Origin of the sequence: Nocardioides sp. NPDC101246 (assembly GCF_044767415.1) — a bacterium.
Taxonomy (GTDB): Bacteria; Actinomycetota; Actinomycetes; order Propionibacteriales; family Nocardioidaceae; genus Nocardioides.
Genome location: NZ_JBIWNX010000004.1, coordinates 407,249 through 462,046, shown reverse-complemented (window position 1 = coordinate 462,046; position 54,798 = coordinate 407,249). Strand labels below are relative to the sequence as shown.

Below are 54,798 nucleotides of genomic sequence, written 5' to 3'. Positions count from 1 at the left end.
CGCCCGGGGCCGCCCCGCCCCCCCCCCCCCCCACCCCACCCCCCCCCCCCCCCGCCCCCGGGGGGGGGGGGGCGCGGGGGGGGGCCCCCCCCCCCCCCCCCGCTGGCATCTCCGCTCGCGATAAGGACTTGACCTTCGATCACTACTCAGCGCTACTATGTACTGGTAGTCAGCAACACTGAGTAGTGAAGGAGGTGCCCGATGGGCAAGCAGATGACCGAGATGCTCAAGGGGACGCTGGAGGGGATCGTGCTGGCGTTCCTGACCGGCAACCCGGCGTACGGATACGAGATCACGACCTGGCTGCGGAGCCAGGGGTTCACCGAGATCGCCGAGGGCACGGTGTACGCGCTGCTGGTCCGGATCGAGAAGAACGGACTGGTGGACGTCGAGAAGCGGCCGTCCGAGAAGGGGCCGCCGCGGAAGGTCTACTCGCTCAACACGGACGGCGAGAAGCACCTCGAAGAGTTCTGGACCACCTGGGGGTTCCTGGCCGACCGGCTGGAGAACCTCCGTACGGAAGGAAAGTAAGCATGTCGATCCGATCAATGTTCGAGGCCGTCGTCGGCGAGCTCGCGCTGAAGAAGCGCTGGCGGCAGCTCAAGGCCCGCAAGCAGCAGCTCCCCGAGAGCCACCGCAAGGCGCACGACGCGGTCGAGCGCTACCTGATGTACTCCGCCGGCATCGCCGACGGCGCGATCGTGACCGCGATGGCCGAGGACCTCCTCGAGCTCTTCGAGCAGGGCGCCGCCGACGGCACCCCGGTCAGCGCGATCGTGGGCGACGACCCGGTCGAGTTCGCCGAGGAGTTCGCCAGGAACTACTCCGAGGGTGCCTGGATCAACAAGGAGCGCGCCCGACTCAACGACGCCATCGACACCATCAACAAGGAGGACGAGTCATGAGCGCGACAGCTGCCATCTCCGTACGGGGTCTGGAGAAGTCCTACAAGGACAACCAGGTCCTGCGGGGCGTGGACTTCGAGGTGGCGCGGGGCACGATCTTCGCGCTGCTCGGGTCCAACGGGGCCGGAAAGACCACGGCCGTACGCATCCTCTCGACGCTCCTGAAACCGGATGCAGGCGCGGCGCTGGTCGAGGATGCCTCGGTCGTCGAGGAGGCGCAGCGGGTGCGGGAGGCGATCTCGCTGACCGGCCAGTTCGCGGCGGTCGACGAGATCCTGAGCGGGCGGGAGAACCTGATCCTGGTCGCGAAGCTTCGCCACCTCCCCTCCCCCGGCGACGTGGCCGATGGGCTGCTGAAGCGCTTCGACCTGGTCGAGGCGGGCGGCCGGAAGGTCGCGACGTACTCCGGTGGTATGCGGCGGAGGCTGGACATCGCCATGTCGCTGATCGGCTCGCCGTCGGTCATCTTCCTGGACGAGCCGACCACAGGGCTGGACCCGGAGGCGCGGCTGGAGGTGTGGCGGGTCGTTCGCGAGCTGACCGCGCAGGGCACCACCGTCCTGCTCACCACGCAGTACCTGGAGGAGGCCGAGCAGCTCGCCGACCGGATCGCCATCCTGCACGGCGGGACGATCATCGCCAACGGCACCCTCGCCGAGCTCAAGGCGATGCTGCCGCCGGCGAAGGTCGAGTACGTCGAGAAGCAGCCGTCGCTGGAAGAAATCTTCCTTTCGCTCACCGGCTCCACCCAAGCAGGCACCCATCAAGGAGGACAGTCATGACCAAGCACGCATTCGCCGACGCCGGCACCCTGCTGGGGCGCTCGCTGCGACACATCACCCGCAGCCCTGACACGATCATCACCACCGCGCTCACCCCGATCGCGATGATGCTGCTCTTCGTCTACGTGCTGGGCGGGGCGATCCGGACCGGCACCGACAACTACGTCAACTACGTGCTCCCCGGGATCATGGTCATGGCGATCGCCTCGGGCATCGCGTACACCGCACTTCGGCTCTTCACCGACATGAAGAGCGGCATCTTCGAGCGGTTCCAGTCGATGCCGATCGCCCGCTCGGCGGTGCTGTGGGCGCATGTCGGGACCTCGATGGTGGCCAACATGCTGACCATGGTGATCATCCTCGGTGTTGCGTTCGTGATGGGGTTCCGCACCTCGGCGGACCTGGGCGCCTGGCTCGCGGTCGCCGGGATCCTGGCGCTGCTCACGCTGGCGCTGACCTGGCTCGCGGTCATCCCCGGGCTGGCGGCGCAGACCATGGAGGGGGCCACCGGGTTCTCCTACCCGCTGATCTTCCTGCCGTTCATCAGCTCGGCGTTCGCGCCGACGGAGACGATGCCCGGGCCGGTGCGCGCCTTCGCCGAGAACCAGCCGGTCACCTCGATCGTCAACACCATCCAGTCGCTCTTCGCGGGGCAGCCGGTCGGTGACGACATCTGGGTCGCGCTGGCCTGGTGCGTGGGCATCCTGGTCGCCTCCTACGTCGCCGCCATGGCTGTCTACCGGCGCAAGATCAGTTGACGGCTTCAGGTTTCAGGAGCGGTGAAGAGCCGATCTACCCCTTGCGGTGGTAGGTCGGCTGCTCGCCGTCCCTGAGGTTGCCCCGATAGAAGCCCGTCCGCAGCTCGTAGGTGTATTCCTCGAGCTCGGGCATGCCTTCCTCAGCGGCGTACGCGATCTCGGCCTCCGCGTCGTAGGGAACCCGGACCCACTGGATGCCGAACGGTGCCTCCTGGTCGCTGTCCATCACGCCCTCGAGGATGACGTAGACCGGGGTCGGGTCGCTCATGCAGTTGCCGACGCTGCCGGTGTTGAAGACGGTGCGCCGGTCCCGATCGGTCTCGTAGTAGGGGTCATGGGTGTCGGCGTAGCCGACGATGTCGGGCTCAGGCCGGTCGAAGCCGGTGGCCTCGGTGTTCTGGAACAGGCCGAGGAACTCCTGCTCGTCGTGGTCGAACCTGACCCGGCGGTGGACGGTCTCCTCGGAGGCGTGGAAGAGCCTGACCCTCCGTCCGCTGATGAGGAAGTCGTGGGAGAACGGGAGCGTACGCAGCCACTCGGCCTGTTCCCACGCCTGGAGCCGCCACCACATCAGCCCGACCGACTCGCGGCCGAAGTCGGGCTCGGGGGCGAGCAGGAAGTCCTCCCAGTTGCCGAGGATGTTGACCTCGCACCGCTCCCGGCAGATCTCGGCGACCTCGCGTCCGCGCGGGCCCTTGCCGACGTAGTCGCCGAGGTTGAAGATCCTGGTGATCCCACGTGCCTCGATGTCCGCGAGGACGGCTTCGAGGGCGGTGAGATTCCCGTGTACGTCCGAGATCAGCGCGATGCGCTCTGGGGTCATGGGCGCAGGCTATGCGATGACTGGGAGACTGGCCCGGTGAGGATTCTGGTGACGGGTGGGGTGCGGTCGGGGAAGTCGCGGCACGCCGAGTCGCTGCTCGCGGCTGCGCCGTCGGTGGCGTACGTCGCGCCGGGGCCGACGCTCGAGGAGGAGCCGGATCCCGACTGGGCCGCGCGGCTGGCCTCACACCGGGCCCGACGGCCTGAGCGCTGGCGGACGGTCGAGTCGCGGGACCTCGCGGGGGCGCTGGCCGAGGGGCTGGCTGCGGGCGACGCGGTGATGGTCGACTGCCTGGGCACCTGGCTCACCGCCGTCATGGACTCGCGCGGGCTGTGGGAGGCGACCTCGGAGGAGGCGACCGCTGCGGTCTCGGCGCTCGTCGACGACGCGGCCGCGGTCCTCGACCGGGACGACGGCGACGTGGTGCTGGTGACCAACGAGGTCGGCCTCGGGGTCGTACCAGCCCATCGCTCGGGCCGCCTCTTCCGCGACCTGCTCGGGCTGGTCAACCAGCGACTGGCCGCGGCCTGCGACGAGGTGCACCTCGTCATCGCCGGACGGGTGCTGAAGCTCTAGCCGGCGCTGAGGGTCACCAGGATGGTCGCCAACGCCGCCTCGACGGCCGCGCCGAAGACGTCGCCGGTCACTCCCCCGAACCGCCGGATCGCCCGCAGGACGAGCGCGCCGACGACGGCCGCGGCGAGAGCGACGGCGAGGGCTCCCCTCCACCACGGCAGACCGGCCCAGGTGCCGGCGCCGGCGAGCGCGGCTGCGACGACGGCCCAGACGAGAACGGTGACGAAGGGTGGGAGGGTCTGGGTGAACGTACGCCCGAGCCCGTCCTCACGCGCCGGTGCGATCCCGCGGGTGCAGCACAGCGACAGCGCCGCGCGCGAGGCGCAGACGGCGACAGCGACGAGCACCGAGGAACGTACGACCTCCCCTCCCAGCACCGAGGCCAGCCCGGCCACCTGGAGTCCGAGGACGAGGACGATCGCAGTGACGCCGGCCGGGCCGGAGGTGCCGGTCTTCATGACCGCCAGCGAGCGCTCGCGGTCGTAGGAGGCGGCCATCCCATCGACCGTGTCAGCGAGGCCGTCGAGGTGGAGCGCCCGGTTGCCGACGACCACGACGCCGATCGCGAGCAGGGCGGTGACCAGGTGCGGTAGCCCGGCGAGCTGTCCCAGGAGTGCGATAGCGCCCGCACCCAGCGCGAGCGGCAGCGCGGCCAGGGGTGCGACCGCCATCGCCACCGCGGCGCGACGGCGGTCGACGTGCTCGGGAGGAGGCACGGGCACCGCGGTCAGCGTGCCGACCGCGAGACGCCAGGCGTCCCGTAACAATTGCCTCGGGCTCCGCTTCGGCGGAACGAGCATCAGGCAGGGTCTCCCGGCGCGAGCTCGGAGAGCAGGGCGACGTCGCGCAGGAGGGCGACGGCGCTGCGTACGACAGGCACGGCGGCGACCGCGCCGGAGCCCTCGCCGAGCCGCAGGTCGAGGTCGAGGAGCGGCACCAGACCGAGCTTCTCCAGGGCCATCGACTGAGCGGGTTCGGTGGAGCGGTGGCCGGCGGCGAACCAGGCCGCGGCGCCGGGCTCGATCCGGTCGGCGGTGAGGGCGCAGGCGACGCTCATCAGGCCGTCGAGAAGCACCGGGGTGCCCTGACGGGCGGCCTCGAGGAGGTAGCCGGTGGTCGCGGCGAGGTCGGCGCTGCCGAGCGCGGCGAGGGTCTGGATCGGGTCAGCGGTGCGCTCGCCGGCACGAGCGAGGGCGGCGTCGATCACGTCGGACTTCAGACGCAGCGCGTCGTCGCCGATACCGGTGCCGCGGCCGGTGACCTCGCTGGCGGGCAGTCCGAGCCCGGCGGCCACCATCGCGGACGCGGGGGTGGTGTTGCCGATGCCCATGTCGCCGCTGATCAGCAGCGTCGCACCGGCCGCGATCTCCTCGCGGGCCACCGCGGCTCCGGCCTCCAGCGCGGCCGTGGTCTCCTCGGCGCTCAGCGCGTCCTCGAGGTGGATCGCGCCACTCCCTCGCCGGATCTTGTGCGCGGTCAGCGCCTCCCGGGTCGCCGCGTCGAGGTCAGCGAACTCCTCGTCGACACCGAGGTCGAGCACCCGGACCTGGACGCCGTGCGCCTTGGCGAGCGCGCTCACTCCGGCCCGGCCGCCCAGGAACGTACGCACCATCGCGCCCGTGATCGCCGGTGGGAACGCCGAGACCCCGTGCTGAGCGACACCGTGGTCCCCGGCGAAGATCACCAGGCGTACGTTCTCGACCGGCCGCGGCGGCACCTCGCCCTGGCACGCGGCCACCCAGACCGCCAGCTCTCCCAGCCGACCCAGGGCTCCGGGAGGTGTCGCGAGTGCTCCGAGGCGCTCGGCGGCTGCGCGGCGTACGTCGTCGTTCGGGGTCTGGATCGTCACCAGCGCAAGGTACCCCACCCCGCCGAGAAGGTAGTTATGGCGGCCGAGACTGCAGTTGTGGGGGGGGGGGGGGGGGGGTGGGGGCCGCCGGGGCCCCTCGCGGGCCCCCCCACAGCCGGGTTGGGGGGGGGGGGCGCGGGGGCGGCCCCTCCCCACCCCCCCCCCCCCCCCCCCCGCCTGGGGCCGCTTGAGGGGCCGACACGCCGGTGGAGCTGCCGAGCCCCGACCCCCCCCCCCCCCCCCCCCCCCCCCCCCCCCCCCCCCCCCCCGCCACAAGTGCAGATTCGGCGGGGCGGCTAGGGGAGGGCGCGGGAGACGCCTTGGGCTGAGACTTTGAGGGCGGAGACAAGGCGGAGGCGGTTGCGGCGGAGGTCGGAGACGACGATGCCGAGGGCGCCGACGACGCCGGAGCCGGTGGTGATCGGGACCGAGACCGAGCAGGCGCCGAGAGTCATCTCCTCGGCGGTGGTCGCGTAGCCCTCGGTGACCACCCGGTCGAGCTGGCGCCGCAGCAGGCCGGGGGTGGTGATGGTGTGGCGGGTGAACGGTCGGAGCGGGCCGGCCAGCACCCGGTTGCGTACGTCCTCGGGCGCGTGGGCCAGGAGCACCTTGCCGACGCCGGTGGAGTACATCGGCAGGCGCGAGCCGACCGAGGAGACGATGGGTACGTTGCGGGTGCCGCGCAGGGTCTCCAGGTAGAGCACGTGGTCGTCCTCGCGGACGGCCAGGTGGACGGTCTCCAGCGTCGCCCCGTAGAGGTCGTGGAGGAACGGGGCCGCGACCGAGCGCAGGTCGGTGGCGACCGGCGCGAGCAGGCCGGCGTCCCACAGCCGGCGGCCGACGACGTACGTCCCGTCCTCCTCGCGCACCAGAGCACCCCACTCGACCAGCTCGGTGACCAGGCGGTGGGCGGTCGGGAGGGAGAGGTCCGCGCGAGCCGCGAGCTCGCTGAGCGTGAGTCGGCGATGGCCGGCGTCGAAGGCGCCGACGAGACCGAGGACGCGCGAGGCGACCGTGCGACCTCCGCTACCACCTGCCATTCGCCCCACCCCTTTCCCATAGAGTCTTTCGCTCAGCGGAAGCCCGTGCTTTCATCGTACGCCTCCGCCACCTAGCGTTCGGAACGTGACAGCGACCACCGAGACTCAAGCCGACCTCTCGGCCGAGATCGAGAAGATCGAGGCAGATGCCGAGGGCCGCAACGTACGTCAGCCTCTGCTGGACTACCCGCCCTACCGTTCCAGCATCCTGCGCCACCCCACCAAGGACCCGCGCCACGCGGACCCCGAGACCATCGAGCTGTGGGCCCCGTGCTTCGGGAACTCCGACGTCGACCCGCTCGAGGCCGACCTGACCATCGCCGGCAGCAACGAGCCGATCGGCGAGCGGATCACGGTCAGCGGCCGCGTGACCGACGGCGAGGGACGCCCCGTGCGCAACCAGCTCGTCGAGATCTGGCAGGCGAACTCCGCCGGCCGCTACATCCACAAGCACGAGCAGCACCCGGCGCCGCTCGACCCCAACTTCACCGGCGTCGGCCGCTGCATCACCGACTCCGAGGGGCGCTACCGATTCCAGACGATCAAGCCCGGCCCGTACCCGTGGGGCAACCACATCAACGCCTGGCGGCCGGCGCACATCCACTTCTCCCTCTTCGGGCGTGCGTTCACGCAGCGGCTGATCACGCAGATGTACTTCCCCAGCGACCCGCTCTTCGCGCTCGACCCGATCTACCAGTCGATCACGTCGCAGAAGGATCGTGACGCTCTGGTGGCGAGCTACGACCACGACCTCTCCACCCCCGAGTACTCGATGGGCTACAACTGGGACATCGTCCTGACCGGCCCGAGCCGCACCTGGACCGAGCCCGAGGAGGGCGACCTGTGACCACCTCTCCCAAGAACTCGCAGAGCCCGACACCAGGCCAGACCATCGGCCCCTTCTTCGGCTACGCGCTCCCCTACGAGGGCGACGCCGACCTGGTCCCGGCCGGTCACGCCGACGCGATCAGGCTGCACGGCCATGTCTACGACGGCGCCGGCAACCCGATCCCCGACGCCCTGCTCGAGATCTGGCAGGCCGACGCCGAGGGCAACATCCCGCAGGCCGAGGGGTCGCTGCACCGCGACGGCTGGACCTTCACCGGCTGGGGCCGCGCCGACACCGACCTGAACGGGCACTACACGTTCTCGACGGTGCTGCCCGGCCCGTCCGAGGAGGGCGCGGCGCCGTTCTTCGCCGTCACCTTCTTCGCCCGTGGCCTGCTCGACAAGCTGCACACCCGGATCTACCTGCCCGAGCACCCCGCCAACAGCGGCGACCCCCTGCTGGTCTCGCTCTCCGAGGACGAGCGTGCGACGCTGGTGGCAACTGCGGACGCGACGGGGTTGCGGTTCGACATCCACCTCCAGGGCGACCGCGAGACCACCTTTCTCACCTACGGCTGAGGAGTCGAATGTCGCTGCTGTGGCCCGGCGAGGAACGCGCCGGGGACCTCTTCTCCGAGGCCGCCTACCTCGCCGCGATGGTGCGGGTCGAGGAGGCCTGGCTGTCCGCTGTCGCTTCCGCCGGGATCGCCCCGGAGGAAGCACGTACGCCGCTGGCCGCCCTGGTCTCCGCTGACGACCTCCCAGGGCTCGCCGAGGGCGCCGAGGCCGGGGGTAACCCCGTCATCGGCCTCGTCAAGCTGCTGCGTGGAAGGCTCGACGGTGAGGCCGCCCGGTGGCTCCACAAGGGCCTGACCAGCCAGGACGTGGTCGACACCGCGCTCGTGCTCTGTCTCGCCGACGTGCTCGACCGGGTCGAGGACGAGCTCGCCGCGCACGCCGTTTCGCTGGTCGGTCTTGCCCAGGAGCACCGCGCCACGGTGATGTCCGGACGCACCCTGACCCAGCACGCGGTGCCGATCACCTTCGGGCTCAAGGCCGCGACCTGGCTCTCCGGCCTGAGCGATGCCGCCGAGGCCCTTCGCCGGACCCGTACGTCGCTGCCCGCCCAGATCGGCGGCGCGGCCGGCACCCTGGCGGCGGTCGTCGGCCTGGCCCGGCTCCGCGGTCTCGGCGATCCCTTGGCCGCCGCGCAAGAAGCGACCACAACCGCGGCGACGACGCTCGGACTGACCTCGCGAGCCCCCTGGCACACCAACCGCGCCCCGCTGACCGCGGCCGCCGACGCACTGGTCACCGCGGCCGACGCCTGGGGCCGGATCGCCACCGACATCACCCTGCTGACCCGCCCGGAGATCGGCGAGCTCGCCGAGCCGGCCGGCGAGGGGCGCGGCGGATCCTCGACGATGCCGCACAAGTCCAACCCGGTGCTCTCGGTCCTCATCCGTCGCCACGCGCTCGCCGCTCCCCCGCTGGCCGCGACCCTCCACACCGCGGCGGCGAGCTATGTCGACGAGCGCCCCGACGGCGCCTGGCACGTCGAGTGGGAGACCTTGTCGACCCTCGCCCGCCGCAGCGCCGTCGCCGCCTCGCAGACCACCGAGCTCCTCGCCGGGCTCCGCGTCGACGCGGCCCGGATGCGCGCCACCGCCGAGGCCGCGGGTGCTGACCTGCTGGCCGAGCAGCGGTCGCTGACCGGGTTCGTGGGGGGCGAGATCCTGGCCGGCTCCGGTGCCGCGACCGGTCTCGACGACTATCTGGGGGCGACCGACGCCCTCATCGACTCCGCGGTCGCCCGCGCCCACCAGACCTGGAAGGACCTGTGATGACCCCGAGGATCACCCCCGTCGAGCTGGGCGGAGACCCGAGCAAGCCGATCTTGGTGGTCGGCCCGTCCCTCGGCACCTCGGTGACCACGCTCTGGGCCGCCACCGCCGAGCTGCTCGCGGACAGCTTCCACGTCATCGGCTGGGAGCTCCCGGGCCACGGCCACGGCGCACCGGCCGGCGAGGTGTTCTCCATGGCCGACCTCGCGGCGGGCGTGCTCGCCTGCGTCGACCGGGTCCTCACCGACCGGGGCCAGCGCCACGGCACCTTCGCCTACGCCGGCGACTCGGTCGGCGGAGCCGTCGGCCTCCAGCTCCTGCTCGACGCACCCACCCGGGTGAGTGCCGCGGTGCTCACCAACACCGGCGCCAAGATCGGCGAGCCCGAGGGCTGGAACGACCGGGCAGCGACGGTCCGCAAGGCCGGCACCGCCTCACAGATCGCCGGCTCGACCCAGCGCTGGTTCGCCCCCGGCTTCCTCGAACGCGAGCCCGCCCGGGGCGGTGCGCTGCTCCACTCGCTGCGCGACGCCGACGCGGAGAGCTACGCGCTGGTCTGCGAGGCACTGGCGGCGTACGACGTCCGCGGCCGGCTCGCCGAGATCGCCGCTCCGATCCTGGCGATCGCGGGCGTCGACGACGCCCCGACCCCGCCGGCCTCGCTCGAGGAGATCGCCGTCGGGGTGCGCAACGGGCGGCTCGTCAGCCTCGACGCCGTCGGCCACCTCGCCCCCGCCGAGGCGCCGCACGCCGTCTCCACCCTGATCAGCTCCCACGTGACGGCCTCGGACCCGGCCTACGCGGCCGGGATGAACGTACGCCGCCAGGTGCTCGGCGACGACCACGTCGACCGGGCCACCGCCGCGATCACCGACGTCAACCGCGACTACCAGGACGTGATCACGCGCTACGCCTGGGGCACGATCTGGACCCGCCCCGGCCTCGCCCGCCGGGACCGCTCGATCGGCGTGCTCACCGCCCTTGTGGCCGGGCGCCACTTCGAGGAGCTCGAGTTCCACCTCCGCGCCGCGCTCACCAACGGGCTGACCCGCGAGGAGATCATCGAGGTGCTCCTGCAGACCTCGATCTACGTCGGGGTGCCGGCGGCCAACACCGCTTTTGCCGTCGCCAACCGGGTCCTGAACGAATAGGTTGTCGCCATGTCCAGCGCCGCGACCGTCGTAGGCGCCGGGCCCAACGGCCTGGCGGCTGCGATCGTGCTCGCACAGCGGGGCGTGAGGGTGACGGTCCTCGAGGCCGCTGAGACCGTCGGCGGCGGGACGCGCACCGCCGAGCTGACCCTGCCCGGGCTGCGCCACGACATCTGCTCGGCGATCCATCCGCTCGGCCTGGCCTCGCCGTTCCTGCGCGGCCTCGAGCTGGAGAAGTACGGCCTGACCTGGCGTTTTCCCGAGATCGAGCTCGCCCACCCGCTCGACTCGGGCGCGGCCGCGCTCCTGCACCGCTCGCTCGAGACGACAGCCGCGGGCCTCGGCGTCGACGGCCAGCGCTGGCAGCAGCTCTTCGGCCCGGTCGTCCGCGGGTGGGACGCGATCTCGGACCACGTCCTCGGCCCGATGGTGCGACTCCCCCGGCATCCGTTCCGCCTGGCCGGCTTCGGGATGCGCGCCGCTCCACCGGCCGCTGTGCTCGCGCGGGCCTTCCGCGAGGAGGCGGCGAAGGGCCTTTTCGCCGGGTGCGCGGCGCATGCGTTCCAGCCGCTGGAGCGCCCGGGCACGGCCGCCGTGGGCACCATGCTGGTTCTCAGCGGGCATCGCCTCGGGTGGCCGGTCGCCGAGGGCGGCTCCCACGCGATCACCCTCGCCATGGCGGAGCGTCTCGAGGAGCTGGGCGGCACCGTCGTCACCGGCACCACCGTCAGCAACCTCGCTGATCTTCCCGACGCCGATGTCACCTTGTTCGACACCAGCCCCGGCGGCTTCGCCGACATCGCCGGCGCCGCCCTCCCCCAGCGCCCGCGCCGGGCGATGCGGAGGTGGCAGCACGGCCCCGCGGCGTACAAGCTCGACCTGGCGGTCCGCGGGCCTATCCCGTGGCGTGACCCCGAGGTCGGCCGCGCGGGAACCGTCCATCTCGGCGGGACGATCGCCGAGGTGGCGGCCAGCGAGCGGGAGATCGCCGCGGGCCGGATGCCGGAGCGCCCGTTCGTGCTGCTCGGTCAGCAGTACGTCGCCGACCCATCCCGCTCAGCTGGAGATCTCAACCCGGTCTGGGCCTACGCGCAGGTCCCGCACGCCTACGAGGACGACGCCACCGACGCGGTACTCGCCCAGATCGAGCGCTTCGCCCCCGGCTTCCGCGACCGGATCGTGGCAACACATGTCACCGCACCGGCCGACTACGCGGCGTACAACCTCAACTACGTCGGGGGTGACATCTCTACCGGCGCCAATACCCTGCGCCAGCTCATCGTCCGGCCCACCCTCGCCGGCTACGACACCGGCATCCCCGGGATGTTCCTCTGCTCCGCCGCCACCCCGCCCGGTGCCGGCGTCCACGGCATGTGCGGCTACCACGCCGCCCACCGCGCCCTGCGCCACCTGGCGGCGACGGGGAAACCAGGTGCCACCGACGTACGTCCTGGCTAACGTCGCACCCATGCCGCAAGCCCGACTGCGCACCGAGCGCCTCGATCTGGTCCCACTGAGCGAAGAGCACCTGCCGTTCCTGGTCGAGCTCAACTCCGACCCGGTGGTGCTGCGCCATCTGTTCACCCGCGCGCTCACGCCTGCGGAGACCGAGGAGCGGATGCACAAGTGGATCCGAGTGGCGAAGGAGACGGAGGGGCAGGGCAAGTGGATCGGCTACGTCACCGGTGAGGCCGTCGGGCTCTACATGTTCGAGCCGCCCGACAGCCCGCCGCGCACCGATGCCGCCGAGCTCGGCTACCGGCTTCCGCAGCGCCACTGGCGCAGGGGCTACGCGAAGGAGGGCTCGCTCGAGCTGCTCCGTCACGGGTTCGAGGACCTCGGGATCGATCGGGTGATCGCGCAGACGATGGCCGTCAACGAAGCCTCACGCGCGACCATGGTGTCGGTCGGGATGAGCTTCGTACGCGCGTTCCACGAGACCTTCGAGGAACCGCTCGCCGGGCACGCCGACGGCGAGGTCGAGTACGAGATCACCCGCGAGGCCTGGTCGGTGTCCGAGCAGAGCAGATAGGACCTCACCTGTCGGCGGCGGACAGGCCGACCTTCGCTCCCGGTTCCTCGAAGTCCTCGAGGTTGCGCAGCGTGCGGATCGGGCTCCCCCAGAGAACGACCGGCCCGAGCAGGAGCACCGCTGCGGATACGAGGAGCGTGAGACGGGGACCGATCAGCTCCGCGCTCAGGCCGGCCACGAGGCTGCCGATCGGAATGACTCCCCACGACACGAACCGCACGGTCGCCATCACGCGTGAGAGCAGCTCCGGCGGGCTGGCGACCTGCCGGTAGGTCCGGGTGACCACGCTGCCCGGCACGACGCTGCCGGCGAAGAGCAGGTTCCCGGCAGCGAAGCAGACCCAGCCGACCCAGCCGCTGCCGAGCGGGATCACCGCCGCCCCGACCGCACCGAGCAGGCCCTCGAACATCAGCACCCTGGCGGAGCCGAATCGACGAACCAGCCAGGGTGTGATCGCGGCGAAGACCAGCGAGCCGATGCCTTCGGAGGCGAGCAGGATGCCAACGAGACCGGGCGGGGTGTCGAGCTCGTGGACCAGGTAGTAGGCGAACAGCGCGAGCTGAACGCCGCACACGAAGTTGACCACACAGGCCCACCATGTGGCCGGCGCCATCACCGGGTGCCGGGTCACGAACCGCCAACCCTCGGCCACCATCGATGCGATCGACTCCGAGGTGTCGCCCTGGGGCTGACGACGCTCGGGAAGCCGTTGCAGCAGGATCGCCGAGCCGAGGTACGAGAGAGCATCGACGAACAGCGCGGGGACGGCGCCAATCACCTGGACAAGCACACCGCCGAGCGACGGCCCACCCAGCTGGGTCGCGGCGTGAGTGCCGGAGATGAGGCTGTTCCGGCTGGTCAGCTGCTCTTTCGGGACCACGCTCGGCAGGAACGTCGTATTCGCGGCGAAGAAGAGAACCTCGGCGAAGTTGACCGCGAGCGCGACCACCAGCAGCTGAACCAGCGTGAGGCCGCCTGCCCACCACACCAACGGAACGCTGAGGATCGCGGCGGCGCGCGCGAGATCCGCGAGGACCTGTACGCGGCGCAACGGGAGTCGCTGCACGATCGCACCCGCGGGCAGGCCGATGAGGATCCAGGAGAGATAACCGGCCGCCGCGAGCAGCCCCATCTCGAACGCGCTCGCCCCCAGCACCGTCACCGCGGTCAGCGGCAGTGCGACGGCAGTGACCGCGGTCCCTACGCCACTCAAGGTGCCGGCGGACCAGTAAAGCCAGAATGACCGCGCCACGCGGCATACCTCTTCCATCCGAGCCCTTCCAAGTGAGTTCCAAATTGGAACTATATGCAACCATGTATGCACCGAGGCCGCCACCCGAATTGCCCGACCGATCAAGGAGACGCCGATGCGCCGCGATGACCTCACCGACGCCGACTGCGGGATCGCGCAGGCGCTCGGAATCATCGGCGACTGGCAGAGCATGCTGATCGTGCGCGAGTGCGCCGCCGGGGTGACCCGGTTCGACGGCCTGGTCCGTGAGCTCGGGCTCAGCCGTCGCGCGCTCACAGAGCGGCTCAACTCGCTCGTCGCCGACGGCGTCCTGGCCAAGCACGCCTACACCGACCGCCCGCTGCGCTACGACTACCAGCTGACCGGGCGCGGCCGCGGGCTACTGCCCGTCCTGGTCGCTCTCCAGGAGTGGGGAACGCGGTACGTCATGGGCGACGGCACCCTGACCGCGACCGCCGGACCGGACGAGGAGCGCCGTCTCGAGGACTTGCTCGGCACGACGCCGCCGGACGTCGAGATCACGTCGCACCGCGACACCCGCCTCCGCCTGACCGGCGAGGACACCTGGACCGTCGCCTTCTTCTTCCCCGGTGCCTATGCGCCGAAGAGCCACGGCTACCCCCCGGGCTGGGGCGATATCCCCGGGACCCGGGGCTGCACGCTGGAGTGCCAGACGTACGCCGAGCACTACTCCGACTTCACGACGCTCGGCGCCCGTGTGGTCGGGGTGAGCACCCAGCGCCCCGACCAGCTGGCCGCGTTCGCGGAACATGCCGACCTGCCGTACGACCTCGCCTCCGACGCCGACGGGGTTGCCGCGGGCGCCTATCGGCTGCCGGTCTTCCGTGCCGGCGGCGCTGACCGGCTCAAGAGGGTCTCGCTCCTCCTGGACCCGGCCGGCGTCGTGCGGCACGTCCAGGCCCCGATCACCGACCCGGGCGGATCAGTCGAAGACATGCTCACTGTTCTCAACGAACGAACTTCCGCCACCGACGCTACCGGCCCGAGGACGCAGCAGCCCAGGAGGTAGGCTGCGAGCACGCTCGTGGTGCAGGAACCCGGTGAGAGTCCGGGGCGGTTCCGCCACTGTGTTGTCCGTGCCGAGCACGGACACAGCCAGACACTGGCCGCGGGCTATCCGACCGATCGACGGGGCGAGAACCCCTAGGAGGAACTCGGCATGGCCGACTCTGCACGCGTACGTATCGCCCTTCTGTCCACCTCGGACACCGACCTCCTCTCGGCCCGCGCCAGCGACGCCGACTACACCTGGGCGAACCCGTCGCGGGCGAGCGACCTCGAGGCCGTCGTCGCCGAGGCCGATCTGGTCGTCTTCCGGCTCCTCGGCTCGCCGAGCGACCTGTGGGACGGGCTGAGCTCCGTCAAGGAGCGCGGCACCCCCGTGGTGGTCCTCGGCGGCGAGCAGCAGCCGAGCGCCGAGCTGATGGAGCACTCCACCGTCCCGATGGGCGTCGCCGCGGAGGCACACCGCTATCTCGCCGAGGGTGGTCCGGCGAACCTCGCCCAGCTGCACGCTTTCCTCTCCGACACGGTCCTGCTGACCGGGTTCGGGTTCGAGCCGCCGGCCATCGTCCCGGCCTGGGGGTTCGCGGAGCGCCCTGGAGCTGCCGATGGCGCGAAGCCCCGGATCGGGGTGCTCTACTACCGCGCCCACGAGACCAGCGGGAACACCGCGTTCGCGCACGCGCTGGCCGACGCCATCGACGCGACCGGCACGGCCACCGGCGTACCCGTCTTCGCGGGCTCCCTCCGCTCCGCCCCCGACGACCTCTACGAGGCGCTCGGCACCCTGGACGCGCTGATCGTGACCGTGCTCGCGGCCGGCGGCTCGGTGCCCGCCTCGGCGAGCGCCGGCGGCGAGGACGAGGCCTGGGACGTGGAGCGGATGGCGGCGCTCGACATCCCGGTGCTCCAGGGCCTGTGCCTGACCAGCTCGCGCGCGGAGTGGGAGGCCTCCGACGACGGCGTCACGCCGCTCGACTCGGCCAACCAGATCGCGATCCCCGAGTTCGACGGGCGGATCATCACCGCGCCGTTCTCGTTCAAGGAGCTCGACGAGCAGGGTCTCCCCCACTACGTCGCCGACCCCGAGCGCACGGCACGAGTGGCCAGGATCGCGGTCAACCACGCCCGCCTGCGGCACACGCCCAACCAGGACAAGCGCCTCGCCCTGGTCCTGTCGGCCTACCCGACCAAGCACGCCCGCATCGGCAACGCGGTCGGCCTCGACACCCCGGTCTCCGCAATCCGGATGCTGCGCCGGCTCCGCGAGGAGGGCTACGACCTGGGCACCGACAACGAGGTCGTACGCATCCTCGACGCTGGCTCGACTGAAGAGGGCTCCGACACCGCTGCCGGCGACGCGCTGATCCACGCGCTGATCGCCGCCGGCGGCCAGGACGAGGAGTGGCTGACCAACGCGCAGCTGACCGACGCCCACGTCCGCATCTCGAAGGCCGACTACGACGCCTGGACCGAGGATCTCCCTGCTGAGCTGCGGGAACAGATGGTCGAGACCTGGGGGCCGACGCCGGGCAACCTGTTCGTCAACGACGAGGGCGAGCTCGTCCTGGCCACGCTCCAGGCGGGCAACATCGTCATCCTGATCCAGCCGCCGCGCGGGTTCGGCGAGAACCCGGTGGCGATCTACCACGACCCGGACCTTCCCCCCAGCCACCACTATCTGGGTGCCTACCGCTGGCTGGAGAACGGCTTCCGGGCCGACGCCGTGGTCCACCTCGGCAAGCACGGCTCGATGGAATGGCTGCCCGGCAAGAACGCCGCGCTCTCGGCGTCCTGCGGCCCGGACGCGGCCATCGGCAACATGCCGCTGATCTACCCGTTCCTGGTCAACGACCCCGGCGAGGGCGCCCAGGCCAAGCGCCGTGCGCACGCCACGATCATCGACCACCTGGTGCCGCCGATGGCGCGCGCCGAGTCCTACGGCGACATCGCGCGGCTGGAAGGGCTGATGGAGGAGTACGACCGGATCTCCTCCATGGACCCGGCCAAGCTGCCCGCCATCCGTGGCGAGATCTGGCAGCTGATGAAGGCCGCCGAGCTCCACCGCGACCTCGGCATGGAGGAGCGGCCCGAGGACGACGACTTCGACGACTTCATGCTCCACATCGACGGCTGGCTCTGCGAGATCAAGGACGCCCAGATCCGCGACGGGCTGCACGTGCTCGGGGCCGCACCGGAGGGTGAGGCGCGGGTCAACCTGGTGCTCTCGATCCTGCGCGCCGCGCAGGTGTGGGGCGGCGTCGGAGGCGCCGTGCCCGGGCTGCGGGCGGCGCTCGGGCTCAAGGAGGGCGCCGACACCCGGGCCGTCGACGAGATCGAGACCCAGGCTCGCGGCCTGGTGGAGCGGATGGACGCGGCCGGCTGGGACCCGGCGGTCGCCGAGACGCTCCACGACGACCCGGCCGTGCAGCAGGTGCTCGTCTTCGCCGCCGAGCAGGTGGTGCCGCGGCTGAACGGGACGACCGACGAGCTGTCCGCCGTCCTGCACGCGCTCGACGGTGGCTTCGTCCCCGCGGGACCGTCGGGCTCGCCGCTGCGGGGGCTCGTCAACGTACTTCCCACCGGACGCAACTTCTACACCGTCGACCCGCGCGCGGTGCCCTCGCGGCTGGCGTGGCAGACCGGGCAGGCGATGGCCGACTCGCTGTTGCAGCGCTACCTGGACGAGACCGGCGACTACCCGACCTCGGTCGGCCTCTCCGTCTGGGGCACCTCCGCGATGCGTACCTCCGGCGACGACGTCGCCGAGGTGCTCGCGCTGCTCGGGGTGCGACCGGAGTGGGACGAGGCGTCTCGCCGCATCACCCACCTCGACGTCATCGCGCTCGAGGAGCTCGGGCGGCCCCGGATCGACGTGACCGTACGCATCTCCGGGTTCTTCCGCGACGCGTTCCCGCACATCGTCTCGATGCTCGACGACGCGGTCCGGATGGTGGCCGACCTCGACGAGCCGGCCGCGGACAACTTCGTCCGCGCGCACACCCTCGAGGACCTCGCCGAGCACGGCGACCAGCGCCGCGCGACGTCCCGGATCTTCGGCTCCAAGCCGGGTTCGTACGGTGCCGGGATCCTGCAGGTCATCGAGGCCGGCAACTGGCGCTCCGACCAGGACCTCGCCGAGGTCTATACGGCGTGGGGCGGCTTCGCCTACGGCCGCGACCTCGACGGCGCCCCGGCGGCCGACGACATGCGCGCCAACTACCGCCGGATCAAGGTCGCCGCCAAGAACGTCGACTCCGCCGAGCACGACATCGCCGACTCCGACGACTACTTCCAGTACCACGGCGGCATGGTCGCCACCGTCCGCGCGCTGACCGGCAGCGAGCCGAAGGCGTACGTCGGCGACTCCACCTCCCCCGACGCCATCAAGACCCGCACGCTGCAGGAGGAGACCAACCGCGTCTTCCGGGCCCGCGTGGTCAACCCGCGCTGGATCTCGGCGATGCAGCGCCACGGCTACAAGGGCGCCTTCGAGCTGGCCGCGACGGTCGACTACCTCTTCGGTTTCGACGCGACCGCCGGCGTCGTGCAGGACTGGATGTACGAGAAGCTCGCCCGCGAGTACGTCCTGGACGAGACCAACCAGGAGTTCATGCGATCCTCGAACCCGTGGGCGCTGCGCGGGATCGTGGAGCGGCTGCACGAGGCGGCCGAGCGGGGTCTGTGGGAGGAGCCCGACCCCGAGGTCGTCGCGGCCATGCAGGAGATCTATCTCGACATCGAAGGTGACCTGGAGGAGGAATGAGTTCTTCTGGCAAGCGTCGGATCAAGATCATCGGGGTCGGCCCCGGTGACCCCGACCAGGTCACCCTCGAGGCCGTGGCCGCGATGCGGTCGGTCGACTACTTCCTGGTCACCGACAAGTCGGGGACGGTCAAGCAGGGCATGCCCGACCCGCTGGTGCGGGCCCGCGAGGAGCTGCTCGACCGCCATCTGGCCGCTCCCGCGCGGGTGGTGAAGGTCGCCGACGCGCCCCGCGAGCGGCGTGAGGAGTTCACCGGGACCGACGCGGAGTATCGGGCCGCGGTGGCTGCCTGGCACCGGGCCCGGGTCGAGAAGTATCTCGCCGTGCTCGCCGAGAACCCCGGCGACGTCGGCTTCCTGGTCTGGGGTGACCCGGCCTTCTACGACTCCACGATCCGGGTCGTCGACCAGATCACCGCGCAGCTCGACGTCGAGGTCGACGTCATCCCCGGGATCTCCTCGGTGCAGCTGCTCGCCGCGCGCCACCGCCTCGTGCTCCACGACGTCGGGCGCCCGCTCTACGTCACCACCGGCCGCGCGGTGCTCGATGCCGTCGAGGCCGGGCACGACAACCTCGTGGTGATGCTCAACCGGGTCGTCGACCTCCCCGGGCTCGAGGACTGGCGGATCTGGTGGGGCGGAAACCTCGGCACCCGTGAGGAAGAGCTGGTCGCGGGGGTGGTCGGCGAGGTCCTCCCGGCGATCGAGTCGGCTCGGGCACGGTTGCGCGAGTCGTCGGGCTGGGTGATGGACATCTACCTCCTGCGGGCACCGAAAGCATGAGTGGGCTGCTGGTCGCCGGCACCACCTCGGATGCTGGCAAGTCGGTCGTGACGACCGGGCTGTGCCGGGCGTTCGCCCGCCGCGGCGTCAAGGTGGCGCCCTACAAGGCGCAGAACATGTCCAACAACTCGATGGTCTGCGCCGGACCGGAGGGCGCGATGGCCGAGATCGGCCGAGCCCAGTGGGTGCAGGCCCGCGCCGCGAAGGTCACCCCGGAGCCGGCGATGAACCCGGTGCTGCTCAAGCCCGGCTCCGACCGCCGCAGCCACGTCGTGCTGATGGGGCATCCCGCGGGCGAGGTGTCCTCGCACGACTGGGAGGCGGGGCGCCGGCATCTGGCGACCGCGGCCCATGCCGCGTACGACGATCTCGCCTCTCGCTTCGACGTGATCGTCGCGGAGGGAGCGGGCAGCCCGGCCGAGATCAACCTGCGGGCCGGGGACTACGTCAACATGGGGCTCGCGCGGCACGCCGGGCTGCCGACGGTGGTCGTGGGCGACATCGACCGGGGCGGGGTGTTCGCGGCGATGTACGGCACCCTGGCCCTCCTCGAGCCCGAGGACCAGGCTCTGATCAGCGGTTTTGTGATCAACAAGTTCCGCGGTGATCTCGGGTTGTTGAAGCCCGGGCTCGAGTCGCTGGAGTCGCTCACCGAGCGTCCCGTCTTCGGCGTACTGCCCTGGGAGCCGTCGCTGTGGCTCGACTCCGAGGACGCGCTCGACCTCGACGGGCGGCGTGCGGAAGCCGGTGCCACCCGCAAGGTAGCGGTCGTACGCCTCCCCCGGATCTCCAACTTCACCGACGTCGACGCGCTCGGCCTGGAACCGGACCTCGATGTCGTCTTCGCCTCCTCGCCGGCCGACGTCGCCGATGCCGACCTGGTCGTCCTGCCCGGGACCCGGTCCACGATCAGCGACCTGGCCTGGCTCCGCTCGCGTGGCCTCGACGTCGCGATCGTCGAGCACGTACGCCGCGGACGCCCGCTCCTCGGGATCTGCGGTGGCTTCCAGATGCTCGGCGGGGTGATCGCCGATCCTTCCGGCGTCGAGGGCGCGGTAGCGGAGGTCGAGGGGCTGGGCCTGCTCGACGTACGCACCGACTTCACCCCCGCCAAGAACCTCCGCCTGCCCACCGGGTCCGCGCTCGGGGTCGAGGCGAGCGGCTACGAGATCCACCACGGCCGGATCACCCGGGGCGACGGCGTTGAGGCGTTCCTGGGCGGAGCCCGGGCCGGCAACGTCTTCGGCACGATGTGGCACGGCAGCCTGGAGGGCGACGCCCTGCGCGGCGCCTTCCTCGAGGCGACGCTCGACCGGGCCCCGTCCGAGGTCTCCTTCCCGGCTGCCCGCGAGCGCCGTCTCGACCTGATCGGTGACCTCGTGGAGGAGCACCTCGACGTCGACGCCCTGCTCGACCTCGCTCGGGGGACCGCTGGTCGAGCCGCGAGCGCCAGCGAGCGTGTCGAGACCAACACAGTGCCATCGAGCGCGACAGCGGACCGTGTTGGTCTCGACACGCCTCCGCCTAGCGGCTCCGGCGGCTCGACCAGCGGGGTGGACGACGGGTCGACCAGCGGGGGGATCCGGTGAGGCTTCTGATCCTGGGCGGGACTGGGGAGGCGCGGGATCTGGCGGCGCGGCTGGTCGAGGCGGGGGTGGATGTCACGTCCTCGCTGGCCGGGCGGGTGGCGCGGCCGCGGCTGCCTGTGGGGAAGGTCCGGATCGGGGGGTTCGGCGGGGTCGAGGGCCTGAGGGGGGCTCTCGACCAGTTCGATGCCGTGGTCGACGCGACGCATCCGTTCGCGCGCGGGATCTCGGCCAACGCGGCGGCGGCCTGCGCACAGACCGGACACCCCCTGCTCAGGCTGGAGCGGCCGGGCTGGCCGGCGGACCCGTCCTGGGTCTATGTCGACACCCACGACCAGGCCGCCGAGCTCGCCGCTGAACTGGGGGAACGTCCGTTCATCACGGTCGGTCGCCAGGAGCTCGCCCGGTTCGTCCCGGCCCTGGCCGGGCACGCGGCGCTCGCCCGCGTCGTCGACCGGCCGGAGCTCGAGCTGCCCGAGGCATGGACGCTGCTGACCAGCCGCGGACCGTACGACCTCGACGGCGAGCTGGCGCTGATGCAAGAGCACGGGACCGACGTGCTCATCACCAAGGACTCCGGCGGCACCTACACGTGGCCGAAGATGGAGGCCGCTGCCGAGCTGGGGCTCGCGGTGGTCGTGGTGCGGCGCCCCGGTGGGCCCGGGGAGGTCACGACGGTCAACGACGTCGACGACGCGGTGTCCTGGGTGCTGCGGTCGGCGGGCGCTATGACTGAGGATCCGACCTCGTGAACGACTTCACAAGGTCGGATCCTGACTCACAGGCAAGAATCCTCGTCGGTATGTCCGTGACCGACGTCGACCGACGCGATGACCTGCGCACTTGGGCCGACGAGCACGCCGCCGACCTCGCCTTCCTGCAGATGGGCGACCCGTCGCTCTCCCGCGAGCTGACCCGACTCGCCGATGAGGGCGCCACCACGATCACCCTGGCCGGCGTCAGCCTCGGCCCGCTCGCCCCCGGCCACTCCTGGCTGCGCCGGATCGCCGCGCACTGGTGGCGTGAACGCTCCGGAGACCGCCCCGAGATCCAGGTCGTGACCCGCCTGGCCACCACCCGCGACGACCTCACGTTCCATGACCCCCGGCCGATCACCGGCACCGAGCCCGGACTCACCTCTCCCGCGTGGGAGCGGGTCCCCGACCACGTACGCCAGGTCCTGATCTGCCGCGGCCCGCGGTGCACCGCGAAGGGCTCGGAGGAGACCGCCAGGGCCGTGATCCTGGGCGCGATGGAGGCCGGTCTCGGCGACGACGACCTGCTGATCACCCACACCGGCTGCCAGTTCCCGTGCAACCAGGCGCCGGTGCTCAGCGTCCAGCCCGACGATGTCTGGTACGGCAACGTGGAAGCGGCCGCCGCCCGGGTGATCGTGCGTGATCACCTGGCCGACGGCCGCCCGGTGGAGGCCTACCGCCTCCCCCGCTAGCCCGATCAGGTCACAGGCTCGCGGCCAGTGCCTTCCGCTCCGCGACAGCGCGCTCTGCCGCGTACAGACGAATGACCAGTCCGGTCAGCGCCACTCCGAGCACGCCCCACATCGTGGCGAGCGTGATCAGTGAGGCCCGACGGAAGAACCACAACGTGTCGGCCGGGAAGTCCCCGACCTCGTTGACCGTCGTGAAGAGCTCCCCGGCGACGACCATGACGACCAGATAGGCCGCGATCGCGCCGACCACGGCGGCATAGGTGCCGAGCCGCCCGCGCAGCCGCACGGCGGCGTACGTCACGACCACCGCCGCCACGACCGAGAGCGCCTGGAAGGCGAAGTAGACCGCGGTGCGGACCCCGATGGTGTCTCCGCTGCCGACCGCCGGTGGGGTCGCCGGGTACTTGAGGAAGGGCACCAGGGCGACGGCGACGAACCCGATCAGGGTGACGAGCGCCGTCGACTGTCCCGGCGTGAGCCGTCCGAGACGACCCATCGTGCCTGCGGCGACCAGCCCGAGGATGCCCCCGAGCGCGACGCCGACGGCCAGGGTGCCGGTCAGCAGCCCCCAGGTGCTCTGGTTGGTGCGGGAGACCTCAGCGGCCTCCTCACCGCCCTCGGCCTCCTCGGTCGCATGCGAGTGCGAGTGACCGTCGGCGCCGGCTTCTTCCAACGCGATGGCAGCGCCGACCTGCGGCTCACCGACGGAGTACGCCACCAGGAAGGTGGCGACTCCGGCGAGGAGTCCAGCTAGCAGGCCGCGTACGAGAAATGCACGCGCGCTCATCAGTGGCAGGGGTAACCGAGCAGGTGACGACCGTCATGGACCCACTCGTGGATGAGCGTGCCGGACGGGATCGAGACCGCGCCCTGGTCGGCGCTGATGAAGAAGATCACCAGGAGACCGAGCAGACCGAAGAAGAGCGCCCAGGGGGCGAGCTCACGGAGTGGGATGGTGGGCAGGGCGGCGCCGGCGACGGGCGCCACAGCGTGCTGCGACATATGTCCTCCTCAGGGATGATGCGTCCCTGTTCGTTGGGGTTGGACGGACATTCGGGTCTGACTCCACCGCCGCGAGGCGGTGTCACAGTAGCGCGACTGTGCCGGAGTTCCACCGGCTTCCTCATGTCCGTTTGGGGGATCATAGCCGAGATCCGACCTCGGCAGACAGGTGCTCCGACCACTGTCCGGGACAGACTCAGCGGAGCCATTCGTTGCCGGTCAGACTGCTGAGAGCGGTGATGTCCAGGCGGGGCTCGATCCCGGACTCGGGCGCGAGCCCGAAGTGCTCGAGCGAGCGGCGGACCCACTCGGCGGCGTCGATGTTGATCGGACCGGAGACCCACATCGCGTACGGCAGGTTCACGAACCGCTGCTCCTTGACCGCGGTCAGGTCGCGCGAGGCCGGGTGGGCCTGGAGGACCTTGACCTTCTCCTCGTAGGACTGGCCGGGGTAGTCCACGAAGTAGATGACGTCGGGGTCGGCGGCGGCGAGACGCTCCCAGCCGACCTCGGTCCAGGTGTCCTCCACGTCAGCGGTCGCGTTGGTCACCCCGGCGGTGTCGAAGATGGCCTGCGGAGCGCCGAAGGAGCCGGAGGTGAAGATCGCGTCGGTGCCGGAGTCGAAGAGGAACGCGGTCGGCGCCTTCTCCGGCTTGGGCGCGCTCTCCAGGGCCTCGCGGCGCTCGTCGATGTCGGCCGCGACCTTTGTCGCCTCCGCGCCGTGGCCGGTCAGCTCACCGATGTTGAGCAGGTCGGTACGCAGCGCCGTCCAGGCCTCCATCGTGCCGCGGTCGCCGTCCTCCTGCCGGCAGGACTCACTGAGCAGGTAGGTCTCGATGCCGTGCTCCTCGACGGTCTCCGGGATCAGGTTGCGCGACTCGCTGAACCCGTAGTTCCAGCCGGCGAACATCATCTGCGGCTTGAGAGCGAGGACGGTCTCGAGGGTCGGGTAGTCGTCGCCGACGACCTCGAGCTCCTCGACCCGGTCCTTCGGGTAGGCGAGCTCGAGCAGCTCCTGGTCCCGGGCGATGCCGGTGACCGCGACGAGCTCGTCGCGAGCGCCGACGGCCAGCGCGATGGAGATGATCCCGCCGTCGTAGGCGTAGAGCTCGGTGACCGGCGCGTCGACGGTCACCTTCTCGCCACAGTTCTCGACGGTGATCGCGCCCTGCCCGGCGGCGCCGGCGGCGGTCTCCTCCGTCCCGCAGGCGGTGAGGATCGTCGAGCCGAGCGCGAGCACGGCGAGGCAGGCGAGGCCGCCGCGACGTACGGGGATGGTCGGGAGAGAGATCATGCCGAGTGGTCCTTCCGGGGGTGGATGAGGAGATGTGCCTGATCGAGGTGCGGGTGGGGCACCTGGACGGAGCCGACGCCGAAGTGGAGATCGACGCTGATCGCGTCGAGCACCTCGGCAGGCGGGCCGTGGGCGACGACGGTCGCCGGCCCCGCGTCCGGGTCGCTGCCCGGGGGCCGACCCAGAACCGCCAGCTGATCGAAGGAACGGAGCGCCAGGTCGAGGTCGTGGATCGTCGCGACCAGGGTCTCGGCCCGGCCGGCGACGGTCTGCAGCAGCCGCAGCTGCCAGGCGACGTCGAGATGGTTCGTGGGCTCGTCCAGGAGCATCACCGGGCTCTCCTGGGCGAGGCCGCGAGCGAGCACCGCCCGGCGCCGCTCGCCGCCGGAGAGGCGGTCACAGGGGTCGTCGATACGGTCGGCCAGGCCGACGGCATCGAGCGCCGCCCGGACGATCTCGCGCTCCTGACGACCACCTCGCGACCACGGCCGGGTGCGCGGCACCCGGCCCAGCGCGACCATCTCACCGACGAGCAGCTCGGCGGAGGCGACCTCCTCCTGGGGGACGTACGCCAGCCGGCGGGCGCGCTCGCGCGAGCCGATCCGGGAGGTCTCCTGGAGCCGACCGGAGTCGTCGGCGAGCTGGGCCTGCCCCGTGCTCGGGCGCAGTACGCCGGCGAGGATGCGCAGCAGCGTCGACTTCCCCACCCCGTTCACGCCCACGATCCCGAGGCTGGTCCCTGCAGGTACGTCGAGGTCGATGTCACGCAGCACCTCACGCTCGCCCAGACGGGCCCCGACCCCGCGCAGCCGCAGCACCGGACCGGCGCCGTGCCCGCTCATCGCTCACCGCCGAACCGGTAGCGGCTCCGGCCCATCAGCAGCAGGAAGAGCGGCGCACCGACGACGCCGGTGACCACCCCCAGCGGGATCTCCTGCGGTCGGGCCACCATCCGCGCGAGCACGTCGACCCACAGCAGGAAGAGCCCGCCACCCAGCGCCGCGACCGGGAGCACCACCCGGTGCCGAGCCCCGACGAGCAGCCTGGCGGCGTGCGGCACGATCAGGCCGACGAACCCGATCCCGCCGCTCACCGCGACCAGCACGCCGACCAGCACGGAGAGGCCGACGAACAGGGCACCGCGCAGCGCCGCGACGTTCACACCGAGCGCGGCCGCGGTCTCCGGCCCGGCGGCGAGCGCGTCCAGCCACCGGTGCAACGCCAGCATCCCGGCGGCGAGCACGAGGCCGACGACCGCGGGCACCCACAGCTTCTCCCAGCTGGCGCCGCCGACGCTGCCGAGCATCCAGAACATCACCGAGTTCGCGGCCCGCGGGTCGTCGCTGGCGAAGACCAGGAAGGAGGCGATCGCGGAGAGCCCCGAGGAGAGCACCACCCCGGAGAGCACCAGCCGGATCGGGGTCAGTCCGCCCTGCGCGGTCGCCACCAGCCAGACCAGCAGCGCTGCCCCGATCGCCCCGAGCAGGGCACCGGTCGAGACCGCGTAGATCCCGAAGCCGACCAGGGCGCCGGTGGTGATCGCAGCCGTCGCCCCGACTGCTGCGCCGGAGCTGATGCCGAGCAGGAACGGGTCGGCCAGCGGGTTGCGCACCAGGGTCTGCATGCCGGCGCCGGCGACGGCCAGCCCGGCGCCCACGACGAGCGCCATCAGCGCGCGGGGCAGCCGCAGCTCCCACACGATCACGTCCCATCTCCCGGGAGCCTCCCCCTCGAGCCGGTCGGTCACCGTCGCAACCACATCGGCGAGCGGGATGTGCTCGGACCCGAACGCCAGGGACGCCACCACGCTCAGCGCCGAGGCGAGCAGCAACCCGGCCACCAGCGGTAGGAACGGGACGCGTCGTCTCCCGGCGCGATCGCGGGCGCGAGCACGGACACGGTCTTCCACGGCGGTCGGCCTCTCAAGTCCTCTGGACCCTGGTCGCGAGGGCCGTGACGTACATCTGAGCCGACAGGTTTTCGGACTCGGGTTCACCCGGCGAGGCCGCCTTCCCAGGGACTTCTCCCCAGTGGCTTGCTGGTCTCGCCGTCGCCCTCACCGCTGCGCGCCAGTCCCGGATTCTCACCGGAGTTCCCTGGCATCCATCCGGATGCGTTCGACTCGGCGCAGAGGCTAGCACGGGTCGTCGAACCGGTGCCGGGGATGTTTCCGACGACACGGCGAAGCACAAGATCTAGGAAGTTGCATTGGTGTAATTCCCGCATATAGTGGTCCTCGCAGCTGGTTCTCCTTCCTCGGCGACGGGGAGGGAGAGGCAAGAGGGAACCCGGTGTGAGTCCGGGACTGCCCCGCAGCGGTGAGTGGGAACGACCGCCTTCACGAAGCACTGGGAGCAAGCCATGCCCCTGGGAAGCGACGGCCACTAGGACCGAGCACGAAGCCCACGAGTCCGAAGACCTGCCAGTGCCCACCTCATGGTGGGGTCCGCGACCTCGAGGGAAGGTCAGGGGATCAAGCGCGTACGACGCTGTCCTCTCCTGCCCCCGGAACGGATGCACGAGACATCCGGAGCGGGCCGTGGGTCCCGCGGACCAAGGGGGCATGAGAGAAGATGATCGACACCGAGGGTCTACCGATCCGCACGGAGAAGTCGGCGTACGTCTTCGACTATCCGATGGCCGAGGACCTGGCCAAGAAGCAGCGGAGCATCTTCTGGACGGCCGAGGAGATCCCGGTCGAGAACGACAAGCAGGACTTCCTGGTCAACATGACCGACGCCGAGCAGGCCGCGGTCAAGACGACGCTGAAGCTGTTCACCATCTACGAGCTGATCCTGGGCGGCGAGGTGTGGGGCGACCGGCTCTTCCACTCCTTCCCGCGGCCCGAGGTCCAGATGATGACGAACGCCTTCTCGTTCGCCGAGCTGAACATGCACGCGCCGTTCTACGCGAAGCTCAACAAGACCCTGATGATCGACACCGAGGAGTTCTACGACTCCTACAAGAACGACCCGGTGCTGGCCGAGCGGATCGCCTTCGTGTGGGAGGCCATCGCCGACGAGGACCTGCTCTACGCGCTGAGCGTCTTCACGCTGATGGAGAATTGCGTCCTCTACTCCAACTTCGCCTTCCTCAAGCACTTCCAGTCCGGCGGGAAGAACCTGCTGCAGAACGTGATCAGCGGCATCAACTTCTCCGCCCGCGACGAGAACCTGCACGCCACCGGCGGCGCCTGGCTGTTCAACACGGTGTTGGAGGAGTACGCCGCCACCGTGCCGGCCGACAAGTTCGAGGCCGAGCGCTCCGACCTGTTCGAGCGCGTCCGCGGCGTCGCCGAGCACCTCTACGCCCACGAGGCCCGGATCGTGGAGATGCTCTTCGCCCACGGGCCCATCACCGGCATCGACCAGGCCGACCTGGAGGCCTTCGTGAAGTCCCGGGTCGACATGACGCTGGAGAACATGCGGATGGAGCCGCTGTTCGGGGTCGAGGACAACCCGATCGCCGAGTGGTTCTACAGCGGCATCAACGGCACCCAGTTCCACGACTTCTTCCAGGTCACCGGCAACGAATACAACCGCAACATCGGCGAGACGGAGTTCAGCTTCTAATGACGAACAGTCTGATGGGCAGCAACAGCAGCTGGGAGACCCTCTCCGCCGAGCGCAAGGCGCTGCAGGCCGAGGGCGTCGTGCCCGCCTTCATGACCACCGCGGGCTACGCGATGTTCAAGGCGAAGTACACCGTGGAGGGCCAGAGCGTCCGCGAACGCTACGAGACCATCGCCGCCACCGCCGGCGAGCTGGCCGACGAGATGTACGCCCGCGAGGACGGCACCTCGTGGACCGAGAAGTTCTTCGAGGCGATCTGGAACGGCTGGCTCTCGCCGTCGACGCCGGTGCTCTCCAACCTCGGCACCGACCGGGGTCTGCCGGTCTCGTGCGAGGGCTCCTACGTGGAGGACTCGGTGTGGGGCTTCTACGAGACCCTCAAGGAGGCCGCGATCCTCTCCCAGAACGGGTTCGGCACCTCGGCGTACCTCGGCGACGTCCGGCCCCGCGGCGCGAAGTTCTCCGACAACGGCAAGGCCAACGGCGTGGTCCCGGTCTTCTGCAACTTCGTGGAGATGACCAACCAGATCAGCCAGGGCGCCACCCGCCGCGGCTCCTGGGCGGGCTACCTGCCGGTGGACCACCCGGACTTCTTCGAGCTCGCCGATCTGATCTTCCGCGAGCCGGCCAACAAGAACGTCGGCTGGATCTTCAGCCAGGCGTTCATCGACCGGATGCTGGCCGGCGACAAGGACGCGCTCGAGCGCTACCAGCGGGTGCTGAAGATCCGGGTGGTGCTCGGCAAGGGCTACATCTGGAAGGTCGACACCGTCAACGCGGCCCAGACCGAGTCGTACCAGGCCAACGGGCTGGAGAACAAGGCCTCCAACCTGTGCTCGGAGATCACCCTGTTCAGCGACGAGGACCACTCCTACACCTGCGTGCTCTCCTCGCTGAACCTGTCGACCTACGACGAGTGGAAGGACCAGGACACCGCGTACGTCGCGACCGTCTTCCTCGATTCGGTCGCCGAGGCGTTCCTGCGCAAGGCCCGCACCATCCGCGGCCTGGAGCGCGCGGTGCGCTACACCGAGAAGGCCCGCAGCCTGGGCCTGGGCGTGATGGGCTACCACGACTACCTGCAGAAGCAGCGGGTGCCGTTCGAGTCCGACAAGGCCGCGGCGCTCAACACCGACATCTTCGAGCACATCTCCGCAGCCGCCGACGCTGCGTCGCGGTGGATGGGCTCGATCGCGGGCATCCCCGAGTGGTGCGTCGGACGGCGCAACTCCCACCTGATGGCGATCGCGCCGACGATGAGCACCGCGGTGATCGTCGGCGGCACCAGCCAGGGCATCGAGCCGTACGTCGCCAACGTCTGGAACCAGACCACCTCGGCCGGTGAGATGCCGCGGGCCAACCAGAACCTCGTGGAGGTGATGAAGGAGCGTGGCGTCTACGACCAGGCGCACATCTCCGACATCATCGACAACGGTGGGTCCGTGGCTCATGTGGACTGGCTCGACGACCACGAGAAGGACGTCTTCAAGACCGGCTACGAGATCGACCAGGAGGTCCTGCTCGCCCGGGCCTCGGACCGACAGGTCTACATCGACCAGGCGCAGTCGCTCAACCTGTTCTTCCAGGCCGACGCGACGCCTCAGTACATCAGCAAGATCCACAAGCTCGCGCTGCTCGACCCGAACATCAAGAGCCTCTACTACCTGCGCTCGCGGGCCGGCATCCAGGCCAGCAAGCAGTCCCGCTGAACCCGATTTCTCGACGAGAGGTACGACCATGAACGAGAACCCGACCACCGACGCCATCGACGACCTGACCTGGGACGACTGGACCGACGCCCAGGTCTGTGCCATCGAGAACGGCCCCGACTGCGAAGCCTGCGAGGGCTGAGGAGGCTTGCGGATGACCGGTCCGGCTACCGGACGGCCGACGCTGACGGTCTGCCGCGGATGCTGCTGCGGGAGCGAGCGGAAGTCGCCCGGGGTCGACCACGCAGCCGTGCTCACGACGCTGCACACGGCGGCCGGGGAGTCGGCGACCGTACGTGTCGCCGACTGCCTCGGCCCCTGCGAGCGAGCCGACGTCGTGGTGGTCGGTCCCTCACCTGAAGGACGCCGGCGCGGGGCCCGGCCGGTGTGGGTCGCCCGGACCGGCAGCGCGAGGGTCGCCGACGCCCTGGCCCAGTGGACCCGCGCCGGCGGACCGGGCATCGCCGATGCCCCGCCGGCGGTCCTGGCCCGGGCCTTCCGTCAGGAGCGCTGAACGACGGCGTACGCGGCAGCGACCAGGGCCGCGCCGATCCCGATCCGCCGCGCCAGCCGGGTGGCCCGGGAGATGTCGGCCGGCTCGGTCGCGCGGCCGTCGCCCATGACCGCGCGGTGCTCGACGCGGTTGCCGTAGTAGGTGTTGGTGCCGCCCAGCCGGACCCCGAGCGAGCCGGCGAAGGTGGCCTCGACGACGCCGGCGTTGGGGCTGGGGTGGTTGGCGGCGTCACGGCGCCAGGCGCGTACGGCCTCGCCGGCGTTTCCTGGGGAGGCGGCGACCGTGAGCAGGCCGGACAGGCGCGAGCCCGGGAGGTTGAGCAGGTCGTCGAGGCGGGCGCTGGCCCAGCCGAAGCGCTCGTAGCGCTCGTTGTGGTGGCCGACCATGGCGTCCAGGGTGTTGGCGGCGCGGTAGCCGAGCAGTCCGGGGACACCTGCGACGGCGCCCCACACCAGCGGCGCGACCACCGCGTCGGAGGTGTTCTCGGCGACGCTCTCCACGACGGCACGGGAGACCTCGTCGGCGCCGAGCTGGCTGGTGTCGCGCCCGACCAGGTGGGTCAGCCGCTGCCGTGCCGCTGGAAGGTCGCCGCGGTCGAGATGGTCATGGACGGCCATCGCCTCGCGCTCCAGCGAGCGGCCGCCGAGGACCGCCCAGGTCGCGGCCGCGGTCACCAGCGTCGTCCCGATCCGTCCGGGGGCGAGCCGCTCCGCGGCGGCTCCGAGGACGACCGCTCCGCCGACCAGGGTCGCGGAGTGGAGGACGCCGCGGGCTCGGTCGTCGGCGTACCAGACTCGCTCCGCCTTCATCGCGACCGTGCCGAAGCCGGCGACCGGGTGGTAGCGCCGCGGGTCGCCGAGCAGGCGGTCCAGCGCGAAGCCGGTGAGGAGCCCGATCGTCCGGGGGCTCACGAGGGTTCCCGGGTCTGGCGCAGCGCGGCCAGGAGCTGGTCGGTCGGGTCCTCGGGGCGTACCGCGATCCGCACCCAGTCCGGGCCGAGGCCGGGGAAGGTGTCGGCGCGGCGTACGGCGACGCCCTGCTCGCGCAGGGCCTCGCGGACTCCGGCGCCGGGGCGGGCCAGGACGAAGGAGGCGGCCGAGGGGACGTACTCGATCTGCTGGTCGCGCAGGCCGGCCTCGAGATGGCCGCGCCAGGCGGCGATCCGCTCGGCGCGCTCACCGGCCTCCGCGCTCGCCCGCTCGGTCGCGCAGGCGAGCATCGCGGCAGCCGCGGTGGCCGAGACCGACCACGGGGTACGCACCGCCTCCAGGTCGCTGATCGCGGCCGCGTCGCCGACGACGTAGCCCGCGCGTACGCCGGGGATCGACCAGTGCTTCGTCAGGCTCCGGATGACCAGCAGGCCCTCGGCGCGCTCGCCGGTCAAGGTCTCCGGCTCGCCGGGGACGGCATCCATGAAGGCCTCGTCGACCACGACCAATCGGCCGGGGCGGAGGAGGGCGCGGAGGATGGCCGTCGGGTGGAGTACGCCGGTGGGGTTGGTCGGGTTGCCGACGACGACCAGGTCCGCGTCCTCGGGCACCGTGACCGGGTCGAGGGTGAAGCCGTCCTCGTGACGGAGACGGACCTCGGTCACTCGGTGGCCGGCCTGCTCGAGCGCCGCGTGGGGCTCGGTGAACTGCGGATGGACGACGACCGGCTTGCGCCACGGACGGGCGCGTGCCACGAGCGTGAACGCCTCCGCCGCCCCCGCCGTCGGGAGCACCTCGTCGCGGGCGCGCCCATGGTGCTTCGCCAGCGCCGCCCGCGCCGGCTCCTCGTCCGGGTAGGCGGTCGGTGCCAATGAGTCGTGAAGCGCCTGTTCCAGCCACCCCGGCCGCTCGCCCGGGTAGACATTCACCGCGAAGTCGAGCAGCCCCTCCCCCACCTCGACGTCCCCGTGGTGGCGCAGCGGATCGGCCGGCGGGAGGTCCGTCGCGGCGGGCATTTCCCCGCCATGGCGGGATTCTGAAGGCGGGTTGTCGCTCGTCTCTCCGCACTTTCCCGCCATGGCGGGAAAGTGCGGCGCCGCCCGATGAGCCGCCACCGCGAACCGGGCCGCCAGGTGCGGATGGCCAGCCCAATGCACATGCAGGTACGAGGCATGCAAGGTCTCCGACGCGTACCCCGTCAGCGCCGAGGCGTCAGCCACGTCGGCCGAGTTGGCACTTATGCCGGCCGAGTTGGCACCTATGCCGGCCGAGTTGGCACTTGCGTCGGCCGAGTTGGCACCTATGCCGGCCGAGTTGGCACTTGCGTCGGCCGAGTTGGCACTTGCGTCGGTCGAGTTGGCACTTGTGGGTCGCGAAACTCGACTTTCGTCGTCCACAACTGCGGTCTCGCCCGCCACAACTGCCGTTTCGATCGGCGTTAGCGACGTCTCGATCGACGCGGGCGACGTCTCGATCGACGCGGGCGACGTCTCGGCTGTTGCAGATGACGCTTCGACTGACGCGGGTGACGCTTCGACTGACGCGGGTGACGCTTCGGCCGACGGAGGTGACTTCTCGGGCGACGCGGGTGACGCCTCGACGGTCCAGGCGGCTCGGGGGCCGGCGGGGGGCGAGGTGGTGGTGCGGTGGAACTCGTGGCCGGTGATCTGCTCACCCGCGCGGGTGAGCAGGGAGTCGGAGGCGGCGATCGCGACCGGGTAGCGGAGGGTGAGGCGCTCGCTCATCGCGGCCTGGGCGGGGATGGCGCCGGCCATCGGGACCCCGTCGAGCGAATCGGCCAGGTAGAGGAGCCCGGCGCACTCGGCGACCGTCGGCACTCCAGCCTCGACCGCGGCGCGGAGATCGCGGAGCAGGCTCGTGTTGGCGGCGAGGTCGACGGCGTACATCTCCGGGAACCCGCCGCCGAGGTAGATCCCGCTGGTGCCCTCGGGCAACGCCTGGTCGGAGAGTGGGTCGAAGGAGCGTACGTCGCAGCCTGCCGCCTCCAGGAGCTCCTCGGTCTCGGGGTAGCGGAACGTGAACGCCCGCCCGCCCGCGACGGCGATCACGGGACGAACCGTGTTGGTCTCGACACGCTCGCTGACGCTCGCGGCTCGACCAGCAGTGGGAATGTCGCGACCAGCACGGTCGTCTTCGCGCAACGCCTCGGCCGGATCCCATGCCTCACCCTCGAGCTCAGGTGCCGAGCGGGCCACGTCCAGCAGCGCGCCCAGGTCCAGGTGCTCGGCGACCTGCTCCCCCAGCCGCTCGATCAGCGCGACCGACTCGTCACGCTCGGCGACCGGGACGAGACCGAGGTGACGCGACGGCGTCGCCAGCGACTCGTCGCGCGGCAGAAGACCGAGCACCGGCAGCCCGGCCTGCTCCAGCGCCGACCGGATCTCGTCGGCGTTGCGCCCCGGGGAGCAGCGGTTGAGGACGACTCCCCCGACGCGTACGGACGGGTCGAAGGTCGCCATCCCGGCGGCGATCGCGGCAGCTGAGCGGGACATCCGGGCGACGTCGAGGACCAGGACGACCGGCGAGGACGTCAACGAGGACACGTGGGCGGTGGAGGCGAAGCCGTCGGTGCCGAGGCGGCCGTCGTAGAGGCCCATGACACCCTCGATGACCGCCACATCCGCCCCAGCGGCACCATGGAGCAGCAGCGGCACGACCCGCTCGACGCCCACGAGGTGCGGGTCGAGGTTGCGCCCCGGACGCCCGGTGGCGAGCGCGTGGTAGCCCGGGTCGATGTAGTCCGGCCCGACCTTGTGACCGCTCACCGTCATCCCGGAAGCGCGCAGCGCGGCCATCAACCCGGTGGCGATCGTCGTCTTCCCCGAACCCGTCGAGGGAGCAGCGACCACCAGCCGGGGCAGGGTCACCATTCGATGCCCCGCTGGCCCTTCTGGCCGGCGTCCATCGGGTGCTTGATCTTGGTCATCTCGGTGACCAGGTCCGCCACCTCGAGCACGGCCGGGTCGGCGTCGCGGCCGGTGATCACGACGTGCTGGCGCCCCGGCCGCTCGGAGAGCACGGAGGCGACCTCGGCGGCGTCGACCCAGCCCCACTTGATCGGGTAGGTGAACTCGTCGAGGACCAGCAGGTCGTACGTCTCCGTGGCTAGGCACCGCTTGATCTCGGCCCAGCCCTCGGCGGCGGCCGCGGCGTGGTCCTCGGCGTCACCCTGCTTGCGGCTCCAGGACCAGCCGGAGCCCATCTTGTGCCAGTCGACCGGCCCGCCCTCGCCGGTCTCCTCGTGCAGCTTCCCGAGGCGCTCAAGCACGGTCTGCTCGCCGATGCGCCACTTGGCGGACTTCACGAACTGGAAGACCCCGATCCGCCAGCCCTGGTTCCAGCCGCGCAGCGCGAGCCCGAAGGCGGCGGTCGACTTCCCCTTGCCAGGTCCGGTGTGGACCATCACCAGCGGCCGGTTGCGGCGCTGGCGGGTGGTGAGCCCGTCGTCGGGTACGTTCAGCGGCTGTCCCTTGGGCATCAGGCAGCGCCCCTTCCCATGGTGGTTCCGGTGAACCCGTGGACGGCCGAGGTCAGCGCCTCGGCGTTGACCTCGGCGACCGGCACGTGCTCGGCTCCGAGGTGGACGGCCAGCTGACGGGCCAGGCCGAGCCGCATCGGCCCGCTCTCGGAGTCGATGACGACCGTCGTGACGCCCAGACCGGCGACGTACGCGGCGGCCTGCTGCGAGCGTCGCACCGCATCCTTGCCGTGGGCCTCTGCACTTTTTCTGGGGTAGTTGGCGCGACCGTCGGTGACGACCACCAGCAGCGGCCGCAGATCGGGGTCACGCAGGTGCTCGCGCTGGAGCACGCGGGCGGCCTCGAGGAGTCCTTCGGCCAGCGGCGTACGTCCTCCGGCGGGCACCTCGTCGAGCCGTGCCGCGGCGAGGTCGACCGACCCCGTCGGGGGCAGCACGAGCTCGGCACCCTCGCCCCGGAACGTGATCATGCCGACCTTGTCGCGACGCCGGTAGGCGTCCAGCAGCAGCGAGAGAACCGCGGCCTTGACCTGCGCCATCCGTTTGCGCGCGGCCATCGACCCGGAGGCGTCCACGCAGAAGAGCACCAGGTTGGCCTCGCGGCCCTCACGGACCGCGGTGCGGAGGTCCTCGATCCGCAGCTCGACCTGCGCCGAGGTACGCGGGCGGGCGCTCTGCTTGCCCGCGGCCGCCTTGAGCGTCTCGACGAGGTGGAGCGAGCCGCGGGTGCTGAGGCTGGCGCCGATCCGACGGCCGCTGCTGCCGATCGCCTTGCTCCGGCCGCCGGTGCGGCCCGTGCCCAGGCCGGTCACGGTCAGGAGGCGGGGGCGGTAGGCGGCGCCTGCGGCGGTGACCGTGTTGGTTTCGACACCGCTCGCTGCGCTCGCGGGCTCAACCAGCGAAGAATCGTCGCTCGTGGGCTCGACCGACGGGGGTTCGACCGACGGGGGTTCGACCGACGGGTCTTCCGCGTCGGCCGCACCGTCGCCGTCGGGCGGCGCCTGATCGGGCCCGTTCTCGGGCCCTTCCTCAGGCCCATTTTCAGGGCCACCTTCCGGCGGCTCGGGCGGCAGCTCGTCGTCGCCGAGGATGCGGTCGAGCAGGTCCTCGTCGAGCCCGGGGGCGTCGAAGGGGTTGCGACGGCGGCGGTGCGGGAGGGCCAGCAGGGCGGCGCGGCGGATGTCGGCGCGGGTGACCTCGGAGCGCCCGGCCCAGGCCGCGTGCGCGACCGCGGTGCGGGCGGTGACGATGTCGGCGCGCAGCCCGTCGACCTCGAACGCCGCGCAGACCTCGGCGATCTTGAGCAGCCCGGGCGCGGTGAGCCGGACCTTGCCGACCAGGGCGCGCGCGGTGGAGACCCGCGAGGTCAGGTCGCGCTCGGCGGCCAGATAGCGCTCGACGAACCCGGGAGCGTCCAGGTCGAAGGCCATCCGGCGGCGTACGACCTCGGCGCGCAGCGCCGGATCCCGGGGCGCGGCGACCTCGACGGTGAGCCCGAAGCGGTCCAGCAGCTGCGGGCGCAGCTCGCCCTCCTCGGGGTTCATGGTGCCGATCAGCACGAACCGGGCGGCGTGCTCGACCGAGACGCCGTCGCGCTCGACGCTGACCCGGCCCATCGCCGCCGCGTCCAGCAGCAGGTCGACGAGGTGGTCGTGGAGCAGGTTGACCTCGTCGACGTAGAGCAGGCCGCGGTGGGCCCGCGCAAGCAGCCCCGGCTCGAACTCGACCGCGCCGCGCGACAGCGCGCTCTCCAGATGGAGCGAGCCGACGACGCGGTCCTCGGTGGCCCCCACCGGGAGCTCGACCAGCCGCACCGGCCGGCTCTCCACGACGGCGGCGGACCCGAAGGGACCGTCCGGCGACTCCGCGGAGGGGTCGGCGGGGTCGATCGAGAACCGGTCCCCGGCGTAGACCGAGATCGAGGGCAGCACGGCCGCCAGACCGCGTACGGCCGTCGACTTCGCGGTCCCCTTCTCGCCACGGACCAGGACCCCGCCGATCTCCGGGGAGATGGTGGTGAGCACGAGCGCGAGGCCCATGTCGTCGAGGTCGTCCGCCTGGCAGCCGAGGACGGCAGAAAATGGGTAGTGCACCGGCATGAGAGGCTCCCGCTCCCTATCGCGTTGATTGGATGGACGCGAGGCCGGTCTTCGGACTTGTCGAGTCCCCGTGATGGGGCTCGATTCACCGCAGCGGGCCTGTGCCGGATTCCCACCGGCTTCCCAGATTCTCCCCAGTCGGGGCACCTCGCGCCTGTGCGGTCACTGTAGCGTCTGGCCTCATGATCGTCGTGGTGGGCATCGGTGCCGGAGGTTGGGACGAGATTCCCGTACGTCACCAGCAGCTGATCCGGGAGTCGGCCGTCCTCCTCGGCGGCAAGCGTCATCTCGACCTCGTCCCGGATGTCCCCGGCCAGCGGCGCGAGCCCTGGCCGTCGCCGCTGCGCGAGGGGCTCCCGGCACTGCTCGACGGCATCGGGGATGCGGTCGCCTTGGCTTCGGGGGACCCGCTGGTCTCCGGCATCGGCACGACGCTGATCGACCTGCTCGGCGCAGCGAACGTACGCATCGAGCCGGCCGTCTCCTCCGTCGCCCTCGCCCGCGCCCGGATGGGTTGGGCGGCCGAGACGTGCGTGGTCGTCAGCCTCGTCGGCCGCGAGGTGTCACTGATCGCGCGCGAGCTCGCACCCGGCCGCCGGATCCTGGCACTCTCCTCGGACGGGTCGACTCCTGCCTCGATCGCGAACCTCCTGGTCGGGGCCGGTTTCGGGGCCTCGACGATGACCGTCCTGGGCGAGCTCGGCGCGGAGACCGAGAGCGCACGGACCGCGACCGCCTCCGCGTGGGACGCGGAGTCGCCGCGGCTCAACATCGTGGCGATCGAGTGCGTCGGCGCACCCCTCCTCGGCTGGGCCGCCGGCCTTCCCGACGACGCGTTCGAGAACGACGGCCAGCTGACCAAGCGCGACCTGCGGGCCTCGGCCCTGGCCCGCCTGACCCCCACCGCCGGCGCGCACCTGTGGGACGTCGGCGCCGGTGCCGGCTCGGTCGGTATCGAGTGGATGCGGGCGCACCCGTCCTGCACCACGACCGCGGTCGAGGCCTCCCCCGAGCGCGCCGCCCGGATCGCCCGCAACGCGACCCGCCTCGGCGTACCCGGCCTGGCCGTCGTCCAGGGCCGCGCCCCCGATGCGTTGCGCGATCTCCCGGAGCCCGACGCGATCTTCATCGGCGGCGGCGCCACCCGACCAGGAGTGCTCGACACATGTCTCGCTGCCCTCCGCCTCGGTGGCCGGCTCGTCGTCCACGGCGTCACCCTGGAGACCGAGCAACTCCTGGCCGCTGCCTATCAGCAGCATGGCGGTGAGCTCACCCGGATCTCGGTCGAGACCTCAGCCCCGATCGGCACGTTCACCGGCTGGGTCCCCGCACGGGCTGTGACGCAGTGGTCCTTCGTCGTCCCCACCGACAGCGCCAACGGGTGAAAGAAAATTTTCTTCTATCCGGTCGACCCGCCCCGGCAGAAGACGAATCCAGGCGAACGAAAGTTCGTTCGCCCGCCGCGCCCCAGCCTCACACCCAGGGAAAGAAAATTCCTTCCCCTGGCAAGTAGATCCCAACTGGAATCCTCGGCGCCGAACGAATTTTCATTCGCCTCTCGGTCCACCACCGCGTAGCGGGCGCCCCGTGGAAGAAAAATTCCTTCCACCAACCAGACGATCCGACTGCCGGAGCGGGTGACCCGCAGTCCCAAGCCCGTGCTCAACTCGAAACTCCGCGCCAAACCCCTGCCGCCGACCCGATATACAGCCAAAATTCTCGTCGACGGCCGGTGTCAAGGCGATGTATCGAGCTTGTCGAGATGATCGCCGCAGGCGACCGGCGAAGCCGGCGGCCGAAGGCCGTCCTTTACTCCGGACGCCGGCGAGAACACCCTCCAAGCAAGGGTCGGCGGCAACACCAACCACGAAAACCTCAGCGCCCCGAGAGATACCTCTCCTCATGAACCACCGAAGACAGCTCCGACCGATGCCTCCACCCGAACCGCTCCAGATCCGGCACCTCAGGCACGCCGTCGACAGCACCGACACAGAGCCAGGCCACCGGCCGTACGTGTTCCGGAAGGCCGATGAGCGATCGCAGGAACTCCTCCCGGTAGAAGCTGACCCAGCCGACGCCGAGACCCTCGGCGGTGGCGGCGAGCCAGAGGTTCTGGATCGCGAGGACGGTCGAGTAGAGCCCGGCGTCGGCGATGGCGTGCCGTCCGAGGACCTGCGACCCGCCACGGGTCGGGTCGTAGCCGACGACCACCCCGAGTCCGGACTCGCAGATGCCCTCGATCTTGATCCGGGAGAACGTCGCGGCCCGCTCGCCGGAGAGCGAGGACGCGAACACGTCCCGCTCGGTGGCGACGTGGTCGCGGAAGGCCGACAGCGTCTCCGGCGAGCGCACCAGCACGAAGTCCCAGGGCTGCGACATCCCGACGCTCGGGGCGGCGTGGGCGGCCGAGAGGACCCGCTCGAGCACGGCAGGATCGACCGGGTCACCGGTGAACTCCGCGCGGGTGTCGCGGCGGCGGTTGATCGCGTCATAGAGGTCCATCAGGCACGCACCCGAGCCGCATCGTAGAGGAACGACTCGCCCCCGTCGCGGGCCAGCGCAGGTCCGGCGAGGATGACGGCGGCCTGCCTCAGACCCGCGTCCTCGACAGCGTCGGCGATCGTCGCCACCGTCCCGCGCAGCACCCGCTCCTCGGGCTGGCTGGCGCGGTAGACGACCACGACCGGGCACTCCGGGCCGTAGTAGGGCAACAGCTCGGCCATCAGCTCGCGGGTTCGCCGGATCGCCAGATGGAGCACGAGCGTGGCGCCGGTCGCGGCGTACGCGGCCAGGGACTCCCCCTCCGGCATGGCCGTCGACCGGGCCTGGGTCCGGGTGAGGACGACCGACTGCGCCACCAGCGGGACGGTCAGCTCGCGTCCCACGAGCGCGGCTGCCGCCGCGTAGGCGGGCACGCCCGGCGTGACGTCCCAGGGCACCTCGGCGGCATCGAGCCGCCGGGTCTGCTCCGCGACCGCCGAGTAGACCGACGGGTCGCCGGAGACGAGGCGTACGACCTGCTTGCCGCCCCGGTGGGCGGCGACGATCTCGCCGACGATCTGGTCCAGGTCGAGCTTCTGGGTGTCGACCAGCTCGGCCGCGGGGCTGCAGTGCCCCAGCACCTCGGGGTCCAGGTAGGTGCCGGGAAAGAGCACCACGTCGGCGGCCTCGAGCAGCCTCGTCGCGCGGACGGTCAGCAGGTCGGCCGCGCCGGGGCCGGCACCGACGAAGTGAACGCTCTGTCGGCCGGTCACCGCACGTACCTCGGCGTCCAGACCTGCCCGGCCGCGGTCGCCCGGGTCGAGCTCGCCCCCACGATGACCAGGCACTTCATGTCGATGGTCCCGGGGTCGAGGTCACCGAGAGTGGTCACGGTCAGCGACTCCTCGGCCCGCCCGACATCGCGCCCGACCACGACCACGGTGTCCGGCTTGCGCTGCTCCAGGAGTACGTCGCGAGCCCGGCCGATCTGCTCGGTGCGCGAGCGCGAGGCCGGGTTGTAGATGGCCAGCACGAGGTCGGCGGCCGCGACCGCGCGCAGCCGGTCCTCGACGACGGACCACGGCTTGAGCCGGTCGGAGAGGGACATCACCGCGAAGTCGGCCCCGACCGGGGCGCCTGCCCGCGCGGCCACCGCCTGGACGGCGCTGACCCCGGGCAGCACCCGGACGCGTACGCCGGCGTAGGCCGGATCCTCGGCAGCCTCGAACACGGCGGACGCCATCCCGAAGACACCGGCGTCACCGCCGGAGACCACGGCGACCCGCTCCCCCGCCACCGCCAGGTCCAGGGCGTGCCGGGCCCGGTCGACCTCGACCGTGTTGCCCGATGCGTGCCGTCGCAGGCCTTCACGTTGCGGCACCCGGTTGACGTACGGCGCGTAGCCGACGACGTGTCCGACCTCGGCCAGCGCCGAGCTGACCTCGGGTGTCAGCCACCCGTCGGGACCCGGCCCGAGCCCGACGACCAGGACCTCCCCGCCGGTCGAGTCTGTCGAGACGCCCCCGCGCGCCACCTCGACAGGCTCGACCGCGGGTAGCTCTTGCCGCAGCCGGGCCGCGGCAGGTGCAGGAGCCGTGTCTCCCGGCACCACGATGAGGGAGAAGTACGGCACGGAGGACGGGTCGACGTCGGCCACCGGCAGCCAGCGCTCCTCGGGCTGCGAGGCACGCTCGACGTACCAGGCACCCTCGAGCCGCCCGGCGGCCGCGAGCGCGGAGCGGACCGCGGGGAAGGTCCGGCCGAGCTTCATGATGATCGCCGCCTCGGTGTCGGCCAGCCGACGGGCGAGCTCGGGCTCGGGCAGGGTTCCCGGCAGCACCGTGAGCACGTCGGTCTGGCGCACCAGCGGGGTGGAGACCGCGGCGGTGGCGGCTGCGAAGGCGGGTACGCCCGGCACGACGGAGGTCTCGTAGACCTCCTTGAACCGGTCGTGGAGATACATCGAGGAGCCGTAGAAGAGCGGGTCGCCCTCGGCGAGCAGGACCACGTCGCGCCCGGCGTCGAGGTGAGCGGAGAGCCGGACCGCGCAGGACTCGTAGAACTCGGCCATCGCCCCGACATAGCCGCCGGGGTGCGAGGTGGTCCCGGTGGTGACCGGGTAGCGCAGCTCCTCCTCCACCGCGTCCGCGGGGATCAGGGACGACGCGATCCGGCGAGCGTGCGACTGCTTGCGCACCCCGGCGTGGTAGGCGATCACGGGAGCCGCGCCGATCAGCCGGGCTGCCTTGAGAGTGATCAGCTCGGGGTCGCCCGGGCCGATGCCGACGACGGTGAACCGTCCAGGGCTCGAGGTGCTCATTCCTGCTCCTGGGCGAGTGCGTTGAGGGCGGAGGAGGTCATCGCGGAGCCGCCACGACGGCCCCGGACGGTGACATAGGGGATGTCGATCCCGTGATCGGCGGCGAAGGAGGCGAGCGCCTCCTTGGACTCGGCCGCGCCGATGAAGCCGACCGGGCAGCCGACGATCGCGGCCGGCCGCGGACCGCCGTCGAGGATCATCTCGAGCAGATGGAAGAGCGCCGTCGGGGCGTTGCCGATGGCGACCACCGCACCCTCGACGTAGGGCTCCCACAGGGACAGCGCGGCAGCGGTGCGGGTGGTCCCCCACATCCGGGCCAGCGCCGGGACCCGGTCGTCACCGAGCATGCAGAGCACCTCGTTCTCGCGCGGGAGCCTGCTCCGCGTGACCCCGGTGGCGACCATCGTCGCGTCGCACAGGATCGGCGCCCCGGCCTCCAGCGCGCCCCGCGCGGCCTTCACCAGGCCGGGGTGGATGACCAGGTCGGCGGCGAGGTCGACCTGCCCGCTGCCGTGGATCATCCGCACCGCGAGCCGCTCGGCGTCGGCGGGCACCGCGGAGAGGTCGGACTCGCGCCGGATGGTCGCGAATGAGTCGACGTAGATCGCCGGCCCCTGGTCGATGTAGTCGTAGCGCCGGGTCGGGCGCACCTGCGGCGAGGGCACGAGTACGCCGCGCCACGGCGTCACCACGACCGCCGGCGCCCGCTCGGCCAGCGCCGTGACCGCCGCCCGGTCCAGGGCCCCCTCGGCAAATCCGACGTGCTCGCCGCCGGGCACCTCACCGAACTCCAGCTCGGTGGCCGCGACCGGCACCCGGGCGTCGGCCACGACCGGCTCGACCAGAGGAGCGTCGAGCTCGGCGACGTGCCAGGCCGCCGACGGTCCCTCGCCGCGTACGTCCAAGAACTGAGCAGCGAGCGAGACCAACCGGGAAGCGGCCTCGGCGAGCGGCACGACCGGCCCCCACGAGTCACCGACCCGGAGCTGGCCCTCGGCCGCGGAGAGCGCCACCAGCCCGAGGTCGCACTCGCGCGAGACCAGGTCGCCGCGACCGTCGTCGAGCACGAAGAGGAACCGCCCCGGCAGCGCGGCCAGCCGCGGCGAGGCGCACAGCAGCCGGTCCAGCGACGCCGCGACGCCGCGCAGGTCGGCCCGTCCCCCGGCGAGCCCGCTCTGCGGGGAGAGCATCACGTTGCGTACGAGCTCGTGGGTCTGCGCCGGCACCAGACCGGTCGCCTTGAGCGCAGAGAGCACCTCGCCCGGCAGGTCGTTTCCAGACTGGCCGCCCTCGACGCTCGGCAGGCCGCGCACCTGCAGGTTGGCGCGGCCGGTGAGGTAGATCCGCCCGTCGCCGTAGGTCTCCGCCACGGAGATCAGCGAGAGCAGCGCGGCGGAGGAGACGGACCCGCCGATCAGGCGCAGCCGCACCAGCAGGCCGTCCTCGGCCGCCCACGGACGACCGACTCCGGGGCACCGGTCGGTTCGGACTCGCGACATCAGGACACCTGCTCTGCGTCATGTGCCCTTGCGCGGGGCACGTGGTGACCTGGCGGCGGGTGCCGCCAGAGCCAGCAGGTCTTCGGACTCGGAATCGATCGGAGCGGAGCGCCTTCCCGGAGCCAGGCTCCAGTGGCTGCCCTCCCCGGAAGGAGTGCGTGCCCCGCCCGTCATCCTCACCGCTGCGCGTCAGTCCCGGACTTTCACCGGGTTCCCTGACCCCATCAGGCATGGAGTACGACTGGCAGGGCGAGACTACCCACTTGCGGACACGGCACCGAATTGCTCGCCCTCCGGCCGCGGTTGTGCCAGGGTTCGCCTACTCGGAACCTCCCGACGCCACCCCCACAGATGGAGTCTCCCGTGACCGGCTCGGTTCATCGGCAGCTGCTCGTTCTCGCGCCGATCTCGGCGCTCGCACTCAGCCTGACGGCCTGTGCCACGACCTCGGACTCGAAGGTCTCGATCGGTCTGGTGGTGCCGACCTCCGGCGCCCAGAAGTCGATCGGCACGGACATGTCGCGGGGCTTCGACCTCTACCTCGACCAGCACGGCGGGAAGCTCGGCGGCCGGCTGATCGACGTCGTCGAGGCCGACGAGGGCGACCGGACCGAGATCGGCGTCGCCGCGGTGACCAGGCTGATCCAGGACGACGAGGTCCAGGCGGTCGTCGGGGTGGTGAGCTCGGAGACGGCGCTGGCGGCCAAGGACGTCGCGAAGAACAGCGAGACGCCGCTGATCGTGACCGGCGCCGGCGCCGACGAGTTCGCCGACGGCTCCGACTACCTGTGGCGTACGTCCTCGACCAACGCGGGTCTGGGCAGCGCGCTCGGGAAGGCGGTCGCCCAGGGGACCGACCGGGGCTCGGCGTACGTCATCGGCTCCGACGACGCGGCCGGTCACGAGTTCTCCGACAGCTTCATGATCTCCCTCGAGGCGTCCGGCAGCAACGTGGCGGGCCAGAGCTACACCCCGGCGGGCGTGAGCGAGGAGTGGTCGGGGCTCTTCGAGAAGGTGAAGGAGTCGGGCGCGGACGCGATCTTCGCCGCCTATGCCGGGAAGGAGGCGGAGGCGTTCGTGAAGCAGTACCGCGAGTCCGGGCTGGCCAAGAGCATCCGGCTCTACGGCCCGGGCTTCCTCACCGAGGGCGACGTGCTGTCCGCGCTGGGCGGCGCGGCATCAGGGGTACGGACCGCGCTGCACTACAGCGACACGATGGACTCGCTGATGAACGACGCCTTCGTGAAGGACTACCGCAAGGCGTACGACGCCACCCCGACGGTCTACTCGGTCCAGGCCTACGACGCCGCGGCCGCGCTCGACAAGGCGCTCGGCCTCTCCGACGACGTCGACCGCAACGAGATCGCCGACTCCCTCGGATCGGTCGGCACCATCGTCAGCCCCCGCGGGAACTGGTCCTTCGACCCCAACCACAACCCCGACCAGCCCTACTTCCTGCGGGTGGTCAGGGGCACTGCCGACGGCCCCCGCAACATGGTCCTGCAGGAGATCACCTCAACGGGCAGCTGACTCCGACCGCAGCTCCGCCCGGGTCGCGGCCAGCTCCTCGCGTACGGCGGTGAGGTCCTCGCGCAACGAGGTGAGGATGGCCATCATCTCGGCGTCGGACTCCTCCTCGTGCTCGGCGAGAGACTCGACGCTCTCCATGCCGGAGACGACCACGGCGAGGAAGAGGTTGAGGACCGCGAAGGTCATCACCAGGATGAAGACGACGAAGAAGATCCAGGCGGAGGGGTCCTCGGCCATCACCTCGCGGGCGATGTCGGGCCAGGCCTCCCCGGTCATGGTCTGGAACAGCGTGAACGCACTGGTGCCGAGGTCGCCGAAGTACTCCGGCGCGATCGAGCCGTAGAGGTTGGTCGAGATGACCACCGCGACGTACATCATCAGCACCAGCAGCGCCGCCACCGAGCCCATCCCCGGCATCGCCGCGATCAGTCCGTCGACGACGCGACGCATGGACGGGACCGAGTTGACCAGGCGCAGCACGCGCAGGATCCGCAGCGCCCGCAGCACCGACATCGGTCCGGTCGCCGGCACCAGCGCGATCGCGACGATCACGGTGTCGAAGATGTTCCACGGGTCGAGGAAGAACCTGGGGCCGTACGCCACCAGCCGCAGCACCAGCTCGACGACGAAGACCCCGAGGAGCACGCTGTCGAGCAGCGCCAGCTCGTGGGCGAGATGTTCGGGGACCATCGTCTCCACGCCGAGGACCACGGCGTTGAGGATGATCACCCCGATGATGACCTTCTGGAAGGTGTCGTCGTCGACCAGCGCACGCACCCGGGCGCGCGCTGCGGTGATGCTCGAACCCATGTTCGCTTCGTCCTCCTGTGACCCGTGACAGCGGGCCGGAGCCTACTGCACCGGATCTACTGGGTCGCCAGATGCACCGCGAGCCCGAGGCCGGCCAGACCGACCAGCCAGCGCAGCGGCCGCTCGGGGGCGACCCGGACGATCGCCGGCCCCAGGAAACCGCCGATCACGGCACCCGCTCCGAGCGCGATCGCGGCCGGCCAGTCCACGGGGGCGAAGAAGACGTACGCGATCGCGGCGGTGCCGTTGGCCACGCCGGTGGCGACGTTCTTGACCGCGTTGGTGATCGCGAGGGCCTCGGTGCGCTCGAGCACGAGAACGGCCAGCGCGATGATCCCGACGCCGGCGCCGAAGTAGCCGCCGTAGATGCCGAGCACGAACACGATGACGCCCCAGCCGAACCCGCGGGCCAGGGTACGTCGCTCCTCGGCGCCTGCCGGGGAGGCCTGCCGTGGTGGCCGCGCGGCCGCACGGGCCGCTGCCCAGGCCCGGATCCGGTCGCGGAGCAGCAGGAGCACCGCCCCGGCGCCGACGAGCCAGGGCACCACCGTCTCGAACGCCTCGGCCGGCGTGGTGAGCAGCAGGGCAGCGCCGACCGCCCCGCCGAGGAAGGAGGCCAGGGCCAGCCAGGCGATCCTTCTGCCCTGACCGCGCAGCTCGCGCCGCGACCCCGCGACGGTGCCGCCGGTGACGCCGAACATGGCCACCGTGTTGGTGACGTTGGCGACGACCGGCGGCAGCCCCGCGGCCAGCAGGGAGGGGTAGCTGACCAGCGAGGCCAGACCGGCCACCGAGCCGGTCAGTCCCGCACCGACCCCGGCGAGCAGGAGCCAGGCGAGCTCGGCGCTCACCGGGCCGACACTCGCGCAGCCTCCGCGCTCACCGGACCAGGCACGGGCGCTTGGGGTCGAAGGTCCACCCCGGCACCAGGTACTGCATGGCGACGCCGTCGTCACGTACGCCGAGCCCGTGCTCGAGGTAGAGCTCGTGCGCGGCCGCGACCCGCTCGCGGTCGAGCCGGATCCCGAGCCCCGGCGCGGTCGGCACCTGCACCGCGCCGTCACGGATCTCCAGCGGCGACTCGGTCAGGCCCTGGCCGTCCTGCCAGATCCAGTGGGTGTCCAGCGCGGTGATCTCCCCCGGCGCGGCGGCGCCGACCTGGGTGAACATGGCCAGCGAGACGTCGAAGTGGTTGTTGGAGTGGGAGCCCCAGGTCAGCCCGAAGTCGTGGCACATCTGGGCGACCCGGACGGAGCCGGACATGGTCCAGAAGTGCGGGTCGGCCAGCGGGATGTCGACGGCGTTGGTGCGGATCGCGTGGGACATCTGGCGCCAGTCGGTGGCGATCATGTTGGTCGCGGTACGCAGCCCGGTGGCGCGCTTGAACTCGGCCATGATCTCGCGCCCCGAGTAGCCGCCCTCGGCGCCGCAAGGGTCCTCGGCGTACGCGAGCACGTCGTCCTTGCCCTGGAGCAGCCGGACGGCGTCGGCGAGCAGCCAGCCGCCGTTGGGGTCGAGGGTGATCCGGGCGTCGGGGAAGCGCTCGTGGAGGGCGGTCACCGCGGCGACCTCCTCCTCACCGGCGAGCACGCCGCCCTTGAGCTTGAAGTCGGCGAAGCCGTAGCGGGCCTGGGCGGCCTCGGCGAGACGTACGACCGCCTCGGGGGTCAGCGCGACCTCCCTGCGGACGCGGTCCCACTCATCGGCCGCGTCGGGTTCCGAGCTTCGCTCGGTTACTCCCTCGTTCGGCGCGAGCGGACGAGCAAGCTCGCCGCTCGACCTCACTCCGGTCGTCTCGCGCAGGTAGGGCAGGTCGGTCTTGTCGGGGTCGCCGACGTAGAAGAGGTAACCGAGCATCGGCACCGAGTCGCGCTGCTGCCCGTCGCCGAGCAGCTCGGCGACCGGTACGCCCTGGGCCTGACCGGCGAGGTCGAGCAGCGCGGACTCCAGCGCGGTGACGGCGTGGACCGTCGTACGCAGGTCGAAGGTCTGGGCTCCGCGGCCGCCGGCGTCACGGTCGGCGAACGTGGTCGCGACCTGGCGCAGCAGGCTGCGGTAGCGGGTGACCGGCTGCCCCACGAGCAGCTCGGCGGCCTCCTCGATGGTGCGACGGATCGGCTCGCCGCCCGGGACCTCGCCAACGCCCTCGCGGCCCTCGGAGTCGGTGAGGATCGCGATGTTGCGGGTGAAGAACGGCGCGTGCGCGCCGCTGAGGTTGAGCAGCATCGAGTCGTGGCCCGCGACGGGGACGACCTCGACCTTGGCGATAGTCGTGGAGGCGGTCATGGCAGCTGCAGCTCGCCGTCGATCCGGCGGGCGAGGTGCCACGGGTTGTCGTCGCGTACGGCCTCCGGGAGGAGTGCGGCAGGTACGTCCTGGTAGGCGACCGGGCGCTGGAAGCGCTCGATCGCGAGGCTGCCGACCGAGGTGGTGCGCGAGTCGGAGGTGGCCGGGAACGGGCCGCCGTGGACCATCGCGTGGCCCACCTCGACGCCCGTGGGCCAGCCGTTGAAGAGAATGCGGCCGGCCTTGACCTCGAGCGCGGAGACGACCTGCGCGGCCGCCTCGTTGTCGGTGTCGGTGGCGTGGACGGTCGCGGTGAGCTGACCCTCGAGAGAGGCCAGGCTGGGCAGCAGTTCCTCGACCGAGTCGAAGCGGACCACGACGCCGGAGGCACCGAAGACCTCGTCGGTCACGCCGGCGAGGCGGGCGGCCTCGACGATCTGGGGCGCGGGGGCGTCGGTCTCCCCGGCGGTGCCCTCGCCGACGACGGTCACACCGTCGGTGGCACGGAGCTTCTCGGTGCCCGCCTCGTAGGCCTTGGCGATGCCGGTCGTGAGCATGGTCGCGCCGACGGCCTCGGCCGTGGCCCGGCCGGCGGCGGCCAGGAAGGCGTCGCCCGCCTCGCTCTTCGGGAGGAAGAGCAGGCCGGGGTTGGTGCAGAACTGGCCGGACCCGAGGGTCAGCGAGCCGACGTACGCCGTGGCGAGCGCGTCGACGTCACCCTCGAGCGCGCCGGGGAGGACGACGACCGGGTTGATCGAGGACATCTCGGCGTAGACCGGGATCGGCTCGGGCCGGGCCGCCGCGGCTGCGGCGATCGCCAGTCCGCCGCCGCGGGAGCCGGTGAAGCCGACGGCCTTGATCCGCGGGTCGACGACCAGGGCCTGGCCGAGCTCGATGCCGCCCTTGAAGTCGGTGTCGAGCAGGAACGAGAAGGTGCCGGCGTGCAGGCCGGCCTTCTCGACCGCGCGGGTGATGGCCTGCGCGACCAGGTAGCCGGTGAGCGGGTGCGCCGGGTGGCCCTTGACCACCACGGGGCAGCCCGCGGCCAGCGCCGAGGCGGTGTCGCCGCCGGCGGTGGAGAAGGCGAGCGGGAAGTTGCTGGCGCCGAAGACCGCCACCGGACCCAGCGCGATCTGGCGCTGGCGGATGTCGGCCCGCGGGAGCGGGGTCCGGTCCGGGAGCGCCGGGTCGATGCGTACGCCCAGGTGGTCGCCGCGTCGCACGACGCCGGCGAACATCCGGAGCTGGCCGGTGGTGCGGCCGACCTCGCCGCTGATCCGGCCCTCGGGCAGGTGCGACTCCGCGACGGCGGCCTCGACGATCTCGGCGCGTGCGCCCTCGATCTCGGCGGCGACGGCTTCGAGGAAGTCCGCCCGGGCTTCGGGGGAGGTGGCGCGGTAGCCGGCGAAGGCCTCCGCCGCAGCGCTGGTGGCTGCGGTGACGTCAGCCTGCTCGGAGTCGGCTCCGGCGATGATCGAGCGGTAGCTCATGTTCCCTTCCTATCGGGTCGGTCTCGTGGGGCAGGTCGGGTCAGGAGATCTTGGCGATCAGGTCACGCAGCTCGGCGACCTCGTCCTCGCGCAGGTCGGTCAACGGCGGGCGTACCGGACCGGCGGGTCGGCCGATCGCGGCCAGGCCGGCCTTGACGATCGACACGGCGTAGCCGGCGGTACGGTCACGAATGTCGAGGTAGGGGATCACGAACTCGTTGAGACGACGGTAGACCTCGTCGCGGTCCTGGGCACGCACGGCATCGTAGAACTCGATCGCCCACTTCGGCGCGAAGTTGAACAGCGCCGAGGAGTAGGTGCTCACGCCGAGCTGGAGCAGCGGCAGCGCGAAGGTCTCCGCCGTCGGCAGGCCGCCGATGTAGATGAGCCGGTCGCCGACCCGGGCGTAGGTGCGAGTCATCTGCTCGATGTTGCCGATGCCGTCCTTGAAGCCGATCAGGGTGGGGTTGCGCTCGGCCAGCTGTGCCACGGCCTCGTCGCGCAGCACCGCGTTGGCGCGGCTGTAGACGATGACCCCGAGGCCGGTGGCCTCGCAGACCCGGCTCGCGTGCTCGACCAGACCCGCCTGGCCCGCCTCGGTGAGGTACGGCGGCATCAGCAGGATCCCGTCGGCACCCGCGGCCTCGGCCGCCTTCGCCTGCGCCACCGCGTTGGCGGTGCTGCCCGTCGCCGGCGCCAGCACCGGCACTGCCCCCGCGACCTCGTCGACGGCGGCCCGTACGACCTGGTCGGTCTCCTCCGGGTTCAGCGAGAAGCCCTCGCCCGTGCCGCCTGCGGCGAAGAGACCCGCGACGGGGAACTCGGCCTGCCAGCTCAGGTGCTTGCGGTAGCCCGCCTCGTCGAACTCGAGGTCCTCGTTGAAATGGGTGACCGGGAACGAGAGGAGCCCGCTCTTGAGCTGGGCGGCCAGGTCGGTCGGGCTGTACTCGGTCACGAGTCACGTCCTTCAGGTGTTGGGTTGCTAGGGGGAAGGTGGTGACCATCACGTTAGGAACGTTCGATGATGCTTGTCCAAGCCCGAATTTGAATCTAGTGATGCGTTGAGGGCATCACATTGGGAGGTTCTTCTTTGCTGGTGTGGGCCGCCGACCCGTTCTTGGAGGGTCTTCTCGATCTGGTCCGGCGTCAAGGACGGGCCTTCGGCCCGCCGGCTTCGCCGGCCGCTTCGCGGTCCTGGACTCCGGACCAGATCGAGAAAAGATTTGGCTGGCTATCGGGGCGGCGGCCCGGGTGTGGCGCAGCGGAAACCTTGTTGGATTGGTGGGGCTTGTGGGGTGCAGGGGTGGCCCTTCGGGCCACTTACCATCCACAGGAATGATGCTGTTCGCCCACCGCGAAAATGACTTCTGACCTGCACCTATAGGTGGCTAGGTATCCCTTGAAAGCGTAGAATCAGACCCATCACGACACACCTCTGAGGGGAGGGATCACGATGAGTCTCGAACACGACGTCGACCACTGGGGCAGCCATCCCGGTGATGCGATCGACGCCGAGATGACCGCCATCGAATCCTCCCTCGACCACCTCCTCACCGCAGACCCTGCCTACTGGCGCACCGGTCAGAAGAAGGACCGCCTGGCCCGGCTGGAACGAATCCACGCCAAACAAGCCGCATTGAAACTCCGCGTCCTGGCCACCGCCGGCGACATCGCCGAAGAGACCGGTGCCAAGGACGTTTCCGGGTGGATGCGGACCGAGCTCCTGGTCGACAAGGCCGCCGCCCGCTCCCAGATCAAACTCGCCGCAGGCGTGGCCAAGTACGACCTCGTCGCCGCCAGCCTGGCCGACGGCGTCGTGTCCCAGGACAAGGCCCGAGTGATCACCAAAGCGTTGGACCAGATCGAGTCCGACCCCGCCGCGAGCGGTGAGGACCTGGTGCTCGCCGAGAAGCTGCTGGTCGACCATGCCACCCGATTGACCGCCAACGAGCTGCGGATCGTCGGGAACAGAATCCTCGCCGAGATCGACCCCGACCGATTCGAGGCCGCCGAGGCCAAAGCGCTGCAGCGCGAAGAAGAGCACGCCCAACGGCGTACGTTCTTCTCCTCCCGCGACAACGGCGACGGCACCGTCGACCTCCACGCGCGGGTCTCCCGCGCGATCGGGATCAGGTTGCGCACCATCCTCGACTCCTTGGCCCAGCCCCGGAAGTGGTCGGCCGAGGACAAGGGCCGCAAGGCTCCGTATGACCGGTTGTTGGGCCAGGCCTTCGCCCGCGTGATCGAGACCTACGACGTCGACCTGCTCCCCAGACACGGCGGTCACGCCACCACGGTCTTCATCACCATGAACCTGGAGGACCTCCACAAGGACCTCGGTACTGCGGCGTTGGGGTTCGACGGCGACCAGATCACCGCCGCCGAAGCCCGCCGCATGGCCTGCAACGCCGACCTCGTCCCGGTCGTGCTGGGCACCGACTCCGAGATCCTCGACCTCGGCCGCGCCGCCAGATTGGCCCACCCGATCCAACACCGAGCCCTCCGGCTACGAGATCAAGGCTGCCAAGCCGAAGACTGCGACGCCCCAGCAGCCTGGACCGAAGCCCACCATCTGAAACCCTGGTCCGAAGGCGGCAAGACAGACCTCGCCAACATGGTGTTGCTGTGCCCCAGCGACCACCGCCGCATCCACGACGCCGGCTCCACCTATGAGCGACTTCCGGACGGACGAATCCGGTTCACCCGACGGACCTGAACCAGCTCCGCCCGAACCCCGTCACCCCCACCACCCACGTTGTCCGCCGCCATGCGCCCATGGCTGCCGAGACGATCAACGCGCGCTTCCCCGACCCTGGCGGGGCAGACAGTCGTCGAACGCTGCCTTCCTAGAATCCGGCCGTCGCCCGGTCCGCTACCGATCGCCACCGCACCCGTGCTGGACGCAGGACCGTGCCCACATCTGGTCGCGCACCACGTCTTGATGTGGCTTCCCCACTGCTGCTGCCGATGGTCACCAGCCAAGATAGGTTCCCCACGCTCCCGTGCATGGGGCGCCGACATCTCAGTGGGGAACTGTCTGTACCCGTGGGGACCCCGGGCATCAAGCTGCACCATTCGCCGCTCGTGCAGTCGCCGCCGAGCCACCAACAGCGGAACCGGCGCGCCGCTACCAACCATGGGTCTGCCGCCCCGAGCAGGGACACCTTGTGAATCGTTCACAAGGTGTCATCGTCTAGTAAAAGCCCCGAGACCAGGCCCTCCCCACAGGAACATCGACGCCAATTCCCAAGCCCGTACCCAACCCAGGGAATCCGCGCCAAACCCCGCCGCCGACCCGATAACCAGCCAAAATTCTCGGACTCGGCCGGTGTCAAGGATCGCCGAAGGCGACCGGCGAAGCCGGCGGCCGCAGGCCGTCCTTGACTCCGGACGAGACCGAGAACACCCTCCACAACGGGTCGGCGGCCCCAACCAACGAGACACGCCCAACCCCGCAGCAGACCCGCCAACCCCGCCTAACGATTCATCTCGACGATCGCATCGAGCACCCGCCGCACGACCGGACTGACAGACCCCCGCGCCCAGATCGCGTGAAGCTCGACCGGCCGCTCAGGGTCCTTGTCGAGACGCGTGTCGCCACCACCGTGCTCGATGGGGCGGAAGACGACACCTTCGACGCGCAGAGAGCTGGCCGAGACCGGGACGAAGCCGACGCCACGCTCGGCAGAGACCAGGAGCATGGCGGTGAGGACCTGGTGCACGCGCTGCTCGATGCGAGGGTGGGCGTTGGCCAGGAAGCGTACGGAGAGCTCGTGGAAGTAGCGGGACTGCTGCGGGTGGTAGCCGATGACGGGCTGGCCCTCGAAGTCCTCAGGCGTCAACGGTCGGTCGATCTCGGCCAGGGGGTGGCCCTGCGGGAGCACGGCCATCAGCGGCTCCCGGGAGATGACCCTCGAGGAGAGCAGCTCGGTGTCGAAGGGCGGGCGGGCCAGGCCGATGTCGATCTCGCCGTGACGGATGCCGTCGACCTGCGCCAGGGTGACCCGCTCGGAGAGCCGCACCTCGACATCCGGGAGCTCGACGGTGAGGCGGCGCAGCAGAGGCCCCAGGATCGAGATCGCCGAGACCGCGGTGAAGCCCAGCCGGACGACGCCGGCCGCACCCGCATCCACCCGACGGGCCAGGTCGCCGGCGCTCTCGACCAGGTTGAGCATCCGGTACGCCTCGTCGAGGAAAGCCGCTCCCGCACCGGTGAGAGCGACCCGGCGATTGTCCCGCTCGAGCAGCTGCGCACCGACGGCCTTCTCCAGCTTCTGGATCTGTCGCGACAGCGGCGGCTGCGTCATTCGCAGCCGTTCGGCGGCCCGGCCGAAGTGAAGCTCCTCGGCGACCGCCACGAAAGAGCGCACCTGGTCGAGCGTGATCATCAGGCCAGAGTAGACCACGATGCACCAGGTGGAACACTCTATGCCGAAACGGGCTTGGACCGGTATCGCTAAGACTCTTAGTGTCGGTGGTCACACGACGTCGGGCCATCCCCTGCCACGAACCAGCCCGGCCACCAGGACCTAGGAGCAACGATGCGTACGACCACCCACCTTCTCGCCGCGACCGCCGGCGTCGCGGCCCTGGCCCTCTCCGCCTGCGGAGTCTCCAACACCACCGGAGGCAGCGGGGACGGCGAGGAGTATCCCGCCGGCAACGTCGAGATGTACGTCGGTGCCTCGGCCGGCGGCTCCAGCGACCTGATCAGCCGGGCGGTCTCCAAGGGCCTCTCCGACGAGCTCGGCGCCTCCTTCCCGGTGATCAACCTGGAGGGCGCCAACGGTGCGCTCGCCGCCAACAAGGTCGCCAAGGCCGAGGCCGACGGCCAGACCATCGCGATCCAGAACGCCTCCCTGTTCGCCATCACGCCGCTGGCGGTCAGCGCGGACGAGGCCACCGACCTCGGTGACTTCGACGTCGTCCAGGGTGTCTCCCGCGACGACTACGTCATGGTCACCGGCCCGAAGAGCGGCTTCAAGACCCTCGACGACATCAAGGCCGCGAAGAAGAAGGTCACCTACGGCACCACCGGCGTCGGCACGGGCGCGCAGCTCTCCTGCGGCCTGACGTACGGCTCGGCCGGCGTCGACGCCGAGGCCGTTCCGTTCGACGGCGGCGCCCCGGCCCTGACCGCGGTGCTCGGCAACCAGGTCGACACCGCCTGCATCCAGGTCGGCGAGGCGATCGAGAACATCGAGTCCGGCAAGCTGACCCCGCTGAGCGTCTTCGGTCCCGAGCGGGTCGACTACCTGCCGGACGTCCCGACCGCCAAGGAGCAGGGCCTCGATGTCGAGGTCGCGCAGTACCGCTT

48 protein-coding genes, 1 pseudogene and 6 riboswitches (1 of these 55 running past the window's edge) are annotated in these 54,798 nt (G+C 71.1%); of the genes and pseudogenes, 24 read left to right on the top strand and 25 right to left on the bottom strand.

The window, feature by feature from the left end; all coding sequences use genetic code 11:
- Window positions 1-201 precede the first annotated feature (201 nt).
- Genes ACIRON_RS09980 through ACIRON_RS09965 form a run of 4 tightly spaced genes read left to right on the top strand, consistent with a single transcriptional unit; the run spans window position 202 to window position 2,445 of the window.
- Window positions 202-531: a PadR family transcriptional regulator gene (locus ACIRON_RS09980; RefSeq protein WP_402992172.1), complete on the top strand. Its 330-nt coding sequence runs from the start codon at window positions 202-204 to the stop codon at window positions 529-531.
- Window positions 532-533: 2 nt separating this feature from the next.
- On the top strand, window positions 534-905 hold the full coding sequence (locus tag ACIRON_RS09975; protein ID WP_256328641.1) for a DUF1048 domain-containing protein: 372 nt from the start codon (window positions 534-536) through the stop codon (window positions 903-905).
- Window positions 902-1,687: an ABC transporter ATP-binding protein gene (locus tag ACIRON_RS09970; protein ID WP_402992171.1), complete on the top strand. Its 786-nt coding sequence runs from the start codon at window positions 902-904 to the stop codon at window positions 1,685-1,687. The genes ACIRON_RS09975 and ACIRON_RS09970 overlap by 4 nt, the downstream gene beginning before the upstream one ends.
- Window positions 1,684-2,445, top strand: a complete 762-nt coding sequence (locus tag ACIRON_RS09965; RefSeq protein ID WP_402992170.1) for an ABC transporter permease — start codon at window positions 1,684-1,686, stop codon at window positions 2,443-2,445. The genes ACIRON_RS09970 and ACIRON_RS09965 overlap by 4 nt, the downstream gene beginning before the upstream one ends.
- Before the next feature lie 34 nt (window positions 2,446-2,479).
- Here ACIRON_RS09965 and ACIRON_RS09960 read toward each other — a convergent pair whose 3' ends face one another.
- A complete protein-coding gene (locus tag ACIRON_RS09960) occupies window positions 2,480-3,268 on the bottom strand; it encodes a metallophosphoesterase family protein (RefSeq protein ID WP_402992169.1) in 789 nt (262 codons plus the stop codon).
- Between the two features lie 36 nt (window positions 3,269-3,304).
- Here ACIRON_RS09960 and cobU point away from each other — a divergent pair, with 36 nt between their 5' ends.
- Complete coding sequence (gene cobU / locus ACIRON_RS09955; protein ID WP_402992168.1) at window positions 3,305-3,844, top strand: bifunctional adenosylcobinamide kinase/adenosylcobinamide-phosphate guanylyltransferase; 540 nt, start codon at window positions 3,305-3,307, stop codon at window positions 3,842-3,844.
- Here the strand turns inward: cobU and ACIRON_RS09950 are convergent.
- The 3 genes from ACIRON_RS09950 to ACIRON_RS09940 form a co-directional block, all read right to left on the bottom strand.
- Window positions 3,841-4,644, bottom strand: coding sequence for an adenosylcobinamide-GDP ribazoletransferase (locus ACIRON_RS09950; protein WP_402992167.1), 804 nt, complete (start codon window positions 4,642-4,644; stop codon window positions 3,841-3,843). The genes cobU and ACIRON_RS09950 overlap by 4 nt on opposite strands.
- Entirely contained in the window at window positions 4,644-5,693 is a 1,050-nt protein-coding gene (gene cobT, locus ACIRON_RS09945) for a nicotinate-nucleotide--dimethylbenzimidazole phosphoribosyltransferase (RefSeq protein WP_402992166.1), read from the bottom strand. The genes ACIRON_RS09950 and cobT overlap by 1 nt, the downstream gene beginning before the upstream one ends.
- 296 nt (window positions 5,694-5,989) lie before the next feature.
- A complete protein-coding gene (locus tag ACIRON_RS09940) occupies window positions 5,990-6,733 on the bottom strand; it encodes an IclR family transcriptional regulator (RefSeq protein WP_402992165.1) in 744 nt (247 codons plus the stop codon).
- An 85-nt stretch (window positions 6,734-6,818) separates the two neighbouring features.
- Here ACIRON_RS09940 and pcaH point away from each other — a divergent pair, with 85 nt between their 5' ends.
- The 6 genes from pcaH to ACIRON_RS09910 are packed head-to-tail and all read left to right on the top strand — an operon-like array spanning window position 6,819 to window position 12,588.
- The gene (pcaH, locus tag ACIRON_RS09935) at window positions 6,819-7,580 is read left to right on the top strand and encodes a protocatechuate 3,4-dioxygenase subunit beta (RefSeq protein ID WP_402992164.1); all 762 of its coding nucleotides are present in this window, start codon (window positions 6,819-6,821) and stop codon (window positions 7,578-7,580) included.
- Window positions 7,577-8,140 (top strand): protocatechuate 3,4-dioxygenase subunit alpha, encoded by a 564-nt coding sequence (gene pcaG / locus ACIRON_RS09930; protein WP_402992163.1) that lies wholly within the window; start codon window positions 7,577-7,579, stop codon window positions 8,138-8,140. Before pcaH ends, pcaG begins: the two co-directional genes overlap by 4 nt.
- Window positions 8,141-8,148: 8 nt before the next feature.
- Window positions 8,149-9,405, top strand: coding sequence for a lyase family protein (locus ACIRON_RS09925; RefSeq protein WP_402992162.1), 1,257 nt, complete (start codon window positions 8,149-8,151; stop codon window positions 9,403-9,405).
- Window positions 9,405-10,556 carry an alpha/beta fold hydrolase gene (locus tag ACIRON_RS09920; protein WP_402992161.1) on the top strand — a complete coding sequence of 384 codons (1,152 nt, stop codon included), beginning with the start codon at window positions 9,405-9,407 and terminating at the stop codon, window positions 10,554-10,556. Before ACIRON_RS09925 ends, ACIRON_RS09920 begins: the two co-directional genes overlap by 1 nt.
- A 9-nt stretch (window positions 10,557-10,565) precedes the next feature.
- Window positions 10,566-12,014 (top strand): phytoene desaturase family protein, encoded by a 1,449-nt coding sequence (locus ACIRON_RS09915; protein WP_402992160.1) that lies wholly within the window; start codon window positions 10,566-10,568, stop codon window positions 12,012-12,014.
- 10 nt (window positions 12,015-12,024) lie between these two features.
- On the top strand, window positions 12,025-12,588 hold the full coding sequence (locus ACIRON_RS09910; RefSeq protein ID WP_402992159.1) for a GNAT family N-acetyltransferase: 564 nt from the start codon (window positions 12,025-12,027) through the stop codon (window positions 12,586-12,588).
- Between the two features lie 4 nt (window positions 12,589-12,592).
- Here the strand turns inward: ACIRON_RS09910 and ACIRON_RS09905 are convergent, their stop codons facing one another.
- On the bottom strand, window positions 12,593-13,840 hold the full coding sequence (locus ACIRON_RS09905; RefSeq protein ID WP_402992158.1) for an MFS transporter: 1,248 nt from the start codon (window positions 13,838-13,840) through the stop codon (window positions 12,593-12,595).
- 115 nt (window positions 13,841-13,955) lie between these two features.
- Here ACIRON_RS09905 and ACIRON_RS09900 point away from each other — a divergent pair, with 115 nt between their 5' ends.
- The 6 genes from ACIRON_RS09900 (at window position 13,956) to ACIRON_RS09875 (ending at window position 22,447) form a co-directional block, all read left to right on the top strand.
- On the top strand, window positions 13,956-14,870 hold the full coding sequence (locus ACIRON_RS09900; protein ID WP_402992157.1) for a winged helix-turn-helix transcriptional regulator: 915 nt from the start codon (window positions 13,956-13,958) through the stop codon (window positions 14,868-14,870).
- Window positions 14,870-14,987: riboswitch (cobalamin riboswitch) on the top strand. Its footprint overlaps the gene before it by 1 nt.
- A 33-nt stretch (window positions 14,988-15,020) precedes the next feature.
- Window positions 15,021-18,629: a cobaltochelatase subunit CobN gene (gene cobN, locus ACIRON_RS09895; RefSeq protein WP_402992156.1), complete on the top strand. Its 3,609-nt coding sequence runs from the start codon at window positions 15,021-15,023 to the stop codon at window positions 18,627-18,629.
- Window positions 18,626-19,411 carry a precorrin-6A synthase (deacetylating) gene (gene cobF, locus ACIRON_RS09890; RefSeq protein ID WP_402992155.1) on the top strand — a complete coding sequence of 262 codons (786 nt, stop codon included), beginning with the start codon at window positions 18,626-18,628 and terminating at the stop codon, window positions 19,409-19,411. The genes cobN and cobF overlap by 4 nt, the downstream gene beginning before the upstream one ends.
- Window positions 19,408-21,000, top strand: coding sequence for a cobyric acid synthase (locus ACIRON_RS09885; protein WP_402992154.1), 1,593 nt, complete (start codon window positions 19,408-19,410; stop codon window positions 20,998-21,000). Before cobF ends, ACIRON_RS09885 begins: the two co-directional genes overlap by 4 nt.
- On the top strand, window positions 20,997-21,749 hold the full coding sequence (locus ACIRON_RS09880; protein ID WP_402992153.1) for a cobalt-precorrin-6A reductase: 753 nt from the start codon (window positions 20,997-20,999) through the stop codon (window positions 21,747-21,749). Before ACIRON_RS09885 ends, ACIRON_RS09880 begins: the two co-directional genes overlap by 4 nt.
- Before the next feature lie 50 nt (window positions 21,750-21,799).
- A complete protein-coding gene (locus tag ACIRON_RS09875) occupies window positions 21,800-22,447 on the top strand; it encodes a (2Fe-2S) ferredoxin domain-containing protein (protein WP_402992152.1) in 648 nt (215 codons plus the stop codon).
- A gap of 10 nt (window positions 22,448-22,457) precedes the next feature.
- Here the strand turns inward: ACIRON_RS09875 and ACIRON_RS09870 are convergent, their stop codons facing one another.
- The 5 genes from ACIRON_RS09870 to ACIRON_RS09850 all read right to left on the bottom strand — a co-directional run bounded on the left by ACIRON_RS09870 (window position 22,458) and on the right by ACIRON_RS09850 (window position 26,586).
- Entirely contained in the window at window positions 22,458-23,234 is a 777-nt protein-coding gene (locus ACIRON_RS09870) for a CbtA family protein (RefSeq protein ID WP_402992151.1), read from the bottom strand.
- Window positions 23,234-23,449, bottom strand: a complete 216-nt coding sequence (locus tag ACIRON_RS09865) for a CbtB-domain containing protein (protein WP_402992150.1) — start codon at window positions 23,447-23,449, stop codon at window positions 23,234-23,236. Before ACIRON_RS09865 ends, ACIRON_RS09870 begins: the two co-directional genes overlap by 1 nt.
- A 55-nt stretch (window positions 23,450-23,504) precedes the next feature.
- Window positions 23,505-23,570: riboswitch (cobalamin riboswitch) on the bottom strand.
- A 75-nt stretch (window positions 23,571-23,645) separates the two neighbouring features.
- Window positions 23,646-24,743 carry an ABC transporter substrate-binding protein gene (locus ACIRON_RS09860; RefSeq protein WP_402992149.1) on the bottom strand — a complete coding sequence of 366 codons (1,098 nt, stop codon included), beginning with the start codon at window positions 24,741-24,743 and terminating at the stop codon, window positions 23,646-23,648.
- Window positions 24,740-25,585: an ABC transporter ATP-binding protein gene (locus ACIRON_RS09855; protein WP_402992148.1), complete on the bottom strand. Its 846-nt coding sequence runs from the start codon at window positions 25,583-25,585 to the stop codon at window positions 24,740-24,742. Before ACIRON_RS09855 ends, ACIRON_RS09860 begins: the two co-directional genes overlap by 4 nt.
- Window positions 25,582-26,586: a FecCD family ABC transporter permease gene (locus tag ACIRON_RS09850; protein ID WP_402992191.1), complete on the bottom strand. Its 1,005-nt coding sequence runs from the start codon at window positions 26,584-26,586 to the stop codon at window positions 25,582-25,584. Before ACIRON_RS09850 ends, ACIRON_RS09855 begins: the two co-directional genes overlap by 4 nt.
- A 110-nt stretch (window positions 26,587-26,696) precedes the next feature.
- A riboswitch (cobalamin riboswitch) is annotated at window positions 26,697-26,880 on the bottom strand.
- Between the two features lie 89 nt (window positions 26,881-26,969).
- Window positions 26,970-27,185: riboswitch (cobalamin riboswitch) on the top strand.
- Between the two features lie 131 nt (window positions 27,186-27,316).
- On the opposite strand from ACIRON_RS09850, the gene ACIRON_RS09845 reads away from it, so the two are divergent.
- From ACIRON_RS09845 to ACIRON_RS09835, 3 genes are all read left to right on the top strand, one after another.
- Complete coding sequence (locus tag ACIRON_RS09845) at window positions 27,317-28,315, top strand: ribonucleotide-diphosphate reductase subunit beta (RefSeq protein WP_402992147.1); 999 nt, start codon at window positions 27,317-27,319, stop codon at window positions 28,313-28,315.
- A gap of 14 nt (window positions 28,316-28,329) precedes the next feature.
- Window positions 28,330-30,024, top strand: coding sequence for a ribonucleotide reductase N-terminal alpha domain-containing protein (locus ACIRON_RS09840; protein WP_402992146.1), 1,695 nt, complete (start codon window positions 28,330-28,332; stop codon window positions 30,022-30,024).
- A 154-nt stretch (window positions 30,025-30,178) separates the two neighbouring features.
- Window positions 30,179-30,538 (top strand): (2Fe-2S) ferredoxin domain-containing protein, encoded by a 360-nt coding sequence (locus tag ACIRON_RS09835; RefSeq protein ID WP_402992145.1) that lies wholly within the window; start codon window positions 30,179-30,181, stop codon window positions 30,536-30,538.
- Here ACIRON_RS09835 and ACIRON_RS09830 read toward each other — a convergent pair.
- The 4 genes from ACIRON_RS09830 to ACIRON_RS09815 are packed head-to-tail and all read right to left on the bottom strand — an operon-like array spanning window position 30,526 to window position 37,065.
- A complete protein-coding gene (locus ACIRON_RS09830) occupies window positions 30,526-31,449 on the bottom strand; it encodes a cobalamin biosynthesis protein (protein WP_402992144.1) in 924 nt (307 codons plus the stop codon). The genes ACIRON_RS09835 and ACIRON_RS09830 overlap by 13 nt on opposite strands.
- Window positions 31,446-34,358, bottom strand: a complete 2,913-nt coding sequence (locus ACIRON_RS09825) for a cobyrinate a,c-diamide synthase (protein WP_402992143.1) — start codon at window positions 34,356-34,358, stop codon at window positions 31,446-31,448. Before ACIRON_RS09825 ends, ACIRON_RS09830 begins: the two co-directional genes overlap by 4 nt.
- Complete coding sequence (gene cobO, locus ACIRON_RS09820) at window positions 34,352-34,966, bottom strand: cob(I)yrinic acid a,c-diamide adenosyltransferase (RefSeq protein WP_402992142.1); 615 nt, start codon at window positions 34,964-34,966, stop codon at window positions 34,352-34,354. The genes ACIRON_RS09825 and cobO overlap by 7 nt, the downstream gene beginning before the upstream one ends.
- Entirely contained in the window at window positions 34,966-37,065 is a 2,100-nt protein-coding gene (locus tag ACIRON_RS09815; RefSeq protein WP_402992141.1) for a VWA domain-containing protein, read from the bottom strand. Before ACIRON_RS09815 ends, cobO begins: the two co-directional genes overlap by 1 nt.
- A 24-nt stretch (window positions 37,066-37,089) precedes the next feature.
- A riboswitch (cobalamin riboswitch) is annotated at window positions 37,090-37,231 on the bottom strand.
- Between the two features lie 16 nt (window positions 37,232-37,247).
- Here ACIRON_RS09815 and cbiE point away from each other — a divergent pair.
- Window positions 37,248-38,450: a precorrin-6y C5,15-methyltransferase (decarboxylating) subunit CbiE gene (gene cbiE, locus ACIRON_RS09810; RefSeq protein WP_402992140.1), complete on the top strand. Its 1,203-nt coding sequence runs from the start codon at window positions 37,248-37,250 to the stop codon at window positions 38,448-38,450.
- 490 nt (window positions 38,451-38,940) lie between these two features.
- On the opposite strand, the gene bluB is transcribed toward cbiE, so the two are convergent.
- The 5 genes and pseudogenes from bluB to ACIRON_RS09785 form a co-directional block, all read right to left on the bottom strand.
- Window positions 38,941-39,567: a 5,6-dimethylbenzimidazole synthase gene (bluB, locus tag ACIRON_RS09805; RefSeq protein WP_402992139.1), complete on the bottom strand. Its 627-nt coding sequence runs from the start codon at window positions 39,565-39,567 to the stop codon at window positions 38,941-38,943.
- Complete coding sequence (gene cobM, locus ACIRON_RS09800; protein WP_402992138.1) at window positions 39,567-40,319, bottom strand: precorrin-4 C(11)-methyltransferase; 753 nt, start codon at window positions 40,317-40,319, stop codon at window positions 39,567-39,569. The genes bluB and cobM overlap by 1 nt, the downstream gene beginning before the upstream one ends.
- Window positions 40,316-41,866: a precorrin-3B C(17)-methyltransferase gene (cobJ, locus tag ACIRON_RS09795; protein ID WP_402992137.1), complete on the bottom strand. Its 1,551-nt coding sequence runs from the start codon at window positions 41,864-41,866 to the stop codon at window positions 40,316-40,318. The genes cobM and cobJ overlap by 4 nt, the downstream gene beginning before the upstream one ends.
- Entirely contained in the window at window positions 41,863-42,516 is a 654-nt protein-coding gene (locus ACIRON_RS09790) for a precorrin-8X methylmutase (RefSeq protein WP_402992190.1), read from the bottom strand. Before ACIRON_RS09790 ends, cobJ begins: the two co-directional genes overlap by 4 nt.
- 660 nt (window positions 42,517-43,176) lie before the next feature.
- Window positions 43,177-43,365 (bottom strand): annotated as a pseudogene (locus ACIRON_RS09785) (nitrite reductase); the annotation flags it as partial.
- 55 nt (window positions 43,366-43,420) lie between these two features.
- Window positions 43,421-43,626, bottom strand: a riboswitch (cobalamin riboswitch).
- Window positions 43,627-43,728: 102 nt separating this feature from the next.
- Between ACIRON_RS09785 and ACIRON_RS09780 the strand changes: the two are divergent.
- Window positions 43,729-44,895, top strand: coding sequence for an ABC transporter substrate-binding protein (locus ACIRON_RS09780; RefSeq protein WP_402992136.1), 1,167 nt, complete (start codon window positions 43,729-43,731; stop codon window positions 44,893-44,895).
- Here ACIRON_RS09780 and ACIRON_RS09775 read toward each other — a convergent pair.
- The 5 genes from ACIRON_RS09775 to kdgD are packed head-to-tail and all read right to left on the bottom strand — an operon-like array spanning window position 44,881 to window position 50,436.
- The gene (locus ACIRON_RS09775) at window positions 44,881-45,705 is read right to left on the bottom strand and encodes an ion transporter (protein WP_402992135.1); all 825 of its coding nucleotides are present in this window, start codon (window positions 45,703-45,705) and stop codon (window positions 44,881-44,883) included. The genes ACIRON_RS09780 and ACIRON_RS09775 overlap by 15 nt on opposite strands.
- 56 nt (window positions 45,706-45,761) lie before the next feature.
- Window positions 45,762-46,556, bottom strand: coding sequence for a sulfite exporter TauE/SafE family protein (locus ACIRON_RS09770; RefSeq protein WP_402992134.1), 795 nt, complete (start codon window positions 46,554-46,556; stop codon window positions 45,762-45,764).
- Window positions 46,557-46,584: 28 nt separating this feature from the next.
- Window positions 46,585-47,991 carry an enolase C-terminal domain-like protein gene (locus ACIRON_RS09765; protein ID WP_402992133.1) on the bottom strand — a complete coding sequence of 469 codons (1,407 nt, stop codon included), beginning with the start codon at window positions 47,989-47,991 and terminating at the stop codon, window positions 46,585-46,587.
- Window positions 47,988-49,481 (bottom strand): aldehyde dehydrogenase (NADP(+)), encoded by a 1,494-nt coding sequence (locus ACIRON_RS09760; RefSeq protein ID WP_402992131.1) that lies wholly within the window; start codon window positions 49,479-49,481, stop codon window positions 47,988-47,990. Before ACIRON_RS09760 ends, ACIRON_RS09765 begins: the two co-directional genes overlap by 4 nt.
- A gap of 40 nt (window positions 49,482-49,521) precedes the next feature.
- Entirely contained in the window at window positions 49,522-50,436 is a 915-nt protein-coding gene (gene kdgD / locus ACIRON_RS09755) for a 5-dehydro-4-deoxyglucarate dehydratase (protein WP_091048256.1), read from the bottom strand.
- Between the two features lie 498 nt (window positions 50,437-50,934).
- Here kdgD and ACIRON_RS09750 point away from each other — a divergent pair, with 498 nt between their 5' ends.
- The gene (locus ACIRON_RS09750) at window positions 50,935-52,197 is read left to right on the top strand and encodes a DUF222 domain-containing protein (RefSeq protein WP_402992129.1); all 1,263 of its coding nucleotides are present in this window, start codon (window positions 50,935-50,937) and stop codon (window positions 52,195-52,197) included.
- A gap of 760 nt (window positions 52,198-52,957) precedes the next feature.
- On the opposite strand, the gene ACIRON_RS09745 is transcribed toward ACIRON_RS09750, so the two are convergent.
- Entirely contained in the window at window positions 52,958-53,869 is a 912-nt protein-coding gene (locus tag ACIRON_RS09745) for a LysR family transcriptional regulator (RefSeq protein ID WP_402992127.1), read from the bottom strand.
- Between the two features lie 153 nt (window positions 53,870-54,022).
- Between ACIRON_RS09745 and ACIRON_RS09740 the strand changes: the two genes are divergently transcribed.
- On the top strand, window positions 54,023-54,798 hold the 5' portion of the coding sequence (locus ACIRON_RS09740; RefSeq protein WP_402992125.1) for a tripartite tricarboxylate transporter substrate binding protein. Its footprint extends 220 nt past the window's final position; 776 of the gene's 996 nt are visible here — the first part of the coding sequence; it begins with the start codon at window positions 54,023-54,025; its stop codon lies off the right edge, out of view.

Bases quoted from the DNA above. Each gene is read 5' to 3' on its own strand.
- cobF (WP_402992155.1), top strand. From the start codon at position 18,626: ATGAGTTCTTCTGGCAAGCGTCGGATCAAGATCATCGGGGTCGGCCCC.
- cobJ (WP_402992137.1), bottom strand. From the start codon at position 41,866: ATGAGCACCTCGAGCCCTGGACGGTTCACCGTCGTCGGCATCGGCCCG.
- cobN (WP_402992156.1), top strand. From the start codon at position 15,021: ATGGCCGACTCTGCACGCGTACGTATCGCCCTTCTGTCCACCTCGGAC.
- cobO (WP_402992142.1), bottom strand. From the start codon at position 34,966: ATGCCCAAGGGACAGCCGCTGAACGTACCCGACGACGGGCTCACCACC.
- ACIRON_RS09960 (WP_402992169.1), bottom strand. From the start codon at position 3,268: ATGACCCCAGAGCGCATCGCGCTGATCTCGGACGTACACGGGAATCTC.
- ACIRON_RS09980 (WP_402992172.1), top strand. From the start codon at position 202: ATGGGCAAGCAGATGACCGAGATGCTCAAGGGGACGCTGGAGGGGATC.
- ACIRON_RS09855 (WP_402992148.1), bottom strand. From the start codon at position 25,585: ATGAGCGGGCACGGCGCCGGTCCGGTGCTGCGGCTGCGCGGGGTCGGG.
- ACIRON_RS09840 (WP_402992146.1), top strand. From the start codon at position 28,330: ATGGGCAGCAACAGCAGCTGGGAGACCCTCTCCGCCGAGCGCAAGGCG.
- ACIRON_RS09915 (WP_402992160.1), top strand. From the start codon at position 10,566: ATGTCCAGCGCCGCGACCGTCGTAGGCGCCGGGCCCAACGGCCTGGCG.
- ACIRON_RS09965 (WP_402992170.1), top strand. From the start codon at position 1,684: ATGACCAAGCACGCATTCGCCGACGCCGGCACCCTGCTGGGGCGCTCG.
- ACIRON_RS09750 (WP_402992129.1), top strand. From the start codon at position 50,935: ATGAGTCTCGAACACGACGTCGACCACTGGGGCAGCCATCCCGGTGAT.
- ACIRON_RS09950 (WP_402992167.1), bottom strand. From the start codon at position 4,644: ATGCTCGTTCCGCCGAAGCGGAGCCCGAGGCAATTGTTACGGGACGCC.
- ACIRON_RS09835 (WP_402992145.1), top strand. From the start codon at position 30,179: ATGACCGGTCCGGCTACCGGACGGCCGACGCTGACGGTCTGCCGCGGA.
- ACIRON_RS09870 (WP_402992151.1), bottom strand. From the start codon at position 23,234: ATGAGCGCGCGTGCATTTCTCGTACGCGGCCTGCTAGCTGGACTCCTC.
- ACIRON_RS09885 (WP_402992154.1), top strand. From the start codon at position 19,408: ATGAGTGGGCTGCTGGTCGCCGGCACCACCTCGGATGCTGGCAAGTCG.
- ACIRON_RS09875 (WP_402992152.1), top strand. From the start codon at position 21,800: ATGTCCGTGACCGACGTCGACCGACGCGATGACCTGCGCACTTGGGCC.
- ACIRON_RS09900 (WP_402992157.1), top strand. From the start codon at position 13,956: ATGCGCCGCGATGACCTCACCGACGCCGACTGCGGGATCGCGCAGGCG.
- ACIRON_RS09760 (WP_402992131.1), bottom strand. From the start codon at position 49,481: ATGAGCTACCGCTCGATCATCGCCGGAGCCGACTCCGAGCAGGCTGAC.
- ACIRON_RS09765 (WP_402992133.1), bottom strand. From the start codon at position 47,991: ATGACCGCCTCCACGACTATCGCCAAGGTCGAGGTCGTCCCCGTCGCG.
- ACIRON_RS09925 (WP_402992162.1), top strand. From the start codon at position 8,149: ATGTCGCTGCTGTGGCCCGGCGAGGAACGCGCCGGGGACCTCTTCTCC.
- ACIRON_RS09910 (WP_402992159.1), top strand. From the start codon at position 12,025: ATGCCGCAAGCCCGACTGCGCACCGAGCGCCTCGATCTGGTCCCACTG.
- ACIRON_RS09860 (WP_402992149.1), bottom strand. From the start codon at position 24,743: ATGATCTCTCTCCCGACCATCCCCGTACGTCGCGGCGGCCTCGCCTGC.
- ACIRON_RS09825 (WP_402992143.1), bottom strand. From the start codon at position 34,358: ATGGTGACCCTGCCCCGGCTGGTGGTCGCTGCTCCCTCGACGGGTTCG.
- ACIRON_RS09845 (WP_402992147.1), top strand. From the start codon at position 27,317: ATGATCGACACCGAGGGTCTACCGATCCGCACGGAGAAGTCGGCGTAC.
- ACIRON_RS09815 (WP_402992141.1), bottom strand. From the start codon at position 37,065: ATGCCGGTGCACTACCCATTTTCTGCCGTCCTCGGCTGCCAGGCGGAC.
- ACIRON_RS09775 (WP_402992135.1), bottom strand. From the start codon at position 45,705: ATGGGTTCGAGCATCACCGCAGCGCGCGCCCGGGTGCGTGCGCTGGTC.
- ACIRON_RS09940 (WP_402992165.1), bottom strand. From the start codon at position 6,733: ATGGCAGGTGGTAGCGGAGGTCGCACGGTCGCCTCGCGCGTCCTCGGT.
- cbiE (WP_402992140.1), top strand. From the start codon at position 37,248: ATGATCGTCGTGGTGGGCATCGGTGCCGGAGGTTGGGACGAGATTCCC.
- bluB (WP_402992139.1), bottom strand. From the start codon at position 39,567: ATGGACCTCTATGACGCGATCAACCGCCGCCGCGACACCCGCGCGGAG.
- ACIRON_RS09970 (WP_402992171.1), top strand. From the start codon at position 902: ATGAGCGCGACAGCTGCCATCTCCGTACGGGGTCTGGAGAAGTCCTAC.
- ACIRON_RS09865 (WP_402992150.1), bottom strand. From the start codon at position 23,449: ATGTCGCAGCACGCTGTGGCGCCCGTCGCCGGCGCCGCCCTGCCCACC.
- ACIRON_RS09745 (WP_402992127.1), bottom strand. From the start codon at position 53,869: ATGATCACGCTCGACCAGGTGCGCTCTTTCGTGGCGGTCGCCGAGGAG.
- ACIRON_RS09975 (WP_256328641.1), top strand. From the start codon at position 534: ATGTCGATCCGATCAATGTTCGAGGCCGTCGTCGGCGAGCTCGCGCTG.
- ACIRON_RS09920 (WP_402992161.1), top strand. From the start codon at position 9,405: ATGACCCCGAGGATCACCCCCGTCGAGCTGGGCGGAGACCCGAGCAAG.